Source organism: Nocardia sp. NBC_00511 (assembly GCF_045161165.1).
Lineage (GTDB): Bacteria > Actinomycetota > Actinomycetes > Mycobacteriales > Mycobacteriaceae > Nocardia.
In genome coordinates this window covers 8,493,565-8,551,235 of record NZ_CP107849.1, presented here as the reverse complement: position 1 = coordinate 8,551,235, position 57,671 = coordinate 8,493,565, and the positions used below count along the sequence as shown (strand labels likewise).

Genomic DNA, 57,671 nt, shown 5'->3' with positions numbered 1-57,671 from the left:
GCCAGATGGCGCGATTCGTCGTTGTTGATCCGCTTGAACACCTCCTGCGCGACGGGGTCATCGATCTCGTCGGTGATGAACTTGATCAGCGCACCGTCCAGGGCCACCTCGAGCATCGGAATCACGGTGCCCAGGAACGACAGCGACATGCCGTCGGCGTACTTGTCCAGGAAGTCGATCACCAGCTTGACGTTGATGTTCGGTTCCGGGATCTCGTCGCCGTCGAGCATGCCCCACCGGCGCATCAGGGCCAGTTCGGCATTGGCGTGCCGTTGTTCCTCGGCGTGGAAGTAGCGATAGATCTCGGCCAGCGTCGCGGTGGGGGCCTTCTTGGCCATGGCCGCGAAGCCGCGCGCGCCGACGTTCTCGATCCACATCAGATCGGCCATGAAGGGCTTGAGCTTGGCATGCAGGGCGGGGTCGATGAGCTCGGTTCCCGGTGCGTCCCAGTCGATGTCGGCCAGCGCCCACTGCTTGGACTTGATCTTGGTCAGCATATTGTCGAAGTCGAAGGACATTATCGGACTCCTGTCGTCTCGGTGGTCTTGGCGGTCGTCGCCGAATCCTCCTGGGGCAGGACACGATTCAGGACGCCGAGCGAGTGGGTGTAGAGCGCCGGGAAGTGGCGCTTGAGATGCCAGACCACGCGGGCGTCGAGCTGCGGCAGCACGTACAGCACGCCCCGGTCGTGGGCGTCGAGGGTGGTGGCCGCGACCCGGTCGGGCGAGAAGCCGGTCCAGCGCATCAGCGCGTCGGCCAGACGCGAAGAGCCGGAGGTGATCCGGCCGTCGCTCACCACATTGGTCTTGACGAAGGTCGGGCACAGCGCGGTCACCGCCACGCCGCTGCCGGACAATTCGGCCGCCATCGTCTCCGACAGCGACACCACGGCGGCCTTGGACACGTTGTAGGCGGCCATCCCCGGTGCGGCGGCGAAACCTGCCGCGGAGGCGACATTGATGATGCCGCCGCGACCGGCGGCGCGCAGCTGCGGCGCGAAGATCTCGCAGCCGTGCACCACACCCCACAGGTTGATGCCCAGCGCCCACTCCCAGTCGCCGAATCCGATGTCGCCCACCGGTTTACCGCCGATGCCGACACCGGCGTTGTTGATCACCAGGGTGGGTGGGCCGCCGAAGATGAGTTCGGCGTGCAGCGCCAGGCTGGCCACGTCCTCGCGTCGCGACACATCACAGAACACCGCGTGCGCGGTCCGCCCGTGCGTCGACTCGATCAGCCGCACGGTCTCGTCCGCACGATCCTTGTCGATATCCGCGCACACGACTTCGCCACCGCGCGCGGCGATTTCGAGCGCGAAGGCCCGCCCGATGCCGCTTCCGGCACCGGTGACGACGGCCTTGGCAGCATGTGAACGCCGCTTGCCGCCGAGTGCGAGCACCAGTTCGTCGATCGGCCACATATCAGCTCACCTGCTCTCGGATCGGGGAATTCGATTGCGCCAGCGTGGATGTCACGAAGGCCGCGGCGCGACGCAGGGCGGCGGCCGCCTCCGGGACCAGCAGTGGCAGCGCCTGGAAGACGTGGATGCGGCCGGGCCACAACTCAAGCTCGCACGGGGTGCCCGCGGCGGCGGCCATATCGCGCAGCTGGCGCGCGTCGTCGGCGAGCATCTCGCCGCTGCTGGCCTGGACGAACAGCGGCGGCAGCGTGGTTCCGGCGGGGATGCGCAGCCGCAGGCGCGGTGAATCCTCCGGTTCCGCAGCGGTGTACAGCTCGATGAGCCGCCGTCCCACGGTCGCGGGGGCCATCGGATCGGGCAGCACCCGGTCGCGGCGTTCGGCCAGGGTCAGGGTCGGATCCATCAACGGGGAGAACATGAACGCCCCGGCGGGTTGTTCGGCTCCGCTGATCGCGTTCTGCAACAACAGATCCAGAGTCAGGTGACAGCCAGCGGAGTCGCCGCCGATCACCAGGTTCTCCGCGCGATAGCCGTGGCTCAGCAGCCAGCGATACCCGGCAGCGGCGTCCTCGGCGGCCGCGGGGAACGGATGCTCGGGGGCCAGGCGGTAGTCGACCACGAACACCGGCAGTCCGGTCAGCTTGGACAGCCGCGAGGCCAGTCCGCGATGGGTGCGCGCCGAGCACACCACGTATCCGCTGCCGTGCAGGTAGTAGATGGCCCGGTTGCCGTGCTCGACGCCGGCCGCGCGGACCCATTCGCCGCGCACGCCGCCGGATCGGACCGGCAGCACCGCGGTGCCCGGGAGGGTGGGCCCACCCGCCGCCATGATGCCCGCGATCAGCGCCCGCCCGGCCTCGATACCGATTCGATTGTTGGGCAACAACCCGTTGACCCGGCGTATCCCCAGCACCGACGCCGTGGCCGCCAAACGCGTTCGCGTCGTCGCCCGGCTGGGAATCGCCCCGGCGACCTGCGACGGGAAGGTCGCCATTGACCTTGTTCTCATGAGCTAAGCATCACCAACGAATGCGCCAGTTGTCAATGGCACATTCATAACGACATTCTCCGCCCCCGGTCCGGGGATCCGCGTCGCGGCTGCACGCTCAACCCTGGGGAGGAGGCGATTCGGCCCGCGGGTGGTGGCCCCCGACCCGCTCGCGGCGCAGGCTGACGGTATGGATATCGCTGATCTGCTGGTGCGGATGGCCGTGTGGAGTGTGCAGGCCGTGGGGATCGTGTGGCTGGTGACGGCGGCCTGGTTCGCGGCGGTGCGACGCGACAGTCTCGGTGGCAAGCTGCGGCACTTTCTGAGCACGCTGCTGCCGGAACCCTGGATGATCGTCGGCATCGTGGTGCTGTTGGTCGCCATTCATCAACTGCCGCAATCGATCTGGAACCACGTCAGCTGGCAGAACGCGGCCGTGCAGTCGATCGGGGCGATCATCGTGATCGCCGGGGCCGCGCTGATGATCTGGGCCCGGCTCGCGCTCGGCGCGATGTGGGCCGGACGGCCGATGATCCAGCAGGAGCACCGGCTGCACACCGGCGGGCCGTACCGATTCGCCCGCCACCCCATCTACACCGGGATCCTCGGGGTCATGTTCGGCCTCATCCTGATCGACGGTTTCGGGGCCAGCGTGATCGTGTTCGCCTTCGTGCTGGCCTGGCTGCTGCACCGGGTGCGCGTCGAGGACGACATGCTGATCGCCACCTTCGGCGACGACTACCGCGACTACCGCGAGCGAGTCCGGGCCCTGGTCCCACTGCCCCGGTAGGCTGGCCGACGGAACCCACGCAGCTCTCGAGGAACACACGCCACCGGGAAGGGTGCACCGTGAGTACTACGAGCGATACCTCGGCGGACAACGAAACCACTGCGGGCGGGGCGACCGTCGCCCCGGTCCCCTACCGGTTGAGCGAGGCTCCCGGACCACTCTCCCCCGGCGAACTGGCCGAGATCGACGCCTGGTGGCGGGCCGCCAACTACCTCGCCGTCGGGCAGATCTACCTCAAGGACAACCCCCTGGTCCGGGTGCCACTGCTGCCCGAGCACATCAAGCCGCGACTGCTCGGCCACTTCGGCACCGTGCCCGGACTGAATCTGGTCTGGGTGCACGCGAATCGGGCCATCCGGGAACGCGAACTGAACGCGGTGTTCGTCGCCGGACCCGGGCACGGCGGCCCCGGGCCGAACGCGTGCGGCTGGCTCGAAGGCACGTATTCGGAGCTCTACAGCTACATTCCGCAGAACGAGGAGGGCATGCGGGCGCTGTTCGCGCAGTTCTCCGCACCGGGCGGCGTGCCCAGCCACTGCGCGCCCGAGACCCCGGGCTCGTTCCACGAGGGCGGTGAGCTCGGCTACTCGCTGCTGCACGCTTTCGGTGCGGCCCTGGACAATCCGGATCTGACGGTGTTCTGCGTAGTCGGTGACGGCGAGGCCGAGACCGGTCCGCTGGCGAGCAGCTGGCATTCCAACAAGTTCCTCAACCCCGGCCGCGACGGCGCGGTGATCCCGATCCTGGCGCTCAACGAGTACAAGATCGCCAATCCCACACTGCTGGCCCGCATTCCGCAGGACGAACTGGTGATGCTGCTGCGCGGCTACGGGTACGACCCGATCGTGGTCTCCGGCAGCGATCCGGGCGCGGTCCACCAGGCCATGGCGGCGGCCATGGACACCTGCCTGGATTACATTGCGGCACTGAAAGATCGGGTGCGCGCCGGTGCGGACGAGCGCGCGATCTGGCCGATGATCATCATGCGCACCCCTAAGGGCTGGACCTGTCCCCCGGTCGTCGACGGCGTCCAGGTGGAGGGCACCTTCCGCGCCCACCAGGTGCCACTGGCCGGAGCCCGCGAGAACGACGAGCACCGCCTGGTGCTCGAGCAGTGGCTGAAATCGTATCGGCCACAGGAACTTTTCGACGACGACGGACGACCCGCGGCGAACCTGCTGGAGCTGCCGCCCGCCGGAGACCGCCGGATGAGCGCCAACCCGGTCACCAATGGTGGTCTGCTGCTTCAGGATCTGCGGCTGCCCGACTGGCGGGACTACGGCGTGGAGGTGATCGCGCCGGGCACCGTCAAACACGAAGCCACCCGGGTACTCGGCGGCTGGCTGCGAGACGTCACCCGCGCCAACCCGAACAACTTCCTCACCTTCGCCCCCGACGAGCTCGCCAGCAACCGGCTACAGGACATCCTGGAGGTGACCGGGCGCGACTGGCAGGCCGAAATCGGTGAGTACGACGTGAAACTCGACCGCACCGGCCGCGTCATCGAGGTGCTCTCCGAGCACATGTGCCAGGGCCTGCTCGAGGGCTATCTGCTCACCGGCCGCCACGGCGTCTTCACCTGCTACGAGGCGTTCATCCACATCGTCGACGCCATGTTCAACCAGCACGCCAAATGGCTCGACGCCAGTTCCCAGGTGTCGTGGCGGCGGCCCATCGCGAGCCTCAATTACCTGCTGTCCTCGCATGTCTGGCGGCAGGACCACAATGGCTTCACCCACCAGGACCCCGGCTTCCTGGACGTGGTGCTGAACAAGAAACCCGAGATCGTGCGGGTATACCTGCCGCCGGACGCCAACACCCTGCTGTCCACCTACGACCACTGCCTGCGCTCGCGGCAGTACGTGAACGTGGTGGTGGCGGGCAAGCAGCCGCAGGAGAGCTGGCTGTCGGTGCCGGAGGCGGCGGTGCACTGCGCGCGCGGCATCGGCATCTGGGAGTGGGCGGGCAACAACGACTACACCGGCTCCTCGCCGGACGTGGTGCTGGCCTGCGCGGGTGACGTGCCGACGCTGGAAACCCTTGCGGCGGCGTCGATTCTGCGACAGCGGCTCCCGGAACTGCGGGTCCGGGTGGTGAACGTGGTGGACCTGATGCGCCTGCAACCCGAGGACGAGCATCCGCACGGCCTGCCGGACCGGGAATTCGACGCCCTGTTCACCTGCGATCGCCCGGTCATCTTCGCCTTCCACGGCTATCCGTGGCTGATCCACCGGCTCACCTACCGCCGCACCAACCACTCCGGGCTGCACGTGCGCGGCTACAAGGAGAAGGGCACCACCACAACGCCTTTCGACATGGTGATGCTCAACGATCTGGACCGCTACCACCTGGTCATCGATGTCATCGATCGGGTGCCGGAGCTGCGGGCGAAGGCGGCGGGGCTGCGCCAGGAGATGGTCGACGCCCGCTGGCAGGCCCGCGCCTGGACCCGCGAACACGGCGAGGACATCCCCGTGGTCGTGGATTGGAAGTGGAACTAAGCGCGCGAGCCGCCGCGCGACCCGAAACGGGAACGGGCGGGACGGTCGACGGGGCGTGCCTGCACCGCGGTCGCGGGAACGGTGCGACGGGAGGCGTCGCCCAGAACGGACAGGACGGTCAGCGGGGTACGAGAGAAGTTGATGAAAGCCATGACAGCCCTCCTTCGGGAGATCTGCCGACTACCTCGTCACGAACAAGCAGGTCGCGAACGGGAGGCCGGGAACGATGGGTAAGGACGAACCGGACACGGATACGGACTGTCGCCGCACATTCGTTCCTCACCTCCAATCCGCCGGGTCGTCGTTTCACCTCGCTGGGCGAGGTGCAGATCGGCCATCTTTACATACGATCGACCGTCAGGTCAAATCCGGGGTCGATCGGTAAGCTCGCTTCACCGTGACATCGAACAAGCAGACTCCCATTCCGCGTCAGTACGCCGGACGCACCGCCGAGCAACGCGTCGGCGAGCGACGCGGGCGACTGTTCGAGGCGGCCCTCCAGCTGTACGGCACCCAGGGCTACGCCTCCACCTCGATCGAGCAATTGTGTTCGGCGGCAGCCATTTCCATGCGCAGCTTCTACCAGGAGATGGGCAGCCGGGAGAAGCTGCTGATCGCGCTGGCCGACGACATCACCGGCCGCGCCACCGCCGCCGCGTTCGAACGACTCGCGGCGCTGTCGAACGCGGCGTTCGCCGACCGCATCACCGCGGGTTTCCGCGCGTATCTCGCTGTGACCTGCACCGATCCGCGCACTGCCCGGGTCTGCTACATCGAGGTGGTCGGGGTCAGCACGGCCGTCGAGGAGTGGCGCGGGCGCTGGCGGGGCAATATCGGCGCACTCGTGCAGGCCGAGGCCGAGCAGGCGGTGGCGCGCGGGGAGGCCCGCGACCGGGACTACCGGCTCTTCGCCATCGCGGTGATCGGCGCGGTGAATTCCCTGGCCCAGGAGCTGGCGCGCGGGGACCGCGAACCAGAACCGCAGGTGACGCTGCCCTCGATCTGCGCGGAGATCACCAGCCTGGTCATCGCGGGTGTCGCACCGGAGCCAGCGGCACCGTGAGGTAGGACGCCGCGTCGGCGCCGCGCTGGATGTCGACGCTGCCGCCGAGCAGGCTCGGATAGTCCTTCGGATTCAGGATGTGGGTGGGGGCGTCGCCCGAGGCGAGAGTCACCTGGAGGCGATGGCCCGACGCGAAGACATGGAAGGCCGGGCGGATCTTCACGTCGTATTCGGTGATCTGCCCGGGCACCACCGGCAGCAACGACTCCCGGGTACCGGGATGAAACGGGCCGATGACGGAAGTTCCCGGCCAACTGGCCGTCGGTGAGCGCGGTCGCGGTGCCGTCGGGGGCGATGTCCTGCACGGTCAGCGGTCGAACCAGGCCAGCTCGATGGCGTGGATGTCGATATCGGCCGTATTGCGTTGCACCCCAAGCTGAATGTGGAACCAAGGACCGTAGAGCATCTGATAGCGGCCGCTGCCGGTCGCGTCCACGGGCATCGGTCCCGTGTGCGGGCGGCCCGCGTAGGCGCCCTCGGCGCTGGTGCGACAGGTCACACTGCGGTTATGGTAAGACCGATTACCAGATAGGCAAGATCCGGACCAGCGAGAGAACGCCCATGACAGCAACGACGCGTCGACGGACCGCGGCCGCCATCGCCCTCGCGGCGACGGCCATCCTGTTCCTGCCCAGCACTCCGGCCTGGGCCGATCCGCCCGCGAGCGGGGTGGTGATCGAGCCGCCGCCCGCGGTCACCCTGCCGCCGGAGCTGGACAGCTTCTACCGGCCCGCGGCCGACCGCATCGCCGCCGCACAGCCCGGCGAGATCCTGCGGGTGCGCTCGATCCTGCCCGCGTTCTTCGGCCTGGTGCCACTCAATGTCGATGCCTGGCAACTGCTCTACCGCACCAACGACAGTCACGGGCAGGCCATCGCCACGGTGACCACCGTGCTGAAACCCCGTGGCGCGGCGCCCGAGGGCGGGCGAAAGCTGCTGTCCTATCAGATCGCCGAGGACAGCGCGGCCCAGTACTGCGCGCCCTCCTATGTGGTCCAGCACGGTTCGCTGCCCGTCGACTACGTCAACGCGGCCGAACCGCTCATCCCCCTCGCCGCGGGGGTGGGCCAGGGCTGGACGGTGACCCTGCCCGACTACGAGGGACCCAACTCCGCCTACGGCGCAGCACGTTTGGGCGCGCAGGCGACCCTCGACGGCATTCGCGCGGTGGAGAACTTCCAACCCGCGGAACTGAACGGGGCGGCGACACCGGCCGCACTGTGGGGCTATTCGGGCGGCACCATCCCCACCTCGTTCGCCGCGGAGATCACCCAGGACTACGCGCCCGAACTCAACATCGTCGGCACCGCCAGCGGCGGAGTCGCTCCGGCCGACTTCGCGGGCATCGTGCGGCACAACAACGGCGGCCTGTACGCGGGGCTGATCTCGGCGGCCTTCGTCGGCATCGCCACCGAATACCCGGACATGGAAAGCGAACTGCGCCAGCACGTCAACGGGCTCGGGCAGCTGATTCTGGCCAGCAAGAAGGTGCTGTGCCATCCCGAGGGGACCGCGCTGCTGCCAGGGTTCGACTACCTGGGAACCAGCGACGGGCCGGACCTGCTGTCGCTGCCCGGGGTCGGCAGTGCCATCGCGGACAACACACTGGGACAGCGGATTCCGAACATTCCGGTGTTTCTGTACCACGCCCAGTGGGACGAGATCATCCCGAACATCGGCACCGACCGACTCGTCGACAAGTACTGTGCGGCGGGCGCTCCCAGCGTCACCTACGAGCGAGAACTGCTCGCCGAGCACATCTCCGGCGTCCTCACCCATATCCCCAGTGCGTTCAACTGGATCCGCGACCGGCTCAACGGGGTACCGACTTCAGGCTGCACCGTCACCAGCCCGGTGAGCGCGGTCACCGATCCCCAGTTCGCACAGGCGCTTTCGGAGATCCTGCCGCCGATGGCACAGGCCCTGGTCGGTCAGGCCATCGGCGCGAGCTAGACCGGACTGGGTGCGGTGAGCCCGACCGCCGCCGCGAGTCGACGATGGGAGTCCAGGCGCGCGGCGCGGTCGAAGGTGCTGGTGTGGACCAGGAATTCGTCCGCACCGGTGCGCCGGATCAGGCGGTCCAGACCGGCCACGACCGTTTCCTCGGTGCCGTACAGGTGTCCGCGCAGCGCCTCCTCGAACAGGCGGCGCTGCCGGTCGGTCATCGGTTCGGCCTCGATCCGCTCGGGTGACGACAGCGGCGGGAACTCGCCGCGGGTGCGGGAGTAGGCCGCCGACCAGGCTTCCGGCAACAGCAGGCGATGGGCCTGCTCGGCGGTGTCGGCGATGGCGGCCGAGCCGGAGACCACCACGTACGGGGCGTCACCACCCCGACCGGGCCGAAAGTCGCTGCGGTAGTGGTCGATCGCCTCGACCATGGCGTCCTCGCCACCGGCGGCCGCGATCACCAGCGGCAGCCCGAAGCGGGCGGCGCGCTCCGCGCCGGACCCGATGGCCAGCAGGAACGCCGGAATGCGCAGGCCCTCGGCGGGCCAGCCGTGCACGCCGTCGCGGCCCGCCTCGAAATAGTCCAACAGCTCGGTCAATTGCGCGTCGAAGTCCTCGGCGTCGCGACGGTCGTGCCCGAGGGCGCGGCGCACCCCGTCGGTGAATCCGACCGAGCGGCCCAGCCCCATATCGATGCGACCCGGATACAGCGACTCCAGCACCCCGAACTGTTCGGCCACCACCAGCGGCTGATGGTTGGGCAGCATCACGCCGCCGGTGCCGACCCGGATGCGGGAGGTGGCCGCGGCGATGGTGGCTGCCAGCACGGTCGGCGCGGAACCGGCGACGCCGGGCACGCTGTGATGTTCGGAGACCCAGAACCGGTGATAGCCCCACTCTTCGGCGAGCCGCCCGAACTCGACCGTCTCGCGCAGCGCCGCCGGATGCGATTGGCCCGCTCGCACGCGGGAGCGGTCGAGGATGGAGAAGCGGGTCGACCGCAGTGCCGAGGTCATGACCATGCCAACGCACCCGGGCGGAGCTGATTCCCCGGCCGGGACGCACGTCACAGCGCGGGCGGTGGCAGGAAGCCGACCTCCACGTAGTAGTCGAAGTAGCGGCTCAGGGTTTCGGCGTCAACGCCGGGACAGGGTGCGGTGGGCCGGACAGGGGCCGGGGTGTCGGCGGCCGTGCCGACTTCGGCGGAGTAGTTCACCGTCAGCGCGGCGGCGCGGACCAGCAGTTCGTCACCGGTCGCGGCCTGTTCTGCCGCCTCGGTCAGGGCGGCGGCGAAGTGCACGGGCTCGACCAAGTCGAGGCGGTAGCCGCGGCGCAGGATTTCCGCGCGGACGGCCGGCAGCGGGACCGGGTACGCGGGCGGCAGATCGATTGTCGCGCTGTCGGTACCGCGCGACTGCCGCACGATGGCGGCGGCCACCTGGTCGACGGGGGTCATCGGGATGTCACCAGCGGTCAGGTCGGGGGCCACGCCCAGCACCAGCATGGCGCGCAGCATGGTCCACCAGGCGTCGTCGGTGCCGGCCGCGCCGGTGCGAGAATCACCGGTGATGAGGGCGGGACGGTAGACGACAGCCGGGATGCCACGCTCGGTCGCTGCCCGAACCTGTTGTTCGGCAACCCATTTGGTCTGGATGTAGCCGGGCAGGACCGCGACCGTCTCCGGGTCCTCGGGTGCCGCGGCGGTCGAGACGTAGTGCACCGCTTTGGTGCGGGTGGTGGCAGCCAGGCGCAGGATCTCGGTGGTGCCGAGGACATTCGCCGCGCGCAGGCGGGCGTACGGCTCGAGATGGTTGACCAGTGCGCCGTTGTGGTGGATCTCGTCGATGCGGGCGGCGAGATCCGCGAAGCGTTCGAGGGTGAGTCCGAGTCGCGGGGCGGCGAGGTCGCCGGGGATGGCGACGATGCGGCCGGTGTGGGTGGTGAGGTCGATACCGAAGCGGGCGGCGGTATCGAGAATCCGGTCGTGCGCGGCGGATTCGTCCCGCGCGCGGACCAGGCAGTGGATGGCGGCGCTGGTCTGCTCGAGCAGTTCACGCAGCAGGAACGCGCCGAGGAACCCCGTCGCGCCGGTGAGGAGGATCTCCGCGGGCGGGCCCGGACGTCTCGGCGCACGATCGGTCACACCGATGCCGGGATCCCACATTGCGTCGGCCAGCAGGTCGTACTCTGCTGTCGCCGTGGATGTTTCGCCACGCAGGACGGTGGCGAGCTCCCGGACTCGGGAGTGCGCGAAGAGGTGCCGCAGCGGCACCGGGAGGTCCAGGCGGGCGCCGAGCGCGGCGCGAACCCGGATGGCGGACAGCGAATTACCGCCGAGTTCGAAGAAGTCGTCGTCGCGGCCGACGCGGTCGAGGCCGAGTTCCGCCCCGAAGCACTCCCCGACGGCCTGCTCGTCCGCTGTCGCCGGAGCCCGGTATTCGTGTCTCGGCGGATCCACCTCCGGCAGCGCGGCGTGGTCGAGCTTGCCGGTGGGACCCCGCGGGAAGGTCTCGATCCGCACCAGCTGGGCGGGAACCATGTAGCCCGGCAGTGCGTTTCGCACGGTCCGCAGGACGTCATCGAGATCGATCGGGCTGTCGCCGACGGGTCGCAGGTAGCCGAGGAGGCGTCCGTCGCGGATCGCGACGGCGGCGTCCGCGACGGCCGGATGCGCGCACAGCGCGGCCTGGACCTCGCCGGGTTCGATCCGCAGACCACGCAGGCTGAGCTGACGGTCGGTGCGGCCGAGGTATTCCAAGCCGGTTCGGCTCTGGCGCACCAGGTCTCCGGTGCGGTACCTGCGCGCACCGGCGGGCCCGCTCGGGTCGGCGACGAAGCGTTCCGCTGTCCGGCCCGGCTGGCCGAGATAGCCCCGGGCGAGCTGTGGGCCCGACAGGTACAGCTCCCCCGGCGTGCCCGGCGGCACGGGATGCAGGCGCTCGTCGAGGATCTGGATACGGCAGTTGGCGTGCGGGTGGCCGATCGGCACGGGCGGGCCGTCGAGTCCGGTCACGTCGATGCCGGTGATGGAGACCGTCGTCTCGGTGGGTCCGTACAGATTGTGCAGCCGGGCCGGGCAGACGGCGGCGAAGCGGGTGATGGTGTCGGCGGGCAGCGGTTCGCCGCCCACCCAGACCGTGCGCACGCTCGAAAGCGCCTCGGCCGAAAGCTCTTCGGCGAACATCCGCAGCAGGGCGGGGACCGCGGTGAACGCTGTCACCCGGTGCCGGATGAGGACCTCCGCCAGTCGGTCGGGGTCGGCGCGGCGCTCGGCATCCGGAATCACCAGGCGCGCACCGACGGCGAACGGGGCGGTGTAGCAGATGAGGGAGGCGTCGAAGGTGGGCTGGATCAGCTGCAGGTAGGTGTCGGCAGCTGTCAGCCGGTATTCGGCGGTGAGGAAGGCCAGGTGGTTGGCGATGGCGGCGTGCGGGATGCCGACGGCCTTGGGTCGACCGGTCGAACCGGAGGTGAAGATGACGTAGGCGAGATCTTGGTCGTGCAGTGGCCGCCGTCGGTCGGCGTCGGTCACCGGCATGTCCGAGAATCCGCTCAGCTCAGTGGAATTCGTGAGCTCGTCCAGGTGCAGTACCAGTCGGCCACCGGCATCGACCCCGTCGCGACTGGTGCTCAGCACGCACACCGGGTCGACCGTGCCGAGTAGCTCGGCGAGGCGTTCGGCGGGCTGCTGCGGGTCGAGGGGGACGTACGCGCCACCCGCCAGCACGATGGCGTACAGGCCGGTCACAAGCTCGGGCGAGGGACGCAACGCGAGTGCGACCGTGCTGCCGGGTCCGACGCCGAGGTCGATCAGGTTGCGCGCCAGGCGATTCGCACGCCGAGTCAGCTCACCGTAGGTCAGGCTCGAACCGTCGGTCAGCACGGCGACGGCGTCGGGATCGCGCTGCGCGGCGGCCAGCAGACCGTCGAAGAGCAGCCGCCGGGGTACCGCGAGTTCGACTCCGGCCGCCGGGGCGAGCTCGGCGGGTTCGGACAGGGGCAGATCACCGACCGCCCGCCGCGGGTCCGCCACGGCGGCCCGCAGCAACAGGCTCAGGCGCTGCCCGAGCATATCGATCGTCGACTCGTCGAACAGGTCGGTGGCGTAACGCCACGAGAAATCCAGCCCCGCAGCGCTTTCCGACTCCAGGCTCGGAACCACCGTCAGCTGTAGATCGAGCGGGGACGCCGCCTCACCCAGATCCAGGGCTTCGACGGTCAGACCGGGTAGCGACAGGGTCCGGGTGCCGAAGTCGTGGAAGGACAGGGCCACCTGGAACAGCGGGTGATGGGCGCGGCTGCGCGGCGGATCCAGTTCCGCCACCAGCGATTCGAACGGCGCGTCCGCGTGGGCGAAGGCGGCCAGATCGGTGTCGCGGACCCGGTCGAGCAGGTCGGCGAAGCTCTCCGCGCCGGTGATGCGGGTGCGCAGCACCAGGGTGTTGACGAACATGCCGACGACATCGTCCAATTCGGGTTCCCCACGCCCGGCGATCGGTGCGCCGATCGCGATGTCGTCCGCACCGGCCAGCCGGGCCAGCAGCACCGCGAGGGCGGCGTGCACGGTCATGAACAGTGACGCACCGCGAGCGCGCGCCAGTTCCTCGAGTCCCCGGTGGGTGTCGGCATCCAGCCGGAAGTGCCGGGCCGCACCGTGATTCGTGGCGACCAGCGGACGCGGCCGATCGGTGGGCAGGGCCAGCAGCGGCGGGAGTCCGGTCAGCGTGTCACGCCAGTAGGACAGCTGCGTGGACAGCAGCGAAGCGGGATCGTTTGCCGCCCCGAGCATGTCGCGCTGCCAGAGTGCGAAATCGGCGTACTGCACGGGCAGCGCGGTCCACTCCGGGGGCACACCGAGTGCCCGGGCCCGGTAGGCGATCATGAGATCGCGGGTCAGCGGCGGCAGCGAGGAGCCGTCCGCCGCGAGATGGTGCAGCACCACCATGAGGACATGTTCGTCCTCGGCGACCCGCAACAGCCGGGCTCGCAGCGGAACGTCGGTGGTGACATCGAATCCTTTGCCCGCCAACGCGATCAGCTCGGCACGCAGCTCGGTCGCCGTGGTCTCGACGGGTGTCAGATCCACCGCCACGGCCGTCGCGGGCAGGGTGAGCTGGTGGCCGCTGCCCTCGAACTCGGGGTACCTGGTTCGCAGCACCTCGTGCCGCCCGACCAGATCGTGCAGAGCGGCGGTCAAGGCGGACCCGTCGAGGACGCCGGACAGCCGCAGTGCGAGGGGAATGTTGTAGGCCGCCGAATCCGGATCCAGTCGGGCCAGGATCCACATGCGCTGCTGCGCCTGCGACAGCGGCGACCGGTCACCACGGTCGGGTCGCGCCACCAGCGGGACGAGGTCGCCGCCGGTGAGTCCGTCGACCGCGGCCGCCAGACCGGTGACGGTCGGATACTCGAACACCAGTCGCGCGGGGATCCGGACGCCGCGCTGCGCGCCCAGCCGTCCGGCCAATCGCGTTGCCAGCAGCGAGTTTCCGCCGAGTTCGAAGAAGTCGTCGTCCCCGCCGACCCGGTCGACACCGAACAGATCGGCGAACAGTGCCGCCAGCGCGCGCTCGGTGGCGGTCACCGGCGGCCGATACGGCCGGGTGCGGAAGGCGGGTTCCGGCAGCGCCGCCCGGTCCAGCTTGCCGACCGGCGTGAGCGGGACGCGGTCGATCACCGTCACGGCGGCGGGGACGGCGTGCCGCGGAAGGTGTTGCCGGGCATGGTCGATCAGCGCATCGGGGTCGACCTTCATATCCGGCGCGGGCAGCACGTACGACACCGGGGCATCGACGCCACCGGCCAGGGTGCGCACCAGAGTCGTTGCGTAGGAAACGGATTCATGCGCGGTCAGCACTTCGTCGATCTCGCCCAGCTCCACCCGGAAGCCGCGGATCTGCACCTGGGTGTCGCTGCGCCCCAGGAATTGCAGGGCCGGTGCGCCGTCGGAACCGGTGATCCAGCGCACCAGATCGCCGGTGCGGTACAACCGGTCCCCGTTGCCTTCCGGGTCCGGGTGTGCGACGAAGCGGGCGGCGGTCAGGCTCGGCCGATCGTGGTAGCCGCGCGCCAATCCGGGACCGGCCAGGTAGAGCTCGCCGACCACGGTGTTGGGGACCGGCCGCAGGCGGGCGTCGAGCACCACGGCGGACAGCCCGGGAATCGGACCGCCGATGGTGACGGCCTCACCGGGGCGCAGGGCCGGGCTGATCGTCGCGGCGATGGTGGTCTCGGTGGGGCCGTAGAGGTTGCAGAAGGACCGTCCCGGCGACCATTTGGCAACCACACTGGGCGGGCAGTCTTCACCTGCGGATACCACGGTGTTCAAGTCGGGCAGACCGGTCGCGTCCAGGCCCGCGAGCGCGGCGGGCGTGATGATCGCGTGCGTCACCCGCTGGGTGCGCAGGATGTCGGTGAGCTCCTCGCCGCCGTAGATGCCCGCGGGCACGACGACCATGGTCGCGGCCGCGCCGACCGCCAGCAGCAGTTCCAGCACCGCCAGATCGAAGCTCGGCGAGGCGAAGTGCAGGGTCCGCGACGCGGGGGTGACCGCGAAGCGCCGGGTCTGTTCCCGGCACAGCCCGGCCAGCCCGGCATGGGTGACGGCCACGCCCTTCGGCGCGCCGGTCGAGCCGGAGGTGTAGATGACGTAGGCGATGTCCTCGGCGTAGAGCCGCCGGGTGCGGTCCGCGGAGAGCACGTGTTCACACGAGTGGTGTTCGAGTTCCTCGAGGCAGTCCTGGGTGTCGAGTTCGAGCCATTCGAGGGCGTCACCGAGCCCGGCTCGAATCCCGGCCTGCGTCAACCCGAATCGCGCGCGGGAGTCGGCGAGCATGTACGCGACCCGCTCGGCCGGATAGCCGGGGTCGATCGGCACGAAGGCCGCGCCGGTCTTGATCACGGCCCACACCGCGACCACGGAGTCGACCGATCGGGGCAGCGCCAGCACCACGCGGTCGCCCGGGCCCAGGCCGCGGCCGATCAGTGCGCGCGCCAGCCGGGTCGAGCGTTCGTCGAGTTCGGCGTAGCTGAGGGCGGTGTGCCCGGCACGCAGCGCGATCCCGTCGGGGTTGCTCTCCACCGCCGTGGCCAGCAGCTGCGGCAGTGTACTCATCTGTGTTTTACGGCCACGCGGCTTTCTAGCCCGGCGTGCCGTAAGAACCTCGGCAGTCAACCGGTCCCTACTTTCAGCCCTTCTCTGCCTCCGTCCCGAGCGAACAATTACCCGGTCGGCTCCCAGGGAGCAATAGGTCAGATGAACAGTCCGAAAGCGAGGCTAGCAGGGCAAACAGTCGGCGAACCGTGCTCGAAGAGACGCGCAAGGCCCGGGTGCGCGCGGTGGGGGGCAGCCTCAGACCGAGAGGAAGCCCAGGTCACGACGGCCCGATCCGACGATCGGGCCCGGGTCGGCGGACAAAACCCGCCCCAGGAGTTCGTGATAGACATCGCGGAAGTCCACGGTGGTTTTCAGGTCCCCGGCATCGAGGTCGGTGAGGCTGGGTTCGTCCCCGTAGAAGCCCCCGCGCACCGGCGCACCAGCGAGGAACACCGGGCCCGCGGTGCCGTGGTCGGTGCCCTGCGAGGCGTTGGCGGCGACCCGGCGGCCGAACTCGCTGTAGGCCAACAGCACCACGTCGCGCCCGCGCGGATGGGTCGAGAGATCTTTCAGGAAATTCGTGACCGCGGTGTCGAAGCGGCCCAGCAGCTGCTCCTGGGTGTGGCGCTCGTCGGCGTGGGTGTCGAAACCGCCCAGGCTCACCGAGTACACGCGGGTGGGGACGCCCGCCTTGACGCACTGCGACACCAGATCCAATTGCGCAGCCAGCGGATCGGCGACCCGCTTGCCCGCGCGCACCGCGGAAAAGGTCTGTCGCACCACCTGTTCGGACCGGTATCCCGTGCACACCTGCTCGCGCGCCGGACTGTCGGCGGCGTCCGCGGCGGCGAGCCCGGCCAGCGCGGCCGCCGTCTCGGCGGTGAGCGGGGCGCTCGAAGTGTCCAGGGCCGCAGCGGTGTTCTTCGCGCCGAGCGCGAGTTGCGGCAGCACCGGGCCGATGTTCACCGCCCGGACCGGATCGTCGCCGGTGGCGTCGAGCCAGCGGCCGATCCAGCCGGTCGGCACCGGTTCATCGGGTGAGGCGGTCTGCCAGATGTCCATCGAGCGGAAGTGACTGTGGTCGGGCTTGGGGTAGCCGACGCCGCGCACGATGGCGAGGTTCTTCGAACCCCACAGGCCCGAAAGGCCTTTCAGGGCAGGGTTGAGGCCGAGCCGTTCATCGAGGTGCAGCACCTCCTCCGGCCGATACGACAGGTCGGGCCGGGCGTCGTGATATGCGTTGTCCGCGTACGGAATCAGGGTATTGATGCCGTCGTTGCCGCCGTACATGGTGAGGATCACCAGGATTCCGCTGCCCGCGGCCAGCGGCGTGCTGTCGGCCCGGTGGTGCAGTTCGTCCCAGGTGACCGCGGACGCACCCAGCACCGCGAGGGCGCCCAGCACACTCGATCCGACGAGGAAATCACGACGACTGAATTGCGGCATGGCGGTGAGGCTTTCAGCTGGTGAGGTATTCGGGCGTGTTGATGGCGAGCGCGGCCAGCCGATCGGGCTGATCGAGGACCGTGGACAGCACCCGGGCACTGCGATCCGACCAGGTGGCGATGCCCAGCAGGTGCGCGGCGGCGTCGAGGCGCTCGGTACGCGCGGCCGCGCTGATCGGTGACAGGTCGGCCTTGCGCACCAGATCCGTTGCGGCCGTGAGCCGGATCTGGGCCGCGGCGCTGGACATCCAGCCCTGACCGCGCGGCCAGCCACCGACGCTCGGCGGGTAGAAGGGCAGCTGTCCGAGTTTGCGCAGGAGCGCGGTGAGCGCGTGGACCTCGGTGTCGTCGGTGAGCGGCACCCGCAGCGCGCGCACCGCCGCGACCAGCCATTCCACCGGTCCGTGCACGACAGTGTCACGGGCGGTGGCGAACTCGGGGTCGGTGAAGATCGCCAGCACCATCGCCGACAGGTCGCGGCCGGGACCGTAGGCGGCGGTGAGCCGGTCCACGGCGGCGGCCGATGGCGGATCATCGGAGGCCAGCAGCTGCCAGAGGCTGGTGGCCACGAACCGCGCCGATTCGGGTCGTGCGAGGACGGCGTCACGGAAGCCGGTCGCGTCCAGCGGACCGGTCACTCCCAGTAGGGTTTTCGTCCCGGCGTCATGACGTTTCGGCTCGAAGGTCGCGGCCCCGCCAGCGATGGTCCAACCCGTCAGTGCCCGGGCCCCTTCGCGCACATCGGTTTCGGTGTACCCGTTGCCGTGGCCGAGCGCGAACAGCTCCATGAATTCTCGCGACAGGTTCTCGTTGGGCGCTTTCGCGGTGCTGGCGGCCCCGTCGAGCCAGCGCAGCATGGCGGGGTCGGTGAGCAACGCGTAGGACAGGGTGGTGAAATCGCCGGTGCCGTGGGTGCGCAGCGTCTGGTTCTGCACGGCCATCTCGGTCGCGTCGCGCACCTTGGTGGCCGAGGTCGAGAAATGGTTGTGCCAGACCAGGGTCAGCTTCTCCCGCACCGGGTTTCGCACGGCTGCCATGCGCCGCAGCCACCAGGCGGTGAGCGTGTCCAGCTGCGCGACCACCTGCGCCTGATGCTGTTTGCGCACCGCCGCCGTCGCGCCCCTACCCGGCGCGGTGAGTGCGTCGAAGTGCGGCATCGGGGTGGCGAGCACGCCCGGATCGGACTCGGGTGCCGCGGCCAGCGCCGCGCGCAGGTAGGCCGCGGTGTCGGGCACGGCGTCTATCTCGGGCCCGGTGGCTCCGAACCCGCAGCGGCGCAGCACCCGAGCGGTGTGCGCCCATTCCGGCGAATTGCCCATGCCGTCGAGTATCGGGGCCCCGGGTGGCGACTCCTCTGCTTCGGCGGCCAGGTTTCAGTCAATCTTCAGCGGCCGATCTTCAGCGGCCCTGCCGGGTTTCAGTCGGCGCTGCGGGTGGCCCGCAAGACTCGGGAGGACCGGACGGTGAGGGTCAGCTCCGGCATCGGAGTATCGAGATAGTCGTCGATGAGCTCGCCGCCGGACTTCTCCTCGACCTGGTCGAAGCCGAGCGAGTGCAGCAGCTCCACCATTTCGCCCGGTTCGAGCAGGCTCAGAATGGGTTCGCCGATGGCCGCGATGCGGGCGGCCCGCTCGGCCATGGCGACGCGCTCCGCCTCGGTCGCGCCGGGACGCAGGTAGTCGGCGACCACCTGCACGGGCGGGGTCTGACCGGCGGCGTAGCGCAGGGTCTCGACAATGGATTCCCGGCTCAGGTACATCACCACGCCGAGCCAGACGAAGACGGCCGGTTCGTCGCGCACGAACCCGGCAGCCGCCAAACCCGCTGCCAGGGTGCTGGTTTCGAAGTCGACGGGCACGAAGGTCAGGGTGTCCGGAACCGCGATCCCGGACTGTTCGAGCAGTTCCCGCTTCCAGTCCTGGGTGTCGGGGTGGTCGACCTCGAAGACCCGCAGTTCCGGGAACGGATTGCGGTAGGCGAAGGTGTCCAGGCCCGCACCCAGGATCACCACCTGACGGGTGCCCGCCGCCGCGGCGGCCGCGACCGTGTCCTCGGCGAAGCGCGACCGGGCCGCCAGCAGGTAGCGGCGTTCACGCTGCCGGGGTTCGTCCCCACCCGGGCGATCCAGGGTCGCGGTGTCGAGGTCGAGCGAATCCTCGGGCTTCATGCTCAGGATCCGCAGCGCGAGCGGGTCGGTGAAAACGCGTGGCTCACCCGAGATCTGGTGGAAGGCGCGAGCGTGCGCGGTGGCCAAGGCGGTGCGGCTGGGACGACCCGTTTTCATGGGTTGACGCTATCGTTTTTTCGATCATCGGAAAGAGGAGGACCAGCATGAGCATCACCACACGACCGCACGCACTGCTGTTCGACGTGCAGGGCACCGCCACCGATTTCCACTCGACCATCCGCGCCGCGGCCGCCCGCATCGCCGGGGACCGTCACCCGGACCAGGACTGGTCCGCCCTCGTGAACGACTGGCGAGCAGCGTATTTCGAGGAAACCTCACAGCCGCCCACCGACAGCGGCTGGGTGAGCGTCGCCTCGATCTACCGCGTCACTCTGGATCCGCTGCTGGACGCGCGGGGCCTCGACCTCGATATCGCTGAACGCGATGAACTCGCGCGAGCCTGGGCGCGACTGGAGCCCTGGCCCGATACCGTGCCGGGGCTGCGCCGCCTGCGGGCGAGCTGCACGCTGGCGACGCTGTCCAACGCGGATGTCAGTACGGTGGTGGAGATTTCGCGGCACGGCGACCTGCCCTGGCACGCGGTGTTCGCCGCCGAGATGGCGGGCGTGTTCAAACCCGATCCGCGCATCTACCGGCTGGCCGCCGGATATCTCGGATTCGCGCCGGGCGAGATCATGATGGTCGCGAGCCACCGCTACGACCTGCGCGCCGCGGCCGAGCTCGGTTTCCGGACCGCGTTCATCGCCCGCCCGCTGGAGTACGGCGACCCGACGCTCGGCGACGCGGAATTCACCGGTGAATTCGAGGTCGAGGCGGCCGATTTCCTCGATCTCGCGGAGCGACTCGGCTGCTGAGCGGACCGGACTACAGTGGCAGCAGGGACGTTTCGATACGGGGAGGACCGGCCTTGCCCACAACGCTTGTGAAGGGTCAGAACGGGTCGCTGACCGCCGCCGAAGTGGTGGTGTCCGTGCGGGTGGGCGCGGCTGCCGAATTGTCGGCACTGCTGGTCACCGAGCAGGGCAAGGTGCGCTCGGACTCGGATTTCGTGTTCTACAACCAGCCCAGCGGGCCCGGGGTGCGGCTGCGCAACGGGGTCGCGGGGCAGCCCGCGGCGTTGGCGGTGTCGCTGGGGCAGGTGCCCGCCGATATCGCGCAGATCCGCGCGGTGATCACCCTCGACGACGCGAAGGGCACCTTCGGCCGGATCGCCGCCCCGGTCGCGACCGTGTCCGATGCGAGCGGTAATCCGTTGTACGAGTATCGAATCGATGATCTGCACGACGAATCCATCGTGATCGCGGTCGAGCTGTACCGGCGTTTCGGAGCCTGGAAGGTGCGCGCGGTCGGGCAGGGCTATGCGGGCGGGTTCGCCGCACTGGTCACCGACCACGGCGTATCGGTCGAGGACGCACCGCGCCCGGCGCCGCAGGAACAGGCCCCGCCACCGCCGCCGGCCACCGCGTATCCGCCGCCCCGGCCGGAGCCGACGCCCAGTTCGCCGTATCCCGTTGCGCCACCGCCGCATTCGCAGTACCCGGCCCCGAATCTCGCGCCGCCGCCGCAGACCTCTCAGCCCACCGCCGCCTACCAGCGCCCGCCCGGTGAGGTGACCTTGCAGAAGGGTCGCCCGGTCACCCTGGCCAAGGGGCAGCGCGTCACCCTCCGCAAGGACGGCGGGGTCGCGCTCACCCGAATCCGCATGGGGCTGGGCTGGGATCCGGCCAAGCAGGGCGGACTGTTCGGCCGTCGCGCGGTCAATATCGACCTCGACGCCTGGGTTGCCATGTTCGCCGACCGCCATCTGCGCGACGTCGCCTACTACGGACAGCTGACATCCAAGGACGGGTCCATCCGCCACTCCGGCGACAACCTCACCGGTGAGGGCGAGGGTGACGACGAGGTGATCATGGTCGACCTGGGTCGGGTGCCGCGGCAGGTGAACACGCTGCTGTTCATCGTGACCTCGTATCAGGGCCAGACTTTCGAGCAGGTCAGCAATGCCTACTGCCGACTTGTCGACGACACCACGCAGGCCGAACTGGCCCGCTACGCGCTGGCGGGCGGCATGCCGTTCACCGCCATAGCCATGGCCAAGGTGTTCCGCGGTCCGGACGGCGAGTGGAAGCTGCAGGCCATCGGCGAGGGCTTCCAGGCCAAACATCCCGGCGAGGCCGTGCCGCAGCTGGGCCGGTTCATTACGGTGGACTGAGCATCACTGTGGAGTGAGCATCACCGTGGGCTGAACGGGCTCACAGGTACTTGGTGACCTGTGAGGCCGCCTCCACCGGGTGTCCGGCCTGGATCGGGTGCCCGAGCGCCTGCACCTTCCACACGCCGTCCTCGATGTGCACCTTGGCCACCACCATGCCCGTATGCGGCCCGCCCGCACTGAGATTGGAGCGGGTGAGCTCGGTGCTGGTGGTGCCGTCGATGAGCCGCCAGAAGGCGTTGCGAACCCGCTCGAAGGTGTGCCCGGCGTAGGAGGTGATCACGAAGACGATGGACGTGATGTGCGAGCCGACCCGGGTCAGGTCGACGGTGATGACCTCGTCGTCGCCCTTGCCCTCGCCGGTGAGGTTGTCGCCGGAGTGCCGGATCGCGCCGTCCTTGGTCACCAGCTGCCCGTAGTAGGCCACGTCGACGAGGCTCTGCCCGGCGTACATCAGCGCGGAGGCGTCCAGGTCGATCTCGGCCGGGCGTGAACCCCACTTGTGCTGAATATTGACCGGATCCCACCCCAGACCCATCTTCACGAAGGTGAGGTCGGTGCCCTGCCTGCGCAGCGCGACCACCTCGCCGGGCTTGAGCACCGGCGCGATGATGGGCGCGGACGCGCGCACCGGTTGCGGTCCGGTGGTGACGGTGATCCCGTGTTCGGCCAGCAGCCCGGCCAGGCCACCGAGGTGTCCGAATCCGACGGCGCGGGCGAACCAGCCGCGGTCGCCGCGATCCAGATCCACGGCGGCGACGGCGGATTCGTTGCCGAGTCCGTCGATCACGTACTCGTAGAGCGGGTTTCCCTGGTCGTCCGCGATGCCGATATGCGGTGCGGGATGGTCGCCGAGGCGCCCGGCGCGGTCCTCGAGCGCCACCGCGATGCGGATGTGCGCGATGCCCTGCGGGATCGCGCGCAGGCTCACCGCGAGCGAATTCTGCCCCGGCACCAGGTGAATCCCGGGTCCGTTCGGCTGGTTGTAGAAGATCAGGTCATTGTCCGTGCGCACCGTGCCCCGGTCGGTGAGCAGCAGCGCGGCGAGATCGATCCGCGTGCTGTAGTGCACCGTCACGGTGATATCGGCGACGCCCAGTTCCCCGGTTTGCCCTTGGGTCAAGAGTGCGGCCACGCTCCCACTCTATGGGAAGGTCAGGTCACCTGGACGAAACAAACCCATATCGCTTTCGCGTGCGCGCACCCTAGGACATGTCACAGTCGGTGGCCATACTTCAGCGAATCTTTGTATGCCACAACACCAATCGGTCGCATGATCAGTAGGCCCGGGGTAACCTACTGGGCGGTAGCCATTGTGGCTACGCGTCGGGCACGAAAATGTAAGGGACAGTTTTGGTTCAGTCGGGTGCACTGGTCATTCGCCGCGCCACCGAAGCCGACGCCGACGATGTCGTCAGGGTGATCACCCTGGCCTTCGAATCCGACGATCCGATCGAGGACTACGTCTTCCCGGATCCGGAGGTACGCCGGCGGCGCACGCCCGCGATGATTCGCCTGCTCTTCAAACACCGTTATCTGCCCGCGAACGCGGCCATCGTGGCCGAGCTCGACGGGAAGGTGGTCGGCGCACTGTTGTGGATTCCCGACCGGTACCGCAATCCGGTATGGCGGGAAGCGATTTCGGGTCCGCTGCTGCTGTGGGCAATGGGGCCCACGGCCACGGTCAGGGGTATAGAGGTGGACTCGGCCATCGCGCGCAGCGCGCCCGCCGAGCCGCACAATTTCATGGTTTACCTGGGCGCGGACCCGCAGGTGCAGCGGGCCGGGGTGGGTCGCGCGTTGAACGCGTGGCTGATCGCCGAGAGCGAGGCGCACGGCCGGGCCGTGTGCGGGATCTGCAAGGACGAGAACGTGGCGTACTACGCGCAGTTCGACTTCGGGCTGGTCCATCGGACCCGCATCGGGAGCAAGGGTCCCGAGCTCAATTTTCTGCTGCGGCCCGCCGTGCGGGCCACCGCGGACTGACGCGAGTCGTGAAGTAGCTCCTCGCCGGGCAGGGCGAGGACGACTTCGCGCGCGTTTTTCACCGGGGGGGTACGCAAAAGTTCGCTTTCGCTTGCCGAGGAGACGTAGTGTCTGACATTGCCATTGTCGGAATCGGGTGCCGCTACGCCGGTGGTATCGATTCACCGGAATCGTTCTGGGACTTCATTATCGACAAGGGCGACGGGGTCGTGGAGATCCCGCCCGCCCGCTGGGACCATCGCCGGTACTACGACCCGGACCGGCGCACGCCGGGCCGCATGTACACCAAACGGGCCGCCTTCATGACCGGCGACCCCTGGGAATTCGATCCCGACTTCTTCGGCATCTCCCCGCGCGAGGCCGCCGCCATGGACCCGCAGCAGCGGCTGATCCTGGAGGTCACCTGGGAGGCCCTGGACGACGCGGGCATCGCCGGTCGGATCAACGGCGCGCCGGTGGGCGTGTACGTCGGGGCGTTCACCCTCGACCAGATGGCCGTATCGAATACCGATGCGGCACTGCCGTTCACGGATATGCACACCGCGGTCAGCGCGTCCTACACCATGATCTCCAACCGAATCGCCTACGCGCTCAACATGGTCGGCCCCGCGCTGACGGTGGACACCGCGTGCTCGTCGTCGCTGGTGGCCTTCCACCTGGCCTGTCAGGCGCTGGAGAACGGCGACTGCACGGTCGCGCTGGCGGGCGGCGTCACCATGCTGATGCAGCCGGAGGTCTTCGTCTCCATGTGCAAGGGCGGCTTCCTGGCCGCCGACGGCCGCAGCAAGCCGTTCGACGCCGCCGCCGACGGCTACGGCCGCGGCGAGGGCTCCGGCATGGTGGTGCTCAAGAAGCTCGCCGACGCCGAACGCGACGGCGACCGGATCTACGCGGTGGTCAAGGCCACCGGCTCCAATCAGGACGGGCGCACCACCGCCATCACGGTGCCGAACGCGGATCTGCAAGAGGCGCTTGCCAGGACGGTCACCGAGCGGGCGGGCATCGCCGCGCACGAGATCACCTACGTCGAGGCGCACGGCACCGGGACACCCGTCGGCGATCCCCTCGAACTGCGGGCCATCGGGCGCGCCTACGGGCAGGCCGAGGGCCGCACCGCACCGCTGGGCGTGGGTTCGGTGAAGGGACAGCTCGGGCACACCGAGGCGGCCTCCGGTATCGCCAGCATCATCAAATCCACACTGGCGCTGACTCATCGGACGATCGCGCCGCAGGGCTGGCTCAACGAGCCGAACCCGGACATCCCGTTCGAGGAGCTGGGCCTGGCGCTCCAGCTGGAGGCGGAGCCGGTCGCGGCGGACACCCGGATGACCATTGCGGTCAACGGTTTCGGCTACGGCGGCACCAATGCCCATGTGATTCTTCAGGAGTACTCGCCGGTCGCCGAATCCGCGCACGCGCCCAGGCATTTCGGGGTGCTGCCGCTCTCGGCACGCAACGACTCCGCCGCGCGCACCCTGGCGCGCGGATTCGCCGAGCTGATCGCCGAGGGCGCGGATCCGGGCGAGCTGGCCGAGGCCGCGTGGACACGTCGCCAGCATCACCCCGTGCGGACCGGGCTGCCCTTCGGTGACGACACCGAACTGGTGCGGGCCCTGATCGCCTTCGCGGGCGGCGAGGGCCGCACCGCCAAGGTCATCGCGCGCAAGGTGCCCGAGCCGGTGTTCGTGTTCACCGGCATGGGCCCGCAGTGGTGGGCCATGGGTCGCGAACTGCTCGGCGCGGGCGGCGTTTTCGCCGCCGAGGCCGCGCGGATCGACGAGGTGTTCCGGGGGATCTCCGGCTGGTCGATCATCGAGGAACTGCTGCGGCCCGAGGCGGAATCCAAGGTCACCAGCACCGCCGTCGCGCAGCCCGCCAACTTCCTGATCCAGGTGGCGCTGGTCGCCCAGCTGGCCGAGCTCGGCGTGCACCCGGCCACCGTGGTCGGGCACAGCGTCGGCGAGGTGTCCGCGGCCTACGTCACCGGCATGCTGTCGTTGCACGACGCACTGCTGGTCGGCTACCACCGGGCACGCTTGCAGGCCACCACCGCCGGTTCGGGTGGCATGCTGGCCATCGGTCTGCCGCAGGCCGCCGCACTCGAGCTGATCGAGGGCGACGAGCTGGTGAGCATCGCCGCGGTGAACAGTCCCAGCGCGGTCACCCTCGCCGGTGACGAGCAGCGGCTCGACGAGATCGCCGAATCCCTCACCGAGGACGGCGTTTTCGCGCGTCGGCTCCAGGTCGAGGTGCCGTACCACAGCTATCTCATGGACCCGATCCTCGACGAACTGCGCACGGTCCTGGCCGATCTGACGCTGCGCGAACCGACCGTGCCACTGTGGTCGACCGTCACCGGCACCAAGGTCACCGCCGCCGACTGGAACGCCGAATACTGGTGCGCCAACGTGCGGCAGCCGGTGCGCTTCGCCGACGCCGTCACCGAACTGGTGAGCACGGGGCACCGGGTGTTCCTGGAGATCGGCCCGCATCCGGTGCTGGGGGCCAATATTCGCGAGATCCTCATCAACGCGGGCGAGACCGGCACCACCGTCGCCACCCTCAACCGCAAGCAGACCGACGGGGAGAGTCTGCGCCAGACGGTCGCCGGGCTCTACACCGCCGGGGTGCTCGATCTCGACGCGCTCTTCGGCGATCTCGTCACCCGGCACGTGGACCTGCCGCGCTACCCGTGGCAGCGCACCCGCCTGCGCATCGAGCTGGCGGGCATGCAGCAGCTCAAATATGGCACCCCGGGCCTGTATCGGATGCTGGGCGACCCGGTGCTCGACGACCCGACGGCGTCCTGGCGCATCCAGCTCAGCGTCGGCAATCTGCCGTGGCTGGCCGATCACGTGGTCGGCGGCTCCCGCATCCTGGCGGGTGCGGCCTACCTGGACGCGGCGCTGAGCGCGGCGGCGGTGCGCACCGAATCCGCACGGGTGGCAGTGGAAGACGTGCGGTTCCTCTCGCCGCTGGTGGTGGACGAGGGCATGGCCCCGATCGTCGAACTGCACGTGGAGGAATCGACGCGGCGCTTCCGCATCCGCTCGCGGGACGCCAATGGCGACAGCTGGACGGTGAACGCCACCGGCCGGCTGGTCGAGGGCGTCTACGAGGCGACCAAACCCGAACTGCCCGACGCCACCGAGATGCTGTCCATCCCGGCCGCGGACTTCTACACCGGATTCGCCACGCGCGGACTGGATTACGGGCCGGTGTTCCGGCGCATCACCGAACTGCGGGTGAGCGGCAACGCCGTGCTCGCCACCGTGGACGGCACCGTCGCCCGCGACAGCGGGCACCTCGCGCACCCCGGCGTGGTGGACGCGGCGATCCAGACCTTCGCGGCGGTGCTCGCCGGATCCTCGAATGCCGAACGGGGCGCGCTGGTTCCGGTCGCGGTGGACTCGGTGCGGTCCTTCGCCCCGATCCCGGATCAGGTCACCGTGGTGACCCGGCTGCACGACGGGGCCGACCTCACCGCCGACTACGACCTGCTCGACGCCGAGCACAACGTGGTCATGCAGATCATCGGACTGCGACTGGGGGCCATCAACCCGGATCGCGGGGTGCTGCAACGACTCACCGACTATTTCTACGAAGACCGCTGGGATATGCGGGATCCGGTGGACCGCGCCGCGCTGCCCGCACCCGGGACCGCCTACACCCTGGCCATCGAGTTGGGGACGCAGGTCGGGGCGCGGACCGCGTTCATCGCCGGAACCACCGCGCACGGGGAGAGCCTGGCGGTCGGCGATCCGAACCGCGAGGATCTCGAAGCCGTAGTGCGGGAACGGATTCAGCAGATCACCGCCATCGACGGTATCGACCGGGTGCACGTGGTGCTGGTCGCGGGCCAGGAGTACGACGACCTGGACGGACTGTGGACGCTGCGACGGCTGGCCGTCACCATCGAGGGCTACCTCGAGCACTGGCTGCACGAGCGTGCGGCCGAAATCCCCATGACCGGTGACGGTTCCCTGCACGTCACCCTGGTCACCGAGCGCGCCTTCGCGCATCCGGACGAGGACGCCGTCCCGAATCCGGTGCACGCCGCGCTGGCCGGCGCCCGGCGGGTGCTGCTCAACGAACAGTCCCGGCTGCGCTGGCGGCTCGTCGACGTCGATCCCGAGGTGGCCGACGCCGACCTGGCCGCGGAACTCGCCATCGCGGGCGCGTTCAGCTATGACCGCGCCGATGAAGTGGTGCTGCGCAACGGATTACGCTGGGCGACGGTGGTCGCGGCCACGCTGCCCGACCGGCTGGAGGCCCGGGACGCGACCGAGGCGCTCACCGATCCGGACGCCAATTTCGCACTGGAGCTACCGAAGTCGCGGATCATGTCGCGGCTGGCCTGGCGGCGCTGCGGACGCCGCGAGCCCGGACCCGACGAGGTCGAGGTGCGGATCCTCGCGGTCGGCCTCAACTACAAGGACCCGCTCAAGGTGATCGGCGTGCTCGGTGAGCGCGAGATGACCGGCACCTTCTACGGCACCGAGCCCGGCATGGAGGCCGACGCGGTGATCGTGCGCGTCGGGACGGAGGTGGACGACCTCGCGGTCGGCGACCGGGTCTTCCTGACCTCCAAGGCCATGATCTCCCGCTTCCACACCACCGAGGCCACCCTGGTCACCCGGGTCGCCGACAGCACCGAACCCGGCCAGTGCACCAGCACCGTCGCCTTCGCCACCGCCGAGCACTCGCTGCTGGAGCTGGCTCGGCTGCGCGCCGGGGACGTGGTGCTGGTGCACGGTGCGGCGGGCGGTGTCGGCTCGGCCGCCGTGCAGATCGCGAAACTGCACGGGGCCACCGTGATCGGCACCGCGGGCACCGACGAGCGGCGCGCCTACGTGCTCGCGCAGGGCGCGGACCACGCGCTGGATTCGCGGTCGCTCAACTTCGCCGACGACGTGCTCGGACTGACCGGCGGACGCGGCGCGGACGTCATCATCAGCACCGCGCCAGGGGAGATCCTGCGCCGGAACTTCAAGGCGGTGGCCGAGTTCGGGCGGATCGTGGAGATCGGCAAGGCCGATATCTACGGCGGCGGCGTGCTCGATCTCGGGTACTTCGACAAGAACCTCTCCTACCACTCCTTCGATCTGGACCGCATGCTGGCGCTGCGGCGGCGCGAGACCGCCGACCTGGTGCGGGGCGTGCATCGTCGGCTGGCGGCGGGCGAGTACCGCTATCTGCCGTACGAGCTGTACGACACCGCCGACGTGGCAAGGGCCTTCGAAGACGTGGCGCGTTCCACCCACTTCGGGCGGGTCGCGATCAGCCTGGAATCCGAAGCGCCGCAGGTGCGTCCGCTGATTTCGACGGTCATCGTCGACCCGGCGGCGCGGTATCTGATCACCGGCGGCTTCGGCGCGTTCGGGTTGGCCGTGGGCCGGTGGCTGATCGGGTTGGGCGCGCGGCGGCTGACGCTGCTCGGGCGCGGCGGCGCGAGCACCGATGCCAGCCGGGCGCAGTTGGCGGCCTGGCAGGAGCAGGGCATCGAGGTGGTCTCGGAATTGGTGGACGTCACCGACACCGACGCCATCGCGGCCGTGATCGCACGCGCCGATTCGGCGGAGCATCCACTGCGCGGCGTCTTCCACACCGCGGGCACCCTCGACGACAAGCGGGTTCCGGCGATGGATCGCGAAAGCCTGGAGCGGGTGTACCGGCCCAAGGCGGTCGGCGTGCGGGCGTTGCGTCACGGAATCGCCTCCGCCGGAGTCGAATTGGATATGTTCGTGCTGTTCTCCTCGGGCAGTGCGATCTTCGGCAGCATCGGCCAGTACGCCTACACCGCGGCCAATCTCGCGCTCGACGCCACCGCCGATCTGGTGGTCCGCGAGGGCGGCCGGGCGCTGGCGGTCGGCTGGGGGCACATGTCCGGCGGCGGCATGGCCGACGACGAATACGTCTCCCGCTACCTGCGCACCGCCGGATTCGACGCCATCGGCATGGACGAGGGCACCGAATTCCTGGGGCAGGCACTGGGTCTCGGCGTCCACCACCACGCCTCGATCATTCCGATCGACTGGGCGCGGGTGGCCTCGGCGGTGTCCTGGTACGCGCTGACCGGACGCACCTCCGAACTGGTGGCCGCGGCCGTCGAAGACAACTCCGCCGCTTCACAATTGGTGGCGGCGCTGCGGGAACTCGACGAGCAGAAGCGCGCCGACGTGGTGGCGCACATGCTGGCCGAGCAGCTGGCGGTGGTCATGGGTGTCGACCCGGACTCCATCGACCTGACGGTGCCGGTGCCGGAACTCGGGCTCGACTCGCTGATGGCGGTGGAATTCGGTGCGCTGGTGAGCAAATCGCTCGGCGTCGACATGATGTCGCTGAAGGTGGGACGCACCTTCACGCTGCAACAGGCCGGGGCCCGGGCCGCGGAACACCTCGTCGGCGGTGCCGCCGAGGTCGTGACGGGAGAGCAGCTGTGAGCGACTCCGCACGCGACCTCGCACGGAAACTACTGGCGGGCAACGGGATCAAGGAGACCGAGGCCCGGCCCGCGACCGGCAACGCGATCAGCGCCGCCCCCGTGCGGCGGCCGACCCGTCCGGCGCGCGGTCCGGGCCGCCAGTTCACCGACCATCCCGAGGTGGCGGCGGCGGTGGCCAAGCGGGCGGCCATCGCGGCCATCAGTGCGCACTCCGGCATGCCGAACCCGCTGTTCCTGCCGCGAAACAGCCCCAACGACACGGTGATCCGTGCGATGGGCACCGAGCTGGTGAACTTCAGCGCCTACAACTACCTGGGTCTGTCGAGTCATCCGCAGGTGGTGCGGGCGGCCAAGGACGCGCTGGATCAGTACGGCGCTTCGGCGTCGGCCAGCCGGATCGTGGCCGGTGAGATTCCGCTCTACGGCGAGCTGGAACAGCGGCTCGCCGGGCTCTACGACGTCGGCGACGCCCTGGTCACCACCAGTGGCTACCTCACCAATGCCGGGGTCATCGGGTTCCTGCTGCGCGAAGGCGATGTGGCCGTCTGCGACAGCCTGATTCACGGCAGCGTCGTGTCCGGCACGCAGTGGGCGGGCTGCCGCCGGATCAACTTCCGGCACAACGATCCGGACTCGTTGCGGTCGGTGCTGAAGATGTCGCGGTCGGGATTCGATCGCGCGCTGGTGGTGCTGGAGGCGCACTACAGCATGGACGGCACTGTCGGGCGCGTCGACGAATTGGCGGCCATCGCAAGGGAATACGACTGTGCGGTGATGGTCGACGAGGCGCACTCGCTGGGCGTCTTCGGCGCGCGGGGGCACGGCATCCGCGAGCACTACGACATGGCCGGATCCGATGTCGACATCTGGATGGGCACCCTGTCCAAGGCGCTGGGCAGCTGCGGCGGTTTCATCGCCGCCGACGCGGACCTGATCGCCGCGATGAAATCGGCCGCGCCGGGCGTGGCCATGCTCACCGGTGGCCCCGCCCCCTCCACCATCGCCGCCGCCCTGGCCGGACTCGACATCCTCGAGGCCGAGCCGGAGCGGGTGGACCGCCTGTGGCACAACACGAAACTGTTCAACACCGCGCTGCGCGAGCGTGAGTTGAACGTCGGCGATTCCCAGAACACCCCCATCGTTCCGGTCATCGTCCCCGGCGAAATGCGTTCCGGCTTCGTCTCCGCCACGCTGCTACAGCAGGGCGTCTACGCCGGATCCATCTCCGCCCCCGCGGTTCCCGCGGGCAAGGAGCGCCTGCGCTTCTTCATCACCTCCGAGCACACCGAACAGCAACTGCTCTCGACCGCCGATCTGCTCGCCGACGCCATCACCGCCGCCGAGCAGATCCCCCTGGAGCTCGCCGCCATCTGACGGTCGAATTCCTTCCACAGCCGTGACGGGCGGCGCACGACCTTCGTGCGCCGCCCGTTCGCATGTGCCCCCACGACTCACCGCGTCGCAGCTCAGCCCTTGACAAATTTTTTGTCCGAGGCAGGCTGATGCCGTGCTCGAAGTCGCAGTGATCGAAGAAGCCGCCGCCGCGGAGGCGTCGCTGGACCCCATCCGGTCCCGCATCCTCGCCGCGCTGGCCGAACCCGGCTCGGCCGCCATGCTGGCGGGACGGCTGGGTCTACCGCGGCAGAAGATCAACTACCACCTCAAGGAGCTCGAGCGGCACGGCCTGGTCGAGCTCGAGGAAGAGCGACGCAAGGGCAATCTGACCGAGCGGGTCTATCGCGCCACCGCCGCGTCCTACGTGATCTCCCCCAGCGCCCTGTCCGCCGTCAGCCCCGACCCCGCACGCTCCCCCGACCAACTCTCGGCGCGCTGGCTGCTGGCCCTCGGCGCTCGGCTCGTGCAGGAGGTGGGCGCACTGCTCACCGGCGCGCAGCGTGCCAAGCAGCGGGTCGCCACCTTCGGAATCGACGCCGAGGTGCGGTTCGCCTCCGCGGGAGATCGAGCCGCCTTCGCCGAGGAACTCTCGCAGGCCGTGGCCACACTGGTCGGGCGATACCACGACGAATCCGCCGCCGGGGGACGCACGCACCGCGTCGTGGTGGGCCTGCACCAGATACCCACCACGCTCACCACCGCACCAGACACCGACACCGAATCCGATGCCGCACAGGAGAATCGAGCATGAGCCACCCGTTCGAGATCGAGTTGGAGACCACCCTCCCGGCCACAGGGAGTTTCCGGCGAGGTGGTCTGGGCCGACGATGAGCGGTTCGCGCTGCGCGCCTCCGACGGCCTGTACGCCTTCCACCACACCCCCACCGGCCTGGCCCTGATGTTCCACCACCTCTTCGCCTCGAATACCGACGGGGCCGAAACCGCTTGGCAGCAGTGGCTTTCCACGCTGCTCGGCTGACCGACGATTCCATTCCACAGACCGAATCACACCAAAAGGAGATTCCCATGCGCACTCTGATCACCTCCGCCTTCATCTCGGCCGACGGCGTCGTGGAAGGTCCCGGCGGCGAGCCCGGCTACCGCAACTCCGGCTGGACCTTCAAGGACATCGAATTCGTCCCGGACGCTTACGCACTCAAGGGCCAGGAGCAGAAGGAAGCCTCCGCCATGCTGCTGGGCCGCGTCAGCTACCAGGCGTTCAGCCCGGTCTGGCCGGACATGGAGGACTTCGCCGACTACAAGCTCATGCCCAAGTACGTCGTCTCCACCACCCTCACCGACGCGGACCTGGTGGGCAACTGGGGCGAGACGACCATCCTGCGCTCGGTCGAGGATGTGGCCGCGCTCAAGGAGACCGAGGGCGGGCCGATCATCATCCACGGCAGCGCGTCGCTGAACCGCGACCTGTCCGACGCGGGCCTCGTCGACCGCTACCACCTGCTGGTGTTCCCGCTGCTGCTGGGCGCGGGCAAGCGCCTGTTCAGCGGTACCGACAAGGACGCGCAGCAGCTGCGGCTGGTCGAATCCGAGGTGTACTCCAACGGGATTCAGAAGAACATCTTCGACGTCGTGCGCTGACGGGTCCTATCTGGGGACGCCGGTCGAGAACACCGTGTCGATCAGGCGGCTGAAGCGGACCGTGAGGGCCTCGGGCGATTCCTCGGGATGCGCCCGGGCCCAGGCCATGATGGCGTCGGTGGTTGCGGTCCAGATCTTGGCCAGGGCGTCGATGTCCTGCTCGTCGGTGTCCCCGAGGGCCCCGAGGAACAGGCGGACACCGGCGAGGGCGTGATCGGCGATGCGCGTGCGGTACTCGCGGGACAGCGGCGTCTCGGGCGCGGTCGGGTCGTGGATGATGCGCCACGCGGTGCGGTCCGGGCCCAGGGTTTCGAAGATGCCGCGCAGTGCGTTGGCGGGGACGGCGAACGGCCGGGCGTCATCGGCCATCTCCCGGTCCAGGCGCTCGAGCAAGGGTTCGCCGACGGCGGCAAGGCACTCGCCGTAAAGCCGGTCCTTCGAGGTGAAGTGCTGGTAGACAAGGGCTTTCGAGACACCGGCGGTGGTGGCCACCGACGCCATGGAGACCGCATCGAAGCCACGGTCGGCGAAGGCGCGCAGGGCCACCGTGAGCAGTTCGTGGCGGCGATCGTCGGAGGGCATTCCCTTGGTTCCCAGACCTGCGGCCGTTGACATGGATTCGAACTTACCTTACGGTCACTTCCATCGATGTGACCACAGGGTCACTTCGTGGATCCGAGAGGTACGCGGGCATGTCCCTGTGGGAACAGATCAATCAACCGGTGTCCTATGCGATCCCGTTCTTCGTGCTCGCCATGGTGCTCGAGATCGCCGCCCTGCGCGGGCACGACGACGACCGCAAGGGCTACGACAAGGTCGATGCGCGCTCGAGCCTGCTCATGGGCGCGGTATCCGTATTCATCAGTGGGGCAGCCAAATTCGGGGCGCTGCTGGTCTACGCGGTGCTGTACGTGCACGCGCCGTGGCACATCGATCCGCGCAATCCGCTGTCCTGGGTCGCGGTCATGCTGGGCGTGGATCTGCTCTGGTACTGCTACCACCGAATCTCGCATCGGGTCCGGCTGATCTGGGCCGCACACCAGGTGCACCACAACAGCCAGTACTTCAATTACGCGACGGCGTTGCGGCAGAAGTGGAATCCGTGGTTCGAGCTGATGTTCTGGCTGCCGCTGCCGCTGCTCGGCGTACCCCCGTGGATGATCTTCACCGCCTGGTCGTTCAACCTGGTCTACCAGTTCTGGGTGCACACCGAGGCCATCGGCAAGCTGCCGCGCTGGTTCGAGTTCGTGTTCAACACGCCCTCGCACCACCGCGTGCACCATGCCAGCGATCAGGAGTATCTGGACCGCAACTACGGCGGCATCCTCATCCTCTGGGATCGCGTGTTCGGCACCTTCCGGGCCGAAACCTTCCGTCCCACCTACGGACTCACCAAGAACATCGAGAGCGCCAATCTGCTGACTCTTCAGTACTACCAATTCGGCGAACTGTGGCGCGATCTGCGCTCGACCCGGCGTGCGCGCCACTGGCTCGGCTACACCTTCGGCCCGCCCGGCTGGCGGCCGGAACCCATGGCCGCGAACACCATCCACAGCAGCAGCCCCACCGCGGTCGCCGCCACCCCGATCCAGCAGACCAGCGACCAGCCACCCGCCTGATACGCGAGGCCCGCGGTCACCGAACCGGCGACGCCGCCCAGGAAGTAGGTCACCATGTACGCCGTGGTCAACCGGCTGCGCGCCGCCGGATCGAGGGTGTAGATCGCGCTCTGATTGGTGAGATGCGCGCCCTGGATACCGAAGTCGAACACCAGCAGCGCCGCGATCAAGGCGAGCACCGAATGCCCGCCCCAGGCCAGCAGCGCCCAACTCGCCAGCAGCACAACCCAGGTCAGCGTGGTGACCTGACGCAGCAGGCCCCGATCGGCCCAGCGCCCGACCACCGGCGCGCCCAGTGCGCCCAGCACTCCGGCCAGGCCGAAGAGCCCGATGGTGAACTCCGAGTAGTGATATCCGCTGCCGTGCGCGCCGGACAGCAGGAACGCGATGGCCGTCCACACCGCCGAGAAGCACGCCATCAGAATGAATCCCAGCGCCATCCGGTGCCGCAGTACCGGATGCACCCGGATCAGCGCCAGAATCGAGGCGAGCACCTCCGGGTATCGTTCCCCGGTCGCCGCGCGCGGGGTGGCGGGCGCGAGCAGATACACGCTGATCGCCATCACCACCTGTAGTCCGGCGGCCACCAGCAGCACCGTGCGCCAGCCGCCGAGTTGCGCGACCGCGCCGGACATCACCCGCGACAACAGGATTCCCAGCAGCAGCCCGCTCATCACGGTGCCGACCACCTGGCCGCGGCGTTCCGGTTCGGCCAGCGCCGAGGCCCACGGCACCACCACCTGCGCCGCCGAGGCCGCGACGCCGGTGGCCACCACGCCCGCGAACAGCACCCAGAAATTGGGCGCGACCGCCGAAATCAGCAGCGCCACAACGGATGCCGCGAGCAAGGCCGGGACCATGCGATGCCGTCGCAGGAAATCACCCAGCGGGACCAGGAAAGCCAGACCGCACAGGTAGCCGATCTGCGCGGCGCTGACCAGCAGGGCCGCGGTGGCCGTCGAGATGCCGAGGTCTCCTGCGACATCGTGCAGCAGCGGTTGCAGGTAGTAGTTGCCCGCCGCCGAGGACCCCGCCGTCACGGCGAAGACGAGCACGGTGACGCGACTGAGCGCGGGAGTGGACGCGGCGGGCGTGGCGGCTGGCTCGATGCCGGGCGTCGCGGGCTCCCGCTCGTCCCGAATCGCCAGGTCGTCGCCGGTAATCGAATCAATCACCTCATCATGGTGAACCCGCATCCGGATCAATGGAAGCGATGCTTTTCGATACTGCTATCTATGGTTTCGATACCAGCGCTAGGCTCGGGCGCATGGAGATGCGTCAGATCGAATGCTTCCTCGCCTGCTCCGAGCAGCGGTCGTTCACCGCGGCCGCGCGGGCGTTGAATCTGGTGCAGTCCGCGGTGTCCACCAGCGTCGGCAAGCTCGAGCACGAGCTCGGGGTCCGGCTCTTCGATCGCACACCGCGCAGTCTCGAGCTCACCGAGGCCGGGCAGGCCATGATCGCTCCGGCCCGGGCGCTGCTGCGGGCGCGCCGCGACATCGTCGACGCGGTCGACGCCACCCGCGGCGAGATCCGGGGCGAGGTCGTCGTCGGCAACCTGATGAACATCCACAATGTGGATCTCGCGGGCGCCATCGCCGACCTGCACCGGCGGTTCCCCGGCGTGACATTGCAGATGCGGCAGAGCATTTCGGGGATGGCGGGCAATCTCGCGGGGTTGCGCGACAACAGCCTGGAGCTGGCATTGCTGGCCGGGCTCACCGACGAGATCCCCGGCATCACCACGTATCTCATCACCGAGGAGACGCTGGTGCTGTGCATGAGCGTAGATCATCCGTTGGCGGGCAAGGCGATTCGCGCCGCCGATCTGCATGGCGAGCGGTATATCGACTACCCGCCGGGCTGGGGTATTCGCGGCATCGCGGAGGAGCTCTTCCCGACCCGGCGACCGGTGATCGAGGTGGCCGATCAGACCTTCGCGCTCGAGCTGGCCGCCAAGGGCTTCGGCGTAGCCCTGGTCCCACTATCGGTGGCGCGCCTCTCCCCCGAGGTACCCCGCGCGGAGTTCACCCCGCATCCGCTGCCGTGGAAACTGTCGGTGGGCCACGATGCCCGGCGCACGCCGTCCCACGCCGCCCGCCGGGTGATCGAGGCACTGACCAGCAGCCACGAAGCACGGTAGAAAAGATTTCGAAGTTTTTCCGTCATGGATGTCGAGAACGGTCGAGCGGCTCCGTCCCAGGGGTACGAGCAGCCGAAAGGGCCGCACACCGATGAAGGAGCGACCGTCATGCAACAGCACGAGATCACCGAGATCCTGAACCGTCCGATCAGCCGGGAACTGCTGGCCCGCGATCTGCTGCGGATGGCCTACGTCGCCAAGGACGGGACGCCCCGCAACATCCCGATCGCGTTCACCTGGAACGGTTCGGAGATCGTCGTGTGCACCACGAAGAACGCGCCGAAGCTGCACTCGCTGCGGCACAACCCGCAGGTCGCGTTGACGATCGACACCGAGGTGCACCCGCCGAAGATCCTGCTGCTGCGCGGCCGCGTCGAATTGGATGTGGTGGACGGCATTCCGGAGGAGTACCTGCAGATGAACGGCACTTACGACATGAGCGCCGAGCAGCGGGTCGAGTGGGAGGCCGAAGTGCGTTCGCTCTACGACGGGATGGTGCGGATCGTCATCACCCCGACCTGGGTGAAGCTCATCGACTTCGACGCCACCCTGCCCAGCGCGGTGGAGGAACTGGTCCGGCAGCGGGCCGAACGTCAGCACGCCTGAGATCCCTTACCAACCGAGGAGCACATCATGGCCAAATACCTGCTGCTCAAGCACTATCGGGGCGCGCCCGCACCGACCAACGACGTGCCGATGGACCGGTGGACGCCGGATGAGATCACCGCCCACATGCGGTACATGGACGATTTCGCCGCACGGCTCGAGGCCACCGGCGAGTACGTGGAGAGCCAGGCGCTGTCCCCGCAGGGCACCTTCGTCCGCTCCGACGGCGCGGGCCGTCCGCCGGTCACCGACGGCCCGTTCGCGGAGACCAAGGACCTGATCGCCGGGTGGATGATCATCGACGTCGAAACCTACGAGCGCGCACTGGAAGTCGCCGCCGAACTGTCCGCCGCGCCGGGCGCGGACGGCAAGCCGATCCAGGAGTGGCTGGAGATCCGCCCGTTCTTCACCGCCTGCCACACGGTCACCGAGTGAACGAGTCGCTGCTGCGCGATCTCGTCCCCGCGGTGCTCGGTGTCCTCGTCCGCCGCGGCGCGGACTTCGCCGCGGCCGAGGACGCCGTGCAGGAAGCCCTCATCCGCGCACTGGAAATCTGGCCCGACGATCCACCCCGCGACCCCAAGGCCTGGCTCGTCACCACCGCCTGGCACAAGTTCCTCGACGCCACTCGCGCCGAAACCTCCCGGCGCGGAAGAGAACTCACGTCCGACATCGAACCGGAGCCGGGCCCGGTCCCCGCCACCGACGACAGCCTGTGGCTGTACTTCCTCTGCGCCCACCCCGCCCTGGCCCCCGGCTCGGCCGTCGCCCTCACCCTGCGCGCGGTAGGAGGCCTCACCACCCGCCAGATAGCCACCGCCTATCTGGTCCCCGAAGCCACCATGGCGCAACGCATTTCCCGCGCCAAACGCCGCATCACCGGCGAACCCCTAAACCGCCCCGGCCACCTCCCCACCGTCCTACGCGTCCTCTACCTGGTATTCAACGAGGGCTACGGCGGCAACCTGGACCTGGCCGCCGAAGCCATCCGCCTCACCCGCCAACTGTCCTCCGCCACAACAGATCCCGAAGTCTCCGGCCTCCTCGCCCTGATGCTCCTGCACCACGCCCGCCGCCCGTCGCGCACCACCCCCGACGGCCGCCTGATCCCCCTCGCCGACCAAGACCGATCCCGATGGGACACCACCCTCATCGCAGAAGGCGTGACGATCCTCCAATCCGCCCTGTCCCGAGACCAACTCGGCGAATACCAGGCCCAAGCCGCGATCGCCGCCCTCCACGCCGACGCCCCCACCACCGCAGAAACCGACTGGGTCCAAATAGTCGAGTGGTACGACGAACTCCTACGCCTCACCCCCACCCCCATAGTCCAACTCAACCGCGCCGTAGCAATAGGCGAGGCCGACGGCCCCCGAGCCGGCCTAGCCGCCCTCTCCCCCCTCGACCCAACCCTCCCCCGCCACACCGCATCCCGCGCCTACCTCCACGAACGCGCCGGTGACCTGGACCAGGCCGCCTCCCTCTACGCCCAAGCCGCCCAATCCGCCACCACCCTCCCCGAACGCGACCACCTAACGCGCCAAGCCGCCCGAATCCGCCATTCCCTCCGGCCCTGAGCTCCTGGCCTCCATCCACCTCGCCCAGCGGTATCCTTACTTCGGGGCTCGAGTAAGGAGAAATCATGGACGCGGTCGCTCGTTTGACATCCAAGGGCCAGCTAACGGTGCCCAAGGCGATCCGGGACGCGCTCGAACTGCACGTCGGCGACAACGTGTTCTTTCGCGTCGAGGGTCAGGTCGTGGTGCTGGCCCGCACTCCTGACCTGCTGGAACTGGCTGGAAGCGTGCCGGTACCGCCCGCCGCTCGCGGACGGTCCTGGGAGGAGATCCGCGCGGCGGCCTGGGCGGCGCAGTGGGAAGACGGTGGAGAGTGACGGTCTACCTGGACACGAATATCCTCATCCGCCACCTCACCCAGGACCCCCCTGACATGGGGAAGCGGGCGACCGCGTTTCTCGCACAATCTGATTCACTGCATCTTCCGGACCTGATCCTGGCCGAAACTGTCTACGTCCTACAGAGCGTCTACCAGGTAGCAAGACCACAGGTCGCCGCTTTGGCCCGCGCACTCGTCAGTTCGCGGAACATCACGACCGGCGATCCCGCGCTGCTGATTCGAACCATCGACGTCTACGAGCACTACCGACTCTCGTTCGCCGACGCCTACCTGGTCGCACTCGCAGAAGCCACACCAGCATCGTGCATCGCATCATTCGACAAGGGCATCGGCAAAGTCGAGACAATAGTCCGCATCGAGCCCTGATCAGGCGATGAGGTCGGGGCTGAGGTAGGTGTCGACCTTGCTGTTGCCCCAGTCGACTCGCATTTCCGCCTTGTAGTCGTGGCCGGTGGTGGGGTTGGACAGGACTGCGGGGCGGTAGTCGATTTGGCCGCTGCCGCAGCGGAAGTCCTTGGTGAAGACGGGGACGCCGCCCGCTTGGGCCGAGTAGTCCCACAGCATCAGGTGGATGGTGCAGGTGCCGGTCGTGTAATTGGTGTGGCCGGCGTAGGCGATGTTGCCGGTGTCCATGCCGATGCAGACATTGGCGTAGCCGGGGCCTTGGCAGCCGCCACCGCTGGCGGCCTGCGCCGGTTCACCGGCGGCCACCATGGCCGCCGTGGTGGCGATGAGGCCGCACAGTATCGCGGCGGTTCGTTTGGTCAGAGAATTCGCCATTGTTCTACTTCCCGAATTGATTTGGATTGATCCGTCACAAATGTAGGGCGCGCGGAGCAGGGGGAGCGATCCGCTTTCCGCAGGGTTCAGCCGGATTGCGCAGGTATTTTTCCGGGGTGGTCGTCGTCGATGGCGGTCGAGGTCGAATAGGTCGCGGTGGGCCTCGGAGGCTTCCCATGGTGAGTCCAGCACGAGGGCCAGTTCGATCGACCGGCGCAGGTAGTCGCGGGCGGTGGGGGTGTCCGCGGCGATCGCCGCGTAGTGCCGCAATCCCCACAGCCGACTTCCGTGGTTGCCCCGCGAATGCCATTCGGCCATAGTCGTTTCGAACCATTCGACGGTGTCTGAAGTAGACGGGTATTCGAGAACGGGCTGCACGATTGCCGGGGGTTGGGTAGACCGATCCCGGGCTTGGATTTCGTACAGGACATTCGACTGGCCTTGGCGGGAACCCAGCGCCTCGTACACGATCAGAGCTCGGTCCAGTAGACGAAGGGCCGCCGTCGAGTCGGTCGACAGGCGGTGCAGCACACCGAGTTCGAGCAGCACGCCTGCCGCGTCATGGAAGTCTCGCAACCCGGTGTAGTAGGTCAGTGCGGCGGTCATCGCCTGTTCCGCCTCGGCGTATCGCACTTGCTGGCGGTACAGGATGCCGAGTTGCAGCAGCGTGTGCGCTTGGCCGCGGCGGCTCTGGAGACGTCGATAGCCGTCGAGTGCGACACTCAGCTGATCGAATGCCTCCGAATGTTCGAGGGCTATCCGATGCACGGTGCCCAGATAAGAGCGGCAGTTCATTTCCGCCAGTGGATTGGCGCCCTTCGAGGCCGCTTCAAAAGCAACACCGAATGACACTGCGGCCCATTCATATTCCCCGATGATCCGTTCGATCACCCCACGGCGAAACAGCGTGCCCATTCGGCCATCGAGGCCGGTGGTCCAGGGCGGGGTTGTAGGAAAATGGCGGTCGACCAGTGGGGGATGCGCCATCTCGAACGGCAGTATCGAATTCGGCCTGCGGTCGATGCACGGTGGAATGCCGGGCTTCTCGTCTTGTCCGGTCCGCCGCCTGGATCGACGATCATCGAGCGCACGCCGTCGCAGGTCCCGCAGCCGACGCGCGACACCGGGCGACACACCCAGCAGTTCGACGAAACGCTCGAGCACATCCTCAGGAATCAAGGTCTCCCCGTTGAGGTAGGCGTACACGCTGCGCAGCGATACCGACAGCTGATGCGCGAGAGCATGTTTCGAGACAGCCGAGCCGCGACGACCGGCCGCGCTCACTTCGGCCCGCAACGCGCCGCTCACCTGCTCGGTCGCGGTGGGCCCCGATTCGACCAGGTAGCGCATCACCTCATCGTCCGCGTCCATAACGCCTTCCACCGCGATCGCGCGCCCGCCGGGCGTGCAGCTTCTTGCAGAGATACCGAAAGTTGATCGTAGGCCGCCGCCGGAAGCTCGAAAATGGATGTTGCCGAATCCGGAGAGAATCGGAATCGACTGCGCTACTGCATGATTCGGCACGCGTGCTTCGCGATGCACAGCAGCCGATCGACCGTCACGACCAGGAGACACGCTATGGCGGCCAGCAACGAACGACCGAGCCCGCCGGGATCGGTGGTGCCGTCACTTCCATGGCGATTCAACACTCGGACACCGGATCTCGACGAGGCGAGCGCGCAGGGCACCGAGGCGTACTACCCACTGCGGATGAGCGTGCTGAGCCGGGGCGACAAGTTCAGGATGTCGATCGACGCGATGCAACTCGGGCCGATCATGCTGGGAGACTGCCTGTTCGACGCGGACATCCGGATGGAGTTCGCCGACCTGCGCACGTTCTATCACCTCAATATCCCGCTGTCGGGGCACCTGGACTCCCAGCACCGCGGACACGAGGTCACGGCGACACCGCGACAGGCGGTGCTGTACGGGCCGACCGGGAACATTCTGCTGAGCCACTGGGGCGCAGGCAGCCGCATCCTGTGCATCAAGATCCGGCGAGATGCCTTGGAGGCGGAGCTGACTCGCCTGCTGCAGCGGGCCGTCCGCACGCCGATCAGGCTGGGTCCGACGGTGGATCTGACCGACGGCTACGGTCGCAGCCTACGCCTGCTGGCCCGCCTGCTCGCCGAGCAGGTCCGGGTCGACGACCCCCTGACCAGGCAGGAACTCATCGGCGCGGAGCTGTGGCACAGTCTGCTCGCCCATCTGCTGGCGGCCGCGGATCACGACCTCCGCGACGAACTGCTCCATCCCGCCACCCGGTGCCGCCCGCGAGCTGTCGTCCGAGTCATCGACGCTATGCAGGCCGAACCACAGACCGTCTTCACCGCAGCCCGTCTCGCCGAGATCGCGGGCGTCAGCGTCCGCTCCGTGCAAACCGCTTTTCAGGCCCATGTCGGCGTGCCGCCGATGGCCTACCTGCGCAACCTGCGACTGGAACGGGTGCACGCGGAGCTCGTCGCCTCGGAATCGGCCCGCACCAATGTCACCAACGTCGCGATTAGATGGGGCTTCACGCACCCGGGGCGATTCGCACAGGCCTACATGCAACGCTACGGAACCCTTCCGTCCCAAACCCTGTCGCGTTCTGCGCCGGGCTGAGTCAGCGTGGCCGAGGAGCTCGCGACGCACCCGGCGAACCAGCCTGGGCTCCGATACGGCATGGATGGCGACTGGTGCCATTGACCCCTGCGGTTCCCCGGCCGGATGATGACGCCGGATATCGGTGCGAGGAAGGGGACACCTTGACCAATTGGCTGCTGCTGCGCGGTCTCACCCGGGACCAGCGGCATTGGGGGAACTTTCACGACGAGTTGGCCGCGCGGTTGGGGGTCGAGGTCGTGACGATCGATCCGCCGGGGTTCGGGACGCAGAACGGCCGGGTGTCGCCCCGGTCCATCTCCGGCATCACCGACGATCTGCGGGGGCGGTTCGATCGTGGTGACGACTCATGGTCGCTGCTCGGGATCTCGCTGGGCGGCATGCTGGCCATGAACTGGGTGCACCGGTACCCGGAGGACTTCGAACGGTGCGTAGTGGTGAATACCGGTGCGCCTGCGGTGTTTCGGCCGCATCAGATGCAGTTCGGACTGATGTCGCTGATTGCCGGAAAGCGATTCCGGTCGCTGGACGCGCACGAGGCCGCCGCACTGAAACTGACCAGCAACCGCCCGCCGGAGCAGTTGGCGGAACTCTCCACGACGTGGGCGCAGTATCAGCGGGAAGCCGCGCCACTCGACGCGAGCGTGCTGGCGCAGGTCGCCGCGGCCGCCACCTTCCGACTGCCCACGCGAATCCCGGTGCCCCTGTTGGTACTCGCCTCGAAGGGCGACCGCCTGGCGGACCACCACATGTCGGAACGGATCGCCGCCCGCTTCGACGCGCCCCTGCGGCTGCACCCGGACGCGGGCCACGACCTGACACTCGACGACGGCCCCTGGGTCTGCGACCAGATCACCAACTGGCTGGCCCACGCGAAATAGCCTGGGCTCAGCCGAGTTCCGGTCGCGGTGCGCCGAATTTCGGTGGGGCGGTGACGGTCAGGGGCGGGAGCGAGGCGGTGTAGGGCTCGATCTCCACGAGGGAGAGCTGCCCTGTGCAACCCTGGCTGAGCCGGGAGGCGCCGCGATCGTTGGTCACGGCATTGGGGTTTCCGTGACGACAGAAGGTGGGGTCCTGCGGATCCGGGTCGTACCAGGCTCCGGTGGAGAGCTGGGCCACGCCCGGACGAACGGCCTCGCTGAGTTCGACGCCCGCCAGGCAGCTACCCCGGTTGTTGAAGATGCGGACCACGTCCCCGGGCCGGATGCCGCGCGCCTCGGCGTCGGCGGGGTGCAGGCGGACCGGTTCGCGGTCGGCGATCTTCACCGACCGACTGTGGTCGCCGATGTCGAGTTGGCTGTGCAGTTTGGTGCGAGGTTGGTTGGCTACCAACTGGATCGGGAATTCGGCGGCTACGGGGCTGCCGAGCCATTCCTCGGGTTCACGCCAGACCGGATGGCCCGGGCAGTCGTCGTAGCCGAAGCCGTCGATGGTCTCGGAGAAGATCTCGATGCGGCCGCTCGGCGTATGGAGCGGGTGCGCGACGGGGTCGGCGCGGAAGTCGGCGAAGGCGACGTGTTCGGCGGCCTGCATCGGTAGTTCGATGGGATCGCCGGACCAGAAGGCGTCGAATTCGGGGAGGGCGTGCCCCTGCCCGGAGAGCCGCTGCTGCCATTCGTCGTAGAGGTGGCGCAGCCATTCCGGCGCGGTGCGACCTTCGGTGAATTCCTTGTACACACCGAGTCTTTCGGCGAGTCCCGCGAAAATCGTGTAGTCGTCGCGGGATTCGGCATGCGGCTCGGTGAGAGCGGGCATGGGGAAGAAGACCCGGTCACCTTCGCCGCAGCCGTAGTCGTCGCGCTCGATCGTCATGGTGGACGGGAGCACGATGTCGGCGTGGCGGGCGGTGGCCGACCAGAACGGGTCGTGGACGACCACGGTGTCGGGGCGGGAGAACGCTTCTCGCAGACGCGACAGGTTCTGATGGTGGTGGAACGGATTGCCGCCCGCCCAGTAGACCAGCCGGATATCGGGATATGTGCGCTGCTCGCCGTTGTATTCGTAGGGCCCGCCCGGATTCAGCAGCATATCGGCGATGCGGGCCACCGGAATGTAGTCGGTGACCGGGTTGAGGCCCTGCGACAGCCGCGGCGGTGAGGTGAGGCGCACGGCCAGACCGACATTCGCGGCCGATCCGTAGCCGTGGCCGAAACCGCCACCGGGCAAGCCGATCTGGCCGAGCATGGCGGCCAGCACCACACCGAGCCACAGCGGCTGTTCACCGTAGCGGGCCCGCTGTAGCGACCAGCTCACCGTGATCAGCGTGCGGGTGGCGGCCATCTCACGGGCCAGCTCCCGAATCCGTTGCGCCGGAACACCGGTGAGCGCGGCCGCCCACTCGGGATCCTTCACCACGCCGTCGACCTCACCGCGCAGGTAGCGGGCGAATCGCTCGAACCCGACGGTGTGGGAGTCGAGAAACCCCTTGTCCGCCAGCCCTTCCGAATCCAGTACCTGGGCCAGCGCCAGCATGAGCGCGGCATCGCTGCCGGGTCGCGGCGCGATCCATTCGGCCTGCGCCTCCCCCGGGGTGTCGTCGCGCAGCGGGCTCACCGTGACGAACCGGCACCCATTGCGGCGCGCGTCGCCGATCCAGCCGCGCGTATTGTGCCGCGACACCCCGCCCGGCGATACCGCGGAGTTCTTCGGCGACAGCCCGCCGAATGCCACCACCAGCCGAGAATGCCGCGCCAGCACCGATTTCGTGGTCGCGCGCGCCATGATGGTGCCCATATCGGCGAGGATGTGCGGCAGCAGCACCGTGGACGCGCCCAGGCTGTAGCTGTTGCGGTGCGCCACATACCCGCCCAGGCAGTTCAGGAACCGATGCACCTGACTCTGCGCGTGATGGAAGCGTCCGGCACTGGCCCACCCGTAGGAGCCGCCGTACACCGCCTCGGCACCGAATTCCCGGTACACCCTGGACAATTCACCGGACAGCAGGTCCAGCGCGGTCTCCCAGGAGACCGGCACGAACTCCTCGCTGCCGCGCGCGCCGGGTCCGGGTCCGTGCTCGAGCCAGCCCCGGCGGATGTAGGGCTGGTCGATGCGGGTCGGATGGTGTTGCGCCGAGGCGACATTCGCGATGAGCGGGGTGGGCTCCGGATCGCCGCGCCAGGGCCGCACCTCGGTCAGCCGGGTGCCGTCACTGTCCGCCTCGAACGCTCCCCAGTGGGTGAGATGCGTGGCCACTCGGCCAACCCTACGCCGCCACACCGACACCCATCGACCCGCCGAGCGGCCCCGGGTCTCGACTCGGCCGGTGTCACCGGGCATGCTGAAGGTTGCGCTTCCGGTAACTGTGAGTACGCTCATTTCTGAGTCCACTCAGTTTTCAGCTCGGTGTTGGAGGTGTTCGATGGCCGTTTCCCCCGCTGCGGTGCAGGTCGGCCGACGCCAGCGCAAGATGCACGACAAGCAGTCACGCATCTTCGAGGCGGCGGCGACGCTGTTTGCTGAATCCGGCTTCGAAGGCGTCACCACCCAGCAGATCTCCGATCGCGCGGATATCGCGGCGGGCACCCTGTTCCGCTACGCGGCCTCCAAGGGCGAACTGCTGCTGATGGTCTACAACGAGCAATTGCGCACGGCCATCGATGCCGGAGCCGTCGCGGCCCGCACCGAGCCGGACCCGGCCGCCGCGGTCTGCGCCATGGTCGCCCCGGTATTGCTCGCGGCCGAGCAGCGGCCCGAGAACACCGCGATCTATCAGCGCGAACTACTGTTCGGCTCCCCCACCGAGTGCTATCGCGCGGAAGGCCTCGCCCTGGTCGCGCGGCTGGAGTCGGCGATCGCCGACCGGCTCGCCGCCGAGGCCCGGAACCTGGCGCCCGAGCACCTCGCCGAGCATGCCCGCCGCGCGGGCCGCAGCGTCTTCGCCGTCCTGCACCTGGCCCTGGTCCAGCCCTCGACCGGGGCGCATCCCGATCACGACGCCCTGGCCGACCTCCGGGGGCAGATCGACCAGATCGTCGCAGGTTTCCTCATATCCCTAGGGAGGCAATGAGTTATGAGCATCCAGATCCGCCGGGTGACCGTCCTGGGCACCGGCGTCCTCGGTTCGCAGATCGCGTTCCAGTCCGCGTTCCGCGGCTTCGACGTCACCGCCTACGACATCAGTGCGGACGCGCTCAGCGCCGCGCGCGGGCGCTTGGACAAGCTCGCCGCGATCTATCGCGATCAGGTGCCCGGCGGCGGTGACGGCAAGGCGGAGGCCACCGCGGCCGGTATCGCGCTGAATTCCGATCTGGGCGAGGCGGTCCGAGACGCCGACCTGGTGATCGAGGCGGTTCCGGAGGTGCTCACCATCAAGCGCGACACCTACGAGAAGCTCGGCGAGCTCGCGCCCGAGCGCACCATCTTCGCGACCAATTCCTCCACCCTGCTGCCCAGCGACATCAAGGATTTCACCGGCCGCCCCGACCGGTTCCTGGCGCTGCACTTCGCGAATCAGGTGTGGCACTTCAACACCGCCGAGATCATGGGCACCGCCGACACCGATCCGGCCGTCTATCAGGCGGTGGTGGACTTCGCGACCGCCATCGGCATGGTGCCGATCGAATTGCACCGGGAGAAGGCGGGTTACGTCCTCAACTCGCTGCTGGTGCCGCTGCTGGACGCGGCGATGAACCTGGCCGAGGGCGGTTTCGCGGACCCCGAGGCCGTCGACAAGACCTGGCGCATCGGCACCGGCGCGCCCGCGGGCCCGTTCCAGATTCTCGACATCATCGGCCTGACCACGCCCTACAACATCATGGTCAACGGTGATGCCACCTCGAAGCGAATCGCCGAGTGGCTCAAGGAGAACTACATCGACAAGGGCAAGCTCGGCATCGCCACCGGAGAGGGGTTCTACAAGTACTGAGCCGGAAACGCACAGCAGCACAAGCACTTCGAACCGAACCGGACAGGAGATCGCATGTACTACAGCAGCGGCAACTACGAGGCCTTCGCCCGACCCCGCAAACCGGCGGGTGTGGAGAACAAGACGGCCTGGTTCGTCGGATCCGGTCTGGCCTCCCTGTCGGGTGCGGCCTTCCTGATCCGCGACGGTCAGCTGCCCGGCGACAAGATCACCATCCTGGAAGAGCTGAAACTGCCCGGCGGCGCGCTCGACGGCATCAAAGCGCCCAAGAAGGGCTTCGTGATTCGCGGCGGCCGCGAGATGGAGAACCACTTCGAATGCCTGTGGGACCTCTTCCGCACCATCCCCTCGATGGAGGTCGACGGCAGCGTGCTCGACGAGTTCTACTGGCTCAACAAGGACGACCCGAACTTCTCGCTGGAGCGCGCCACCGTGAACCAGGGCCAGAGCGCGCAGACCAAGAACCTCTTCACTCTCGACGACAAGGCCCAGAAGGACGTCACCAAGATCTTCCTCGCCACCCGTGAGGAGATGGAGGGCAAGCGCATCAACGAGGTCTTCTCGAAGAACTTCTTCGAGAGCAACTTCTGGATGTACTGGCGCACCATGTTCGCCTTCGAGGACTGGCACAGCGCGCTCGAGATGAAGCTGTACCTGCACCGGTTCGTGCACCACATCGGCGGCCTGCCGGACTTCTCGGCGCTCAAGTTCACCAAGTACAACCAGTACGAATCGCTGGTGCTGCCGCTGTATCGCTGGCTGCTCGATCACGGCGTCACCTTCAAGTTCGACACCACCGTCACCGACGTCGACTTCGACCTGAGCGCGAAACGCAAGCAGGCCACCAGGATTCACTGGGTCTCCGAGGGCGTCGAGGGCGGCGCCGATCTGGGCCCGGATGATCTGCTGCTGATGACCATCGGCTCGCTGACCGAGAACTCCGACGAGGGCGACCACCACACCCCGGCCAAGCTCAACGAGGGCCCGGCCCCGGCGTGGGACCTGTGGCGGCGAATCGCGGCCAAGGACAAGGCTTTCGGCAACCCCGACGTCTTCGGCAGTCACATCCCGGAGACCAAGTGGGAATCGGCGACCGTCACCACCCTGGATGCCCGTATCCCCGAATACGTTCAGAAGATCTGCAAGCGGGATCCCTTCAGCGGCAAGGTCGTCACCGGCGGCATCGTCACCGTGAAGGACTCGTCGTGGCTGCTGAGCTGGACGGTCAACCGGCAGCCGCACTTCAAGGCACAGCCCAAGGATCAGATCGTGGTCTGGGTCTATTCGCTGTTCCCCGACAAGCCGGGCGATTTCGTGAACAAGACCATGCAGGAGTGCACCGGCGAGGAGATCACCCAGGAGTGGCTGTATCACCTGGGCGTCCCGGAGGCCGACATCCCCGAGCTGGCCGCCTCCGGCGCCAAGACGGTGCCGGTGATGATGCCCTACGTGACCGCGTTCTTCATGCCGCGCAAGGCCGGTGACCGTCCGGACGTGGTCCCGGAGGGCGCGGTGAACTTCGCGTTCATCGGCCAGTTCGCCGAGACCAGCCGCGACTGCATCTTCACCACCGAGTACTCGGTGCGCACCGGCATGGAGGCGGCCTACCGCCTGCTCGATATCGAACGCGGTGTCCCGGAGGTCTTCAACTCGACCTACGACGTACGCAGCCTGCTGGCGGCCATGACCCGGCTGCGCGACGGCGACCCGGTCAGCCTGCCCGGCCCGGACCTGCTGTGGCGCGGCCTGGCCCAGCGGCTGGGCAACAACGAGATCGGCGAACTGCTCACCCAGTACGGCGTGCTCGGCAAGTAGCGACCCGTTTTCGTGCGGGCCCTGTCCTCGGACCGGGCCCGCGCGCTACGGTGTTATGCAACGAGTTGACTATGCAAGGAGGCACCTATGCACCCGTTCCGTAAGGCCGTCGAGGCCCGCGACCACGCCGCGATCGAGGCGCTGCTGGCCGACAATGTGGTGTTCACCAGCCCGGTCGCCTTCAAGCCGTACCCGGGCAAGGCCATCACCGCCGCCATCCTGCGCGGCGTCATGCGGGTGTTCGAGGACTTCCAATACGTGCGTGAGATCGGTGCGCCCGACGCCGCCGACCACGCCCTGGTGTTCGAGACCACCGTGAACGGCAAGCGGCTCAACGGTTGCGACTTCCTGCATTTCGACGCCGACGGCAAGATCGACGAATTCACCGTCATGGTCCGCCCACTCTCGGCCGCGCAGGCCCTCGCCGAGGCCATGGCCGCCCAGTTCGAGCAGATCTCCCGCGAGGCCGCCGAGCAGCTGACCCGCGAAGCGGCGCAGTAATTCGAACGGTAGGCAGCGGGCGCGTGAACGCCCTCGCGCCCGGCCGCATCGGGGCCGAATTCCTGCGATGATCCTGGGAAAGTCACCCCGAAAGGCCGGGTCCGCCATGACCGATGGCAGCTACATCCGATACGTCGCCCTGGGCGACAGTCAGACCGAAGGCGTGGGCGACGGCGACGACTACACCGGGCTGCGTGGTTGGGCGGACCGGCTGGCCGAGCGCCTCGCCCACGACAATCCGGGCGTGAGCTACGCCAATCTCGCGGTGCGCGGCAAGCTGGCCCGCCAGATCCGGACCGATCAACTGGCCGCCGCGGTCGCCATGCGACCGGACCTGGCCACCGTGCTCGCCGGGATGAACGATCTGCTGCGGCCGAACTTCGATCCCGACGAGATCATCGGCCATGTCGAAGTCATGTTCGCGGCGCTGACCGAGGCGGGTGCGAAGGTCGCCACCTTCACCTTCCCCGATGTCGGCCGGATGATCCCGCTGGCGCGACCGCTGCGTGGCCGCATCGTCGCACTCAACGACCGGATCCGGGCGGCGGCCCGGCGCTACGGGGTGATCGTGGCCGAAACCGCCGACCACGCAGCGGTTTACGATCCGCGCCTGTGGAGCCCGGATCGGCTGCACGCCAGCCCGCAGGGCCATCAGCTCATCGCCGACTCGCTGGCGCACGCGCTGCGGTTGCCCGGCAGCGACGACAGCTGGACCCGGCCGCTGCCGCCGCTACCGTACGAGCCCAACGTGCTCAGCGAGCTCGCGGCCGAATTCCGCTGGGCCGGAACCGCACTCAGCCCGTGGGTGATGAACCGGATCCGCGGCCGCTCCTCCGGCGACTACCGCAAGCCCAAACGTCCACTGCCACTGCCGGTCCGGCTCAGCGGGGACCTACGGGTCACACGTTGACGCCGTAGTCGCGGGCGATACCGGCCAGCCCGGAGGCGTAGCCCTGCCCGATGGCGCGGAACTTCCACTCCGCGCCGTTGCGGTACAGCTCGCCGAACACCATGGCGGTCTCGGTCGAGGCGTCCTCGCTGAGGTCGAAGCGGGTCAGCTCGGCGCCGGTGACCGCGTCGATCACCCGGATGTAGGCGTTGCGGACCTGCCCGAAGGTCTGCCGCCGCAGCTCGGCCTCGTAGATCGACACGGGGAAGAAGACATTGGTGATGGTCGGCGGCATGGCGGCCAGGTCGAGGTTGATCACCTCGTCGTCGCCGTCGCCCTCGCCGGTGAGGTTGTCGCCGGTGTGCTCGATGGTGCCCTCCGGCGAGCGCAGGTTGTTGTAGAACACGAAGTGCTTGTCGGACACCACCCGCTGATCCGATCCGGTGGCCAGCGCACTGGCGTCGAGATCGAAATCCGCGCCGGTGGTGCCGCGCACGTCCCAGCCGAGAGCGACGGACACCTTCGTGAGATTCGGGGCCTGCTTCGACAGTGAGACATTGCCGCCCTTGGCCAAGCTGACACTCATCGACTTACCTTTCCGATCCGATCGTTGACTGCACGCCCCATCGTCCTCGCCCGGGCGGATGTCGGCCACCGAATCCCGCTCGCGCACAGCCGATCCGTCGGGGTGCCGCGGGTCGAGGCGGTCGCACTGGTCGGCGAGCACGCCGATGCGGCGTTGCAGGGCCAGCAGCTCGACCAGATCGCGATTCAGCGCGCCCGGGCCGGACCGCGCGATCGCGTTCACGGCCTCGGTGTGCGCGTCGAAGACCGCCGCGCGCAGTCGATCCCCCAGGTCCGGACGGACCGGAACCTGTCCAGTTTGCGGCTCCCCCCTACCGAGCGTCACCACTCGAATGTACCTGTCCGGCAGGGCCTTCCGCGCAATCTGCGAAACTCGTCCAAATTGGACAATATTGCCCGATTGTCTCGTGGTGAGACTGTCGTTGACACTCGTTCCCCCGCCGGGAAATGGTGAGGTCACGCCCCTTCACACACGTTCGGAGCACCGCGATGCCGACCACCTCACCCGACGCCGTCGACCTGTTCGACCCCGCCCACCTCGACGATCCGTACCCGCTGCTGAGCCTGCTGCGCGAGCGGTCTCCGGTGTACCGGGTGCCGGGCACCGACTTCTTCGTGGTGACCTCGTGGGATCTGGTGACCGAGGCGGTGAGCCGGGTCGGCGACTTCTCCTCGCACCTCACCGGTGCGCTGCTGCGGCAGCCCGGCCGCCCACCCGCCACCTTCGACATGGACGGCGGCGGCCAGGCCGTGCACGTACTGGCGACCGCCGACGACCCGGACCACCTCACCCAGCGCAAACTGGTGCAGCCGCTGCTGGCCAAGCGGATTCGCGGACTCGGACCGACCGTCGAGCAGCTGGTGGACCGGCTCTGGAGCGAGGGCCTGCGCGGCGACCGCATCGACTGGGCCACCGCGATGGCCGACCGGCTGCCGCTGGCGCTGATCGCCGATATCGTCGGCCTGCCGGATGCCGATGTGCCGCAACTGCTCTGCTGGGCCTACGACAGCACCGAGATGCTGGGCGGGGTGGTGGAATCCGAGCGTTTCACCCAACTCGTCACCGCCGCCGCCGAACTCGCCGGGTACCTGCACACCGCCTTCACCGCCGCCCGCCGCGAACCGGGTGAGGATCTGCTCGGCGTGCTGGCCCGGGCCTGCGCGGCCGGGGAGATCACCGATACCGCGGCGGTGCTGACCCTGGTCCAATTGGTCGGCGCGGGAGGGGAATCCACGGCCGGGCTGATCGCCAACGCCACCCGGATCCTGGCCACCCGCCGCGACCTGCAGGACGAGCTGCGCCGCGAACCGGCACTGCTGCCCGCCTTCCTCGACGAGGCGCTGCGGCTGGAATCGCCGTTCCGCGGCCATCATCGGCACGTGACCGCCGATACCGAGCTCGGCGGCGTGACCTTGGCCGCGGGCTCGCATCTGCTGCTGATGTGGGGTGCGGCCAATCGTGATCCGGCGCGCTTCGACGATCCCGGCGCCCTGGATCTCGATCGCCGCAGCGGCGCGAACAATCTGGCCTTCGGGCGCGGCATCCACTTCTGCATCGGGTCCGCGCTGGCCAAGCTGGAGGCCACGGCGGCGCTCACCGCCCTGCTGGACCGGACGACCGGTTTCGAGCTCGTCGAAGATGCACCGCCGCAGTGGTTTCCGAGCATTTTCGTGCGCCGCCACACCGCGCTGCCGCTGCGAATCCACTGATCCGGCAACCGCCCGGCGATTCTTGCGCGCGTCGCCGGTCGCACCGGCCGCGCTCACGGCATGATCTTGGTCGATCGGGGGGCTCAACGCTGTGACGACAGAAAAGGGGTTCCGCTCGTGACTACCGTGTTCCGCCGCATCGCCCTGATCGCCCTGGCCCTCGGAGTGTCCGGGGTGCTCGCCGCACCGGCCGGCGCGGATCCCGCGCCGCAGCGCATCACCCTGGACTACACCAAGGGCCACTGCGGGCAGACGACGCTGATGGCGCATTCGTTCGTGCCGACCACGCTGGAGATCACCACCTCCAACAACTTCACCGACGACGCCAAGATCGATATGCAGGGCAACCGGACTCCGCTGCCCGACACCTACGGCGCGGTGACCACCAAGGTGGACCTGGGCTCGCCGATGCCGGGCGCGATCCCGTTCCAGGTGTCCGGCTCGGAGTGGCCGGGCAGCGCGGGCACCGGGTGCAGCGGCTGGATCATCATCGCCTGAGCGGATTTACGCGAACAGCCCCGGACCGGGTGGTCCGGGGCTGTGTCGTCGGTGCGCTACTTGCCGTGCGCGCGAAGCTGATACAGCCCCTCGGTCTCGGCGACCACCACGCCGTTGGCGTCGGTGACGACGGCCTTGAGTGTGAAGTCGGCCTTGCCCTTGGTCTCCGCCTCGTCGGCGATGCGGGCGATCTCGTCCTCCGACAGGCTCGCCTCGGCCCGCACATCGGTGGCGGCAGGCTTGCGGAAGTAGATGTGCAGGTCCTTGACCAGCGGGAAATACTTGGCGGTGTCGAAGCTCGCGATGGCGATGGCGCCACCGAGGATCTCCGCGACGGTGAACAGCACACCGGCGTACATGACGCCGAAGTGATTGCCGTTGCCCTCGACCGGCACCGTGGTGGCCGCGAATCCGGGCCGCACCTCGGTCGCCTGTACACCCATCTTGTGCGCGACCGGGATGGTGAATTCGAGTCCACCGTTCACCAGCTCGCTCAACGGCGGGGTGTCGTTCGCCATGCGGACCTCCTCGTCCTTCTTACTGACATGCTGCCAACAACGTGAATCATCCTTGCAGATCGGGGCTCACCGCAACTCCGTGAGCCTGGCCACATTCGAGCAAACCCATTCCATGTCACGTCTAGTATGCAAGTCGTGTCCAAGCCATTCACTGCCGCCGAGCGGGCCTATCGCGAAATCAAAGAACGGATCCTCACCGGCAGTCTGCCCGGCGGGGAACTGGTCAGCGAGAACGAGATCGCCGGTGAGCTCGGCACCTCTCGCACCCCGGTCCGGGAAGCGTTCCTGCGGCTCGAGACCGAAGGCTGGATGCGGCTCTACCCCAAGCGCGGGGCGCTCATCGTCCCCGTGCCCTCGCATGAGGCCGAGCACGTCGTGCACGCGCGCTACATCGTCGAGACCGGCGCGGTGCGCGCGCTCGCCGAGGTCGCCCGCGCGGGCCTGGTGCCCCGGCTGCGCGAATCCCTGCACCGGCAGCGCACCCTCGCCGATGCGGGCGACCTCGACGAATTCGCCATCGTGGACGCCGATTTCCACCGCGAGTACGTGGTGGCCGCCGACAACCCGCTGCTCATCGGCTTCTACGACTCGCTGCGCGAACGCCAGCGCCGGATGAACAGCGTCGCTCTGCATCGCGGCGAGACCCACACCGATCGAATCATCGAGCAGCACACCGCACTCACCGACCTGATCGAAGCCGCCGACGCCGCCGGTTTCGCCGACGCCCTCGCCCGGCATCTCACCGATGTGCACGGCGTGACCCCGAGAGGACTGTAATGGCGACGCTGACACAGCTCGGCGCACCCGCGCGCAGCACCGGCACCCATCCCGCGGCCTGGCTGGGCGTGGCCGCCGCCATCTACGCGATCGCCTGGGGCGGAAACGAATTCACGCCGCTGCTGGTCATGTACAAACGCGACGGCCTGCCCGTCACCACCGTCGATCTGCTGCTGTTCGAGTATGTGCTCGGCATCGTGCCCGCCCTGCTGATCGGCGGCCCGCTGTCGGACCGCTTCGGCCGCCGACCGCTCATGCTGCCCGCCCCGCTGATCGCGGCCACCGGCTCGACCCTGCTGGCCTTCGGCGCGAGTTCGGTGCCGATGCTCTCGGCCGGACGCGTGCTGTGCGGCGTGGCACTGGGCCTGGCGATGGCGGTGGGAAGCAGTTGGCTGAAAGAACTTTCGCAACCGCCGTTCACCGGCGACACCGCCTCCGGCACCGGCGCGCGCCGCTCGGCCATGAGCCTCACCGGTGGTTTCGGCATCGGCGCGGGCGTGGCCGGCGTGCTGGCGCAGTGGGCGCCGTGGCCGGACACCCTCGCCTACCTGATCAACGTGACGCTGTGCCTGCTGGCCGCACTCTGGCTGTACCGGGCACCGGAAACCGTTGCGCGACAGCAGCATCCCGGCCGACTACTCGACGACCTGAAGGTGCCCGCGGCCGCGCACCGCCGCTTCCGCACGGTGGCGCTGCCGCTGTCGCTGTGGCTGTTCACCTCCTCGGCCGCCGCCTACGCGATCATGCCGACCCTGATGATGCCGAAGGTGCACGGCGCTCCGATCGCCTTCTCCGCCTTGGTCACCGTGATCACCCTGGGGTGCGGCTTCGCCATCCAGTCCGTGGCCCGCCGCCTCGACCGCCCCGGCACCATCCGGCTGCCCGTGCTGGCTTTGACTCTCGTCATCACCGGCATGCTGCTCGCCGTCGCGGCCTCGGCCACCCTGACACTGTGGCTGACCGTCCTGACCGCGATCGCCCTCGGCATGGGCTTCGGCATCGGCCTGGTCGCCGGTCTCCTGGAGATCGAGCGCATGGCCCGTCCCGACGACCTCGCCGGTCTGACCGCCGTGTTCTACGCGGTCAGCTACCTCGGCTTCGGCGTCCCCGCCGTGATGGCCGTCTGCCACGACGGCACCGGCGTCGGCTACCCGGCCATGTTCGCCGTCCTGGCCGCCGCCTGCGTGCTGTGCCTGGCTGTCATCACCCGCGGCCGCCGCGGCTGAAATCCCTTTCGCCGCAGCGGAACAGCCCGTCGGTCAGGTCAGGTGGGTCTCGAAGAAGCTGAAGATGCGACGCCAGGCGTCCTCGGTGGCCTCCTCGTTGTAGCCGAGGCCGGTGACCCGCAGCAGTGGATCGGCGGGGGTGACATTGGCGAAGGAGTGGGTGACACCCGGGTAGGTCTTCACATCGTGCTCGACGCCGTATTCGCTCAGTACCCGTTCGAGTTTGGGGCCGCGGCGGGGGTTGGCCGGGTCGAGCGCGCCATAGCTGGCGACCACCGGGCAGGAGCCCCGCAGGAAGTCCGCGTAGTTGCCGCGGCCGGAGGGGTAGAACGGCGCGGCGGCGTCGAAACCCTTGGGCGCGACCAGCAGTGCGAAACCGCCGCCGAGGCAGAAGCCGACCACCGCGATACCGCCGGTGCAGTTCGGGTCGGCGGCCAGGTGCTCGCGCGCGGCGAGAATATCGGCGACGGTGGTGCCGTCGCGGTTGGTGAGCAGCTCCCGCAGCACGCTCGGCACACATTTGACTCCGCCGCGTGCGAACAGGTTGGGGGCCACGGCCAGATAGCCGTTGGCGGCCAGGCGGTCGGCGGTGGCGCGGACGTCGGCGCTCATCCCCATGCCGTCGTGCAGGACGACGACGCCGGGCCACGGTCCCGTGGTGGCCGGGGTCGCCAGATAGGCGTCGATATCGCCGTTCGGTGTGGTCAGTTGGATCGTGCTCAACGTTGAGCCCTCCCTCGTGGATCGAACTGTCCCCGCAGCCTAGCCTGTCTGGGACACTCACGCTCGCGCGTCGCAGTTCGACTCGCGCTGCGCGGGATGGTTGCCGGGGTCGCGCGCGCGGGGAACAGTGGGGTCGGAATGGATCGCCCATCCCGCATCGGCAGAGGAGAACACTCGTGCGTTTCGGCATCTTCGTCCCCCAGGGCTGGCGGCTGGATCTGGTCGGCATCGACCCGGCCGCCCAATGGGGAGTGATGCGGGACCTGGCTCAGCGGGCCGACACCGGCGACGCCTGGGAGTCGATCTGGGTCTACGACCACTTCCACACCGTGCCGGTCCCGACCGAGGAGGCCACCCACGAGGCGTGGTCACTGGTGTCGGCGTTCGCGGCCACCACCTCGCGCATCCGAATCGGCCAGATGTGCACGGCCATCAGCTACCGCAACCCGGTGTACCTGGCCAAGGTCGCCGCCACCGCCGACCTGATCTCGGGCGGACGGGTGGAGATGGGTATCGGCGGCGGCTGGTACGAGCACGAGTGGCGCGCGTACGGGTACGGATTCCCCTCCGCCGGAACGCGATTGGGCCGTCTCGATGAGGGTGTGCAGATCTTCAAGCAGGCCTGGACCACCGGCAAGGCCACCCTCGACGGCAAGCACTACCAGGTCGACGGCGCGATCGTGCGCCCGCTTCCATTGCAGGAGGGCGGTATTCCGCTGTGGATCGCCGGTGGCGGCGAGAAGGTGACGCTGAAGATCGCGGCCAAGTACGCGCAGTACACCAACTTCGCGGGCGACCCGGAGACTTTCACCCGCAAGTCG

At 68.5% G+C, this 57,671-nt stretch carries 49 protein-coding genes and 2 pseudogenes (2 of these 51 only partly in view); 31 read left to right on the top strand and 20 right to left on the bottom strand.

Going from position 1 to position 57,671, the window contains the following annotated elements; genetic code table 11:
- The 3 genes in view from OG300_RS39605 to OG300_RS39595 are tightly spaced (at most 1 nt apart) and all read right to left on the bottom strand, a layout consistent with a single transcriptional unit that may run on beyond the window.
- Positions 1-518: the 5' portion of a ferritin-like domain-containing protein gene (locus OG300_RS39605; RefSeq protein ID WP_405490153.1), read on the bottom strand. The gene continues 403 nt to the left of window position 1, outside the view; the window shows 518 of its 921 coding nt (coding positions 1-518); the start codon lies at positions 516-518; its stop codon lies off the left edge, out of view.
- On the bottom strand, positions 518-1,420 hold the full coding sequence (locus tag OG300_RS39600; protein ID WP_405490151.1) for an SDR family NAD(P)-dependent oxidoreductase: 903 nt from the start codon (positions 1,418-1,420) through the stop codon (positions 518-520). The genes OG300_RS39605 and OG300_RS39600 overlap by 1 nt, the downstream gene beginning before the upstream one ends.
- 1 nt (position 1,421) lies before the next feature.
- Positions 1,422-2,429, bottom strand: a complete 1,008-nt coding sequence (locus tag OG300_RS39595) for an alpha/beta hydrolase fold domain-containing protein (protein WP_405490149.1) — start codon at positions 2,427-2,429, stop codon at positions 1,422-1,424.
- Positions 2,430-2,598: 169 nt separating this feature from the next.
- On the opposite strand from OG300_RS39595, the gene OG300_RS39590 reads away from it, so the two are divergent.
- Together OG300_RS39590 and OG300_RS39585 are read left to right on the top strand one after the other, a co-directional pair.
- Positions 2,599-3,198, top strand: a complete 600-nt coding sequence (locus tag OG300_RS39590) for a methyltransferase family protein (protein WP_405490147.1) — start codon at positions 2,599-2,601, stop codon at positions 3,196-3,198.
- A 59-nt stretch (positions 3,199-3,257) separates the two neighbouring features.
- A complete protein-coding gene (locus OG300_RS39585; RefSeq protein WP_405490145.1) occupies positions 3,258-5,699 on the top strand; it encodes a phosphoketolase in 2,442 nt (813 codons plus the stop codon).
- Here OG300_RS39585 and OG300_RS39580 read toward each other — a convergent pair.
- Complete coding sequence (locus OG300_RS39580; RefSeq protein ID WP_405490143.1) at positions 5,696-5,851, bottom strand: hypothetical protein; 156 nt, start codon at positions 5,849-5,851, stop codon at positions 5,696-5,698. The two genes, OG300_RS39585 and OG300_RS39580, sit on opposite strands and share 4 nt — an antisense overlap.
- A 245-nt stretch (positions 5,852-6,096) precedes the next feature.
- On the opposite strand from OG300_RS39580, the gene OG300_RS39575 reads away from it, so the two are divergent.
- Complete coding sequence (locus OG300_RS39575; RefSeq protein ID WP_405490141.1) at positions 6,097-6,762, top strand: TetR/AcrR family transcriptional regulator; 666 nt, start codon at positions 6,097-6,099, stop codon at positions 6,760-6,762.
- On the opposite strand, the gene OG300_RS39570 is transcribed toward OG300_RS39575, so the two are convergent.
- Both OG300_RS39570 and OG300_RS39565 read right to left on the bottom strand, forming a co-directional pair.
- Positions 6,725-6,955 carry a CocE/NonD family hydrolase C-terminal non-catalytic domain-containing protein gene (locus OG300_RS39570; protein WP_405498841.1) on the bottom strand — a complete coding sequence of 77 codons (231 nt, stop codon included), beginning with the start codon at positions 6,953-6,955 and terminating at the stop codon, positions 6,725-6,727. The genes OG300_RS39575 and OG300_RS39570 overlap by 38 nt on opposite strands.
- Positions 6,956-7,069: 114 nt before the next feature.
- A complete protein-coding gene (locus tag OG300_RS39565) occupies positions 7,070-7,261 on the bottom strand; it encodes a hypothetical protein (protein WP_405490139.1) in 192 nt (63 codons plus the stop codon).
- A 62-nt stretch (positions 7,262-7,323) separates the two neighbouring features.
- On the opposite strand from OG300_RS39565, the gene OG300_RS39560 reads away from it, so the two are divergent.
- Positions 7,324-8,715 carry a lipase family protein gene (locus OG300_RS39560; RefSeq protein WP_405490137.1) on the top strand — a complete coding sequence of 464 codons (1,392 nt, stop codon included), beginning with the start codon at positions 7,324-7,326 and terminating at the stop codon, positions 8,713-8,715.
- On the opposite strand, the gene OG300_RS39555 is transcribed toward OG300_RS39560, so the two are convergent.
- From OG300_RS39555 to OG300_RS39535, 5 genes are all read right to left on the bottom strand, one after another.
- Complete coding sequence (locus OG300_RS39555; RefSeq protein ID WP_405490135.1) at positions 8,712-9,731, bottom strand: LLM class flavin-dependent oxidoreductase; 1,020 nt, start codon at positions 9,729-9,731, stop codon at positions 8,712-8,714. The genes OG300_RS39560 and OG300_RS39555 overlap by 4 nt on opposite strands.
- Positions 9,732-9,775: 44 nt before the next feature.
- A complete protein-coding gene (locus OG300_RS39550; protein ID WP_405490133.1) occupies positions 9,776-15,823 on the bottom strand; it encodes an amino acid adenylation domain-containing protein in 6,048 nt (2,015 codons plus the stop codon).
- Between the two features lie 237 nt (positions 15,824-16,060).
- Complete coding sequence (locus tag OG300_RS39545; protein ID WP_405490131.1) at positions 16,061-17,251, bottom strand: DUF1501 domain-containing protein; 1,191 nt, start codon at positions 17,249-17,251, stop codon at positions 16,061-16,063.
- A 13-nt stretch (positions 17,252-17,264) separates the two neighbouring features.
- Positions 17,265-18,569: a DUF1800 family protein gene (locus tag OG300_RS39540; protein WP_405490129.1), complete on the bottom strand. Its 1,305-nt coding sequence runs from the start codon at positions 18,567-18,569 to the stop codon at positions 17,265-17,267.
- A gap of 98 nt (positions 18,570-18,667) precedes the next feature.
- Positions 18,668-19,534 carry a class I SAM-dependent methyltransferase gene (locus OG300_RS39535; protein WP_405490127.1) on the bottom strand — a complete coding sequence of 289 codons (867 nt, stop codon included), beginning with the start codon at positions 19,532-19,534 and terminating at the stop codon, positions 18,668-18,670.
- A gap of 47 nt (positions 19,535-19,581) precedes the next feature.
- On the opposite strand from OG300_RS39535, the gene OG300_RS39530 reads away from it, so the two are divergent.
- Both OG300_RS39530 and OG300_RS39525 read left to right on the top strand, forming a co-directional pair.
- Complete coding sequence (locus OG300_RS39530) at positions 19,582-20,292, top strand: haloacid dehalogenase type II (protein ID WP_405490125.1); 711 nt, start codon at positions 19,582-19,584, stop codon at positions 20,290-20,292.
- Between the two features lie 53 nt (positions 20,293-20,345).
- Positions 20,346-21,650 carry a TerD family protein gene (locus OG300_RS39525; RefSeq protein WP_405490123.1) on the top strand — a complete coding sequence of 435 codons (1,305 nt, stop codon included), beginning with the start codon at positions 20,346-20,348 and terminating at the stop codon, positions 21,648-21,650.
- Between the two features lie 40 nt (positions 21,651-21,690).
- On the opposite strand, the gene OG300_RS39520 is transcribed toward OG300_RS39525, so the two are convergent.
- The gene (locus tag OG300_RS39520; RefSeq protein ID WP_405490121.1) at positions 21,691-22,785 is read right to left on the bottom strand and encodes a TerD family protein; all 1,095 of its coding nucleotides are present in this window, start codon (positions 22,783-22,785) and stop codon (positions 21,691-21,693) included.
- 218 nt (positions 22,786-23,003) lie between these two features.
- Here OG300_RS39520 and OG300_RS39515 point away from each other — a divergent pair, with 218 nt between their 5' ends.
- The 6 genes from OG300_RS39515 to OG300_RS39490 all read left to right on the top strand — a co-directional run bounded on the left by OG300_RS39515 (position 23,004) and on the right by OG300_RS39490 (position 33,075).
- Entirely contained in the window at positions 23,004-23,636 is a 633-nt protein-coding gene (locus OG300_RS39515) for a GNAT family N-acetyltransferase (protein ID WP_405490119.1), read from the top strand.
- A 107-nt stretch (positions 23,637-23,743) separates the two neighbouring features.
- The gene (locus OG300_RS39510) at positions 23,744-30,079 is read left to right on the top strand and encodes a beta-ketoacyl synthase N-terminal-like domain-containing protein (protein WP_405490117.1); all 6,336 of its coding nucleotides are present in this window, start codon (positions 23,744-23,746) and stop codon (positions 30,077-30,079) included.
- The gene (locus OG300_RS39505) at positions 30,076-31,455 is read left to right on the top strand and encodes an aminotransferase class I/II-fold pyridoxal phosphate-dependent enzyme (protein WP_405490115.1); all 1,380 of its coding nucleotides are present in this window, start codon (positions 30,076-30,078) and stop codon (positions 31,453-31,455) included. The genes OG300_RS39510 and OG300_RS39505 overlap by 4 nt, the downstream gene beginning before the upstream one ends.
- A 133-nt stretch (positions 31,456-31,588) precedes the next feature.
- A complete protein-coding gene (locus tag OG300_RS39500) occupies positions 31,589-32,227 on the top strand; it encodes an ArsR/SmtB family transcription factor (RefSeq protein ID WP_405490113.1) in 639 nt (212 codons plus the stop codon).
- Positions 32,228-32,287: 60 nt separating this feature from the next.
- Positions 32,288-32,455 carry a hypothetical protein gene (locus OG300_RS39495; RefSeq protein ID WP_405490109.1) on the top strand — a complete coding sequence of 56 codons (168 nt, stop codon included), beginning with the start codon at positions 32,288-32,290 and terminating at the stop codon, positions 32,453-32,455.
- 47 nt (positions 32,456-32,502) lie between these two features.
- A complete protein-coding gene (locus OG300_RS39490) occupies positions 32,503-33,075 on the top strand; it encodes a dihydrofolate reductase family protein (protein WP_405490107.1) in 573 nt (190 codons plus the stop codon).
- Between the two features lie 6 nt (positions 33,076-33,081).
- Here OG300_RS39490 and OG300_RS39485 read toward each other — a convergent pair whose 3' ends face one another.
- Positions 33,082-33,690: a TetR/AcrR family transcriptional regulator gene (locus tag OG300_RS39485; protein WP_405490105.1), complete on the bottom strand. Its 609-nt coding sequence runs from the start codon at positions 33,688-33,690 to the stop codon at positions 33,082-33,084.
- Between the two features lie 77 nt (positions 33,691-33,767).
- On the opposite strand from OG300_RS39485, the gene OG300_RS39480 reads away from it, so the two are divergent.
- Positions 33,768-34,694: a sterol desaturase family protein gene (locus OG300_RS39480; RefSeq protein WP_405490103.1), complete on the top strand. Its 927-nt coding sequence runs from the start codon at positions 33,768-33,770 to the stop codon at positions 34,692-34,694.
- Positions 34,695-34,729: 35 nt separating this feature from the next.
- Here the strand turns inward: OG300_RS39480 and OG300_RS39475 are convergent.
- Positions 34,730-35,890 (bottom strand): annotated as a pseudogene (locus tag OG300_RS39475) (MFS transporter); the annotation flags it as partial.
- Positions 35,891-35,961: 71 nt separating this feature from the next.
- Between OG300_RS39475 and OG300_RS39470 the strand changes: the two are divergent.
- The 6 genes from OG300_RS39470 (at position 35,962) to OG300_RS39445 (ending at position 39,726) form a co-directional block, all read left to right on the top strand.
- Positions 35,962-36,837 (top strand): LysR family transcriptional regulator, encoded by an 876-nt coding sequence (locus OG300_RS39470; protein WP_405490101.1) that lies wholly within the window; start codon positions 35,962-35,964, stop codon positions 36,835-36,837.
- Between the two features lie 108 nt (positions 36,838-36,945).
- On the top strand, positions 36,946-37,443 hold the full coding sequence (locus tag OG300_RS39465; protein WP_405490099.1) for a pyridoxamine 5'-phosphate oxidase family protein: 498 nt from the start codon (positions 36,946-36,948) through the stop codon (positions 37,441-37,443).
- Between the two features lie 27 nt (positions 37,444-37,470).
- Positions 37,471-37,878 carry a YciI family protein gene (locus tag OG300_RS39460; protein WP_405490097.1) on the top strand — a complete coding sequence of 136 codons (408 nt, stop codon included), beginning with the start codon at positions 37,471-37,473 and terminating at the stop codon, positions 37,876-37,878.
- Positions 37,875-39,020 (top strand): RNA polymerase sigma factor, encoded by a 1,146-nt coding sequence (locus tag OG300_RS39455; RefSeq protein WP_405490095.1) that lies wholly within the window; start codon positions 37,875-37,877, stop codon positions 39,018-39,020. The genes OG300_RS39460 and OG300_RS39455 overlap by 4 nt, the downstream gene beginning before the upstream one ends.
- Before the next feature lie 65 nt (positions 39,021-39,085).
- Positions 39,086-39,337: an AbrB/MazE/SpoVT family DNA-binding domain-containing protein gene (locus tag OG300_RS39450; protein ID WP_405490093.1), complete on the top strand. Its 252-nt coding sequence runs from the start codon at positions 39,086-39,088 to the stop codon at positions 39,335-39,337.
- The gene (locus tag OG300_RS39445) at positions 39,334-39,726 is read left to right on the top strand and encodes a PIN domain-containing protein (protein ID WP_405490091.1); all 393 of its coding nucleotides are present in this window, start codon (positions 39,334-39,336) and stop codon (positions 39,724-39,726) included. Before OG300_RS39450 ends, OG300_RS39445 begins: the two co-directional genes overlap by 4 nt.
- Here OG300_RS39445 and OG300_RS39440 read toward each other — a convergent pair whose 3' ends face one another.
- Positions 39,727-41,055: a tetratricopeptide repeat protein gene (locus tag OG300_RS39440; protein ID WP_405498881.1), complete on the bottom strand. Its 1,329-nt coding sequence runs from the start codon at positions 41,053-41,055 to the stop codon at positions 39,727-39,729.
- Positions 41,056-41,310: 255 nt separating this feature from the next.
- Positions 41,311-41,490: pseudogene (locus tag OG300_RS39435) on the bottom strand (hypothetical protein); the annotation flags it as partial.
- Between the two features lie 228 nt (positions 41,491-41,718).
- Between OG300_RS39435 and OG300_RS39430 the strand changes: the two are divergent.
- On the top strand, positions 41,719-42,744 hold the full coding sequence (locus OG300_RS39430) for an AraC family transcriptional regulator (RefSeq protein ID WP_405490089.1): 1,026 nt from the start codon (positions 41,719-41,721) through the stop codon (positions 42,742-42,744).
- A gap of 143 nt (positions 42,745-42,887) precedes the next feature.
- Entirely contained in the window at positions 42,888-43,625 is a 738-nt protein-coding gene (locus OG300_RS39425) for an alpha/beta fold hydrolase (RefSeq protein ID WP_405490087.1), read from the top strand.
- Positions 43,626-43,632: 7 nt separating this feature from the next.
- Here OG300_RS39425 and OG300_RS39420 read toward each other — a convergent pair whose 3' ends face one another.
- Positions 43,633-45,936 (bottom strand): molybdopterin guanine dinucleotide-containing S/N-oxide reductase, encoded by a 2,304-nt coding sequence (locus OG300_RS39420; RefSeq protein WP_405490085.1) that lies wholly within the window; start codon positions 45,934-45,936, stop codon positions 43,633-43,635.
- Between the two features lie 166 nt (positions 45,937-46,102).
- Between OG300_RS39420 and OG300_RS39415 the strand changes: the two genes are divergently transcribed.
- The 5 genes from OG300_RS39415 to OG300_RS39395 all read left to right on the top strand — a co-directional run bounded on the left by OG300_RS39415 (position 46,103) and on the right by OG300_RS39395 (position 50,834).
- Positions 46,103-46,750, top strand: coding sequence for a TetR/AcrR family transcriptional regulator (locus OG300_RS39415; RefSeq protein ID WP_405490083.1), 648 nt, complete (start codon positions 46,103-46,105; stop codon positions 46,748-46,750).
- 3 nt (positions 46,751-46,753) lie between these two features.
- A complete protein-coding gene (locus OG300_RS39410; protein WP_405490081.1) occupies positions 46,754-47,608 on the top strand; it encodes a 3-hydroxyacyl-CoA dehydrogenase in 855 nt (284 codons plus the stop codon).
- Between the two features lie 54 nt (positions 47,609-47,662).
- Positions 47,663-49,423: an oleate hydratase gene (locus tag OG300_RS39405; protein ID WP_405490079.1), complete on the top strand. Its 1,761-nt coding sequence runs from the start codon at positions 47,663-47,665 to the stop codon at positions 49,421-49,423.
- Between the two features lie 87 nt (positions 49,424-49,510).
- Entirely contained in the window at positions 49,511-49,924 is a 414-nt protein-coding gene (locus OG300_RS39400; protein ID WP_405490077.1) for a nuclear transport factor 2 family protein, read from the top strand.
- A gap of 106 nt (positions 49,925-50,030) precedes the next feature.
- A complete protein-coding gene (locus tag OG300_RS39395; protein WP_405490075.1) occupies positions 50,031-50,834 on the top strand; it encodes an SGNH/GDSL hydrolase family protein in 804 nt (267 codons plus the stop codon).
- Here OG300_RS39395 and OG300_RS39390 read toward each other — a convergent pair.
- Positions 50,824-51,399, bottom strand: coding sequence for a TerD family protein (locus OG300_RS39390; protein WP_405498840.1), 576 nt, complete (start codon positions 51,397-51,399; stop codon positions 50,824-50,826). The two genes, OG300_RS39395 and OG300_RS39390, sit on opposite strands and share 11 nt — an antisense overlap.
- Positions 51,400-51,887: 488 nt before the next feature.
- On the opposite strand from OG300_RS39390, the gene OG300_RS39385 reads away from it, so the two are divergent.
- Complete coding sequence (locus OG300_RS39385) at positions 51,888-53,108, top strand: cytochrome P450 (protein ID WP_405490073.1); 1,221 nt, start codon at positions 51,888-51,890, stop codon at positions 53,106-53,108.
- Between the two features lie 117 nt (positions 53,109-53,225).
- Positions 53,226-53,606 (top strand): hypothetical protein, encoded by a 381-nt coding sequence (locus tag OG300_RS39380; protein ID WP_405490071.1) that lies wholly within the window; start codon positions 53,226-53,228, stop codon positions 53,604-53,606.
- Between the two features lie 56 nt (positions 53,607-53,662).
- Here the strand turns inward: OG300_RS39380 and OG300_RS39375 are convergent, their stop codons facing one another.
- A complete protein-coding gene (locus OG300_RS39375) occupies positions 53,663-54,124 on the bottom strand; it encodes a PaaI family thioesterase (RefSeq protein WP_405490069.1) in 462 nt (153 codons plus the stop codon).
- 126 nt (positions 54,125-54,250) lie between these two features.
- On the opposite strand from OG300_RS39375, the gene OG300_RS39370 reads away from it, so the two are divergent.
- Both OG300_RS39370 and OG300_RS39365 read left to right on the top strand, forming a co-directional pair.
- Positions 54,251-54,901, top strand: a complete 651-nt coding sequence (locus OG300_RS39370) for a GntR family transcriptional regulator (RefSeq protein ID WP_405490067.1) — start codon at positions 54,251-54,253, stop codon at positions 54,899-54,901.
- Positions 54,901-56,127 (top strand): MFS transporter, encoded by a 1,227-nt coding sequence (locus tag OG300_RS39365; protein ID WP_405490065.1) that lies wholly within the window; start codon positions 54,901-54,903, stop codon positions 56,125-56,127. The genes OG300_RS39370 and OG300_RS39365 overlap by 1 nt, the downstream gene beginning before the upstream one ends.
- Before the next feature lie 33 nt (positions 56,128-56,160).
- On the opposite strand, the gene OG300_RS39360 is transcribed toward OG300_RS39365, so the two are convergent.
- Complete coding sequence (locus OG300_RS39360; RefSeq protein WP_405490063.1) at positions 56,161-56,850, bottom strand: dienelactone hydrolase family protein; 690 nt, start codon at positions 56,848-56,850, stop codon at positions 56,161-56,163.
- A gap of 176 nt (positions 56,851-57,026) precedes the next feature.
- On the opposite strand from OG300_RS39360, the gene OG300_RS39355 reads away from it, so the two are divergent.
- Positions 57,027-57,671, top strand: the 5' portion of a protein-coding gene (locus OG300_RS39355; RefSeq protein WP_405490061.1) for an LLM class F420-dependent oxidoreductase. 348 nt of this gene lie beyond the right edge of the window; 645 of the gene's 993 nt are visible here — the first part of the coding sequence; its start codon is at positions 57,027-57,029; the stop codon falls past the right edge of the window.

Coding starts and splice junctions, on each gene's coding strand:
- OG300_RS39600 (WP_405490151.1), bottom strand. CDS start 1,420: ATGTGGCCGATCGACGAACTGGTGCTCGCACTCGGCGGCAAGCGGCGT.
- OG300_RS39595 (WP_405490149.1), bottom strand. CDS start 2,429: ATGAGAACAAGGTCAATGGCGACCTTCCCGTCGCAGGTCGCCGGGGCG.
- OG300_RS39590 (WP_405490147.1), top strand. CDS start 2,599: ATGGATATCGCTGATCTGCTGGTGCGGATGGCCGTGTGGAGTGTGCAG.
- OG300_RS39580 (WP_405490143.1), bottom strand. CDS start 5,851: ATGGCTTTCATCAACTTCTCTCGTACCCCGCTGACCGTCCTGTCCGTT.
- OG300_RS39560 (WP_405490137.1), top strand. CDS start 7,324: ATGACAGCAACGACGCGTCGACGGACCGCGGCCGCCATCGCCCTCGCG.
- OG300_RS39555 (WP_405490135.1), bottom strand. CDS start 9,731: ATGGTCATGACCTCGGCACTGCGGTCGACCCGCTTCTCCATCCTCGAC.
- OG300_RS39550 (WP_405490133.1), bottom strand. CDS start 15,823: ATGAGTACACTGCCGCAGCTGCTGGCCACGGCGGTGGAGAGCAACCCC.
- OG300_RS39545 (WP_405490131.1), bottom strand. CDS start 17,251: ATGCCGCAATTCAGTCGTCGTGATTTCCTCGTCGGATCGAGTGTGCTG.
- OG300_RS39540 (WP_405490129.1), bottom strand. CDS start 18,569: ATGGGCAATTCGCCGGAATGGGCGCACACCGCTCGGGTGCTGCGCCGC.
- OG300_RS39535 (WP_405490127.1), bottom strand. CDS start 19,534: ATGAAAACGGGTCGTCCCAGCCGCACCGCCTTGGCCACCGCGCACGCT.
- OG300_RS39530 (WP_405490125.1), top strand. CDS start 19,582: ATGAGCATCACCACACGACCGCACGCACTGCTGTTCGACGTGCAGGGC.
- OG300_RS39490 (WP_405490107.1), top strand. CDS start 32,503: ATGCGCACTCTGATCACCTCCGCCTTCATCTCGGCCGACGGCGTCGTG.
- OG300_RS39485 (WP_405490105.1), bottom strand. CDS start 33,690: ATGTCAACGGCCGCAGGTCTGGGAACCAAGGGAATGCCCTCCGACGAT.
- OG300_RS39480 (WP_405490103.1), top strand. CDS start 33,768: ATGTCCCTGTGGGAACAGATCAATCAACCGGTGTCCTATGCGATCCCG.
- OG300_RS39470 (WP_405490101.1), top strand. CDS start 35,962: ATGGAGATGCGTCAGATCGAATGCTTCCTCGCCTGCTCCGAGCAGCGG.
- OG300_RS39465 (WP_405490099.1), top strand. CDS start 36,946: ATGCAACAGCACGAGATCACCGAGATCCTGAACCGTCCGATCAGCCGG.
- OG300_RS39460 (WP_405490097.1), top strand. CDS start 37,471: ATGGCCAAATACCTGCTGCTCAAGCACTATCGGGGCGCGCCCGCACCG.
- OG300_RS39450 (WP_405490093.1), top strand. CDS start 39,086: ATGGACGCGGTCGCTCGTTTGACATCCAAGGGCCAGCTAACGGTGCCC.
- OG300_RS39440 (WP_405498881.1), bottom strand. CDS start 41,055: ATGGGCACGCTGTTTCGCCGTGGGGTGATCGAACGGATCATCGGGGAA.
- OG300_RS39430 (WP_405490089.1), top strand. CDS start 41,719: ATGGCGGCCAGCAACGAACGACCGAGCCCGCCGGGATCGGTGGTGCCG.
- OG300_RS39415 (WP_405490083.1), top strand. CDS start 46,103: ATGGCCGTTTCCCCCGCTGCGGTGCAGGTCGGCCGACGCCAGCGCAAG.
- OG300_RS39410 (WP_405490081.1), top strand. CDS start 46,754: ATGAGCATCCAGATCCGCCGGGTGACCGTCCTGGGCACCGGCGTCCTC.
- OG300_RS39405 (WP_405490079.1), top strand. CDS start 47,663: ATGTACTACAGCAGCGGCAACTACGAGGCCTTCGCCCGACCCCGCAAA.
- OG300_RS39400 (WP_405490077.1), top strand. CDS start 49,511: ATGCACCCGTTCCGTAAGGCCGTCGAGGCCCGCGACCACGCCGCGATC.
- OG300_RS39395 (WP_405490075.1), top strand. CDS start 50,031: ATGACCGATGGCAGCTACATCCGATACGTCGCCCTGGGCGACAGTCAG.
- OG300_RS39390 (WP_405498840.1), bottom strand. CDS start 51,399: ATGAGTGTCAGCTTGGCCAAGGGCGGCAATGTCTCACTGTCGAAGCAG.
- OG300_RS39385 (WP_405490073.1), top strand. CDS start 51,888: ATGCCGACCACCTCACCCGACGCCGTCGACCTGTTCGACCCCGCCCAC.
- OG300_RS39375 (WP_405490069.1), bottom strand. CDS start 54,124: ATGGCGAACGACACCCCGCCGTTGAGCGAGCTGGTGAACGGTGGACTC.
- OG300_RS39370 (WP_405490067.1), top strand. CDS start 54,251: ATGCAAGTCGTGTCCAAGCCATTCACTGCCGCCGAGCGGGCCTATCGC.
- OG300_RS39365 (WP_405490065.1), top strand. CDS start 54,901: ATGGCGACGCTGACACAGCTCGGCGCACCCGCGCGCAGCACCGGCACC.